Genomic DNA, 57,671 nt, shown 5'->3' on the forward strand with positions numbered 1-57,671 from the left:
TAGCGCAACTGGTTTGGGACCAGTGGGTCGGAGGTTCGAATCCTCTCTCGCCGACCAATTTCAAAAAAAAGCCTGCTCAGTGAGTAGGCTTTTTTGTTATTCGCTTCAGTATAAAGGATGAGAACCGACGGAGGTTCGAGCCGAGCGTAGCGAGATAACGTTGCTTTAGCAACGACCCGAAGGGCGAGCATGAAATGCGAGTCATCCTCTCTCGCCGACCAATTTCAAAAAAAAGCCTACTTTTCTAAGCAGGCTTTTTTTGTTTCTGAATTTTGAGAATAAAATTTATCTCATTATTTTCTCTCTTTTATCTAACATATAATACGATCAACTATAAACTCACTCGCGCTTGAATCACTGGCTCTAATTGGGATAATATAGGTTCACTCAAATCCGTTTTGTTATTTAATTTATGTAATATTAAAGTCGCCGTATATTCTCCAATCTGTTTGGAAGGTAATGCGACAGTCGTTAATGGTGGAAAGCTTACTTCACTAAATTCATTATTACCAAATCCACTTACTGCTAATTGATAAGGGACACGAATGTGCCGACGTTGACATTCATAAAGCACACCACACGCTAATTCATCAGTCGTACATATTAAAGCGTCAAGTTCAGGCCAGTTGAGTAATATATCGGAGAGCAAATCGGAACCCGTACTAAAGTTAGCAGGTTTAGCTGCATTAATTACTCTATGATTGGGTAAATGATAAGTTAACATTGCTTTATGCCAACCATGTAAACGCTGTTGAAAAAAATGATTCTGTTGATTAGCACATAGTAAACCAATATGGTGATAACCCTTTTTAATCGCATACTCGGTAAGCGTATACATAGCTAAACAATCATTTATTTCAACATTTAAATCTATTAAGTTTTCATATTGCTTGCCAATATTCATAATCGGTATTGTTTTGTAATTGGTGATTTGTTGAATTAACCCTTCATCTTCAACATGAAATAACAAAATTGCTTCAAGCTGATAACTGCTTAACGTATTAACTAATTGCGATTCGCATTTGTAATAATGGCACAATTCGATAATTAATGTCGTATAACCTTCTTTTGCTAAGTGAGTTTGCAAAGTATTAAGTAAAATTTTTGCTGTATGATCATATATTTTAGAAGTAATTACCGCGATAACTTTAATCGCCGATGCTGAAGCCAGTAAGCTTGCTGCGACATTGGGTTTATAACCCAATGTCGTAATCGCCAATTGAATTTTTTGACGGAGCTTATCCGAAACTTGCTCAGGTGTCCGTAAAGCTCTTGATACCGTCATAGCCCCGACACCAGCATGTTTCGCGACATCAAACAAAGTGATCTGCCCAGTACTCTTACGCTTTTTTATATCCTGCATGTTTTATCTCAATTAACGTTAACCCTTTTATTTATCTGGCTGTTTGCCCAAAGAATAATGAACTAAATTTTTTCATGGCTAGCAATCAAGTGCAGATTGTTCAAGCTGTTTTTTAATCATGATTATCGATATAATATTAACACTCTAAAAAATATGAGTTATCCATTCATTAAAAATGTTATCTGTATCACAAAACAGAGAAATTTTATTTTAACTTTGATAGCGCTATCACATTTCTACTATTTTTTAATTTCTATTATTGTGCAGTATGTTAATTTTTTAAAAGATATTAACTTTATATCGGTTTTAATGGAGGAAAAATGTTAGGTAAATGGTTAACCAACCAAACAGTCAATATTATTGATTCGGTTAAAGACTGGAAAGAAGCGATACAACTTTGTGCAACACCATTATTAAAAAATAATGCTATTTCACAAAATTACGTGGATGCTATTTTTCAGTTACACGAATCAATAGGACCTTACTACGTTTTGACACCCGGTATTGCTATGCCACATGCCAGACCTGAACAGGGTGTAAATCAATTAGGATTGTCAATGTTATTGGTCAAGCAAGGCGTTAAATTCAATTCAGAAGATAATGACCCTGTTTATTTAGTGACTTTATTAGCGGCCAATGATAGCACCAGTCACATTGAAATGTTAACGCAATTAGCAACACTCTTCGGTGAATCAAACGATATGCAGACCATTTTTAAAGCACAACATCGTGATGAAATCTTGGCTGTGATTGATCAATATTAAATTAAATAGAAATGAGTAAAAGGATAAACAATATGAAAATTATGGCAGTTTGTGGTTCAGGTCTTGGTAGTAGTTTTATGGTTGAAATGAATATCAAAAAAGTCCTAAAAAAATTAAATATTGATGCAGAAGTTACACATGCTGATTTAGCTTCAGCAACACCCGATCAAGCTGATCTGTTTGTCATGACAAAAGATTTAGCCACCAGTTCTGGGATTCCTGCCGATAAATTAGTGGTGTTAAACAATATTATTGATATCAACGATTTAGAACAAAAACTCGTTGAGCATTTTGCCAAGAACTGAGCAAATCGTTAAGGAGTTACTATGATTCAGGAAATAGTAAAATTTATTGTTGATATCCTAAAAGTACCTGCGGTGCTTGTTGGCTTAATCGCAATGGTAGGATTATTAGCTCAACGTAAATCATTTGCCGATACGGTAAAAGGAACCATTAAGACTATTTTAGGCTTTTTGGTATTAGGTGGTGGTGCAACCGTACTTATTAGCGCAATTACACCATTAGGTATCATGTTTGAACAGGCGTTTAAACTTCAAGGAATCGTTCCTAATAATGAAGCTATTGTATCCATGGCATTAAATGAGTATGGCACAGCAACGGCATTAATTATGGCGTTTGGTATGATTGCCAATATTGTTGTTGCTCGATTTACGCGATTAAAATTCATCTTTTTAACCGGTCATCATACTTTTTATATGGCTTGTATGATTAGTATTATTTTAACTGTTTCAGGGTTTCAAGGTTGGCAATTAGTCTTCACCGGCGCACTGGTTTTAGGGTTAATTATGGCGTTTTTCCCTGCTTTAGCTCAACCACAAATGCGAAAAATTACCGGTAACGATGACGTCGCATTCGGTCACTTTGGTACGCTAGGTTATGTCTTAGCTGGTTGGCTTGGAAAGGCAGTTGGCAAAGGGTCTCGTTCTACCGAAGAGATGAACTTACCAAAAAACTTAAGCTTTTTACGTGACAGCTCAATTTCAATCTCGTTAACCATGATGATTATCTATCTAATTTTAGCCGTATTTGCCGGTTCAGATTATGTTGAAAACAATCTTAGTCATGGCGATAATTATTTAGTTTATGCCATTATTGAGGCGATCACTTTTGCAGCAGGTGTCTTTATCATATTGCAAGGTGTACGTCTAATTCTTGCCGAAATTGTCCCCGCATTTACAGGATTTTCAGAAAAATTAGTCCCTAACGCCAAACCTGCTTTAGATTGCCCTGTCGTATTTCCTTATGCACCCAATGCGGTATTGATTGGCTTTTTATTTAGCTTTTTGGGTGGATTAGTTGGATTATTTGTTTTAGGTCAACTTAACGCGGTACTCATTTTACCGGGTGTGGTTCCACATTTCTTCTGTGGTGCAACTGCTGGGGTATTTGGTAATGCAATGGGCGGACGCCGTGGGGCAATGCTTGGCGCATTTGCTAATGGTTTGTTAGTGACATTTTTACCTGTGGTATTATTGCCTGTATTAGGATCACTAGGTTTTGCCAATACCACGTTTTCTGATGTCGATTTTTGCGGTGTAGGTATTTTACTTGGTAATATGGCAAAATGGTTAAATAAAGATGTTATTATGATGATTATTGTTGCTATTTTTGCTTTATTAGTTGTGTATAACTATGTGGCTAAACCAAAAAGCGAGAGTCAGAGCAAATAATAAACATTTATTGTTTTGTATCCATTAAAATCCATCAAAATTGCCAGACTACACAGTCTGGCAATTTCATAAAAAAGGTCATTAAACTGTTATGTTTTTAAGAGAATAAAGAATGAATGATAACCAACAAGATGAAATTCATGTCACTGAACATATCTATCTTAGTCCTGCAACAACTGATTATGCCAAAGCGTTATACTACATTATTGATTCAAATCGTGTCTTCTTTAGTCAATTTATGGCATGGCCAAAATTTGTCAAATGCGAGTCAGATACAGCTAATTTTTTAGCAGATTGTTTTGTCAAACATCAGCGTGATCAAACTAAAACCTATGTAATTTTACATAATAACCTATCAGTCGGGTTACTTTCCTTTAATTATATCGATAAAAATAATAAAACTGCCTATCTCGGTTATTGGTTAGATAGCAAAGCACAAGGTAAGGGTATCATTACACAAGCTATCCAAGCACTCACTCATCATTATGCTGTAAAAAAAATCATTAAACGCTTTGTCATTAAATGTGCTGTCACTAATTTGAAAAGTAATCAAGTCGCTAAGCGTTGTGGTTTTGATTATGAAGGAACACTCAAACAAGCCGAATATCTTAATGATGCGTTTTATGATCAAAATATCTATAGTTTAATTTCAAATTATATTTAAGCTACTTGTCATAAAAATAAACTGGCAATAGCCAGTTTATTTTATGAATTGATTAAATAACATCAAAACTTTAAAAGCAAGTCCTGAACTCACGATATAACCATATGCAATTAATCCGGCAATGATAATTAATGAAGCATATGCAATAGAGTATTGTGTTTTGTTATGATATTTTTTCATTTCACCAAGCGAAAGCTCTTTGTTTTGATTCTTTTTATGATAATAGTAGTATACTGGTAAGCCAATCAAGGTTAAAAAGATTGAAGCAATCCCATTTACAGTTTGATAAATCAACATACCATAAATAACATAAGCAGCCCCGCTTATAGCCACAATAGGAATAATAGGGTATCCAATAACTTTGTAAGGTCTAGGCACTTCAGCATATTTTTTTCTGGCAATAATCACACCAATAAAAGTCAGTAGATAAAATACCCAAATCGCAAACATTGAAATTTCTGACAACCGATCAGCATCCAGCAATATCGAATACAAGAATGAAAAAATAACTAAGACAATAATAGCATTAACTGGGGAACGACTATCCTCATCAATCGTACTTAAAAAACGTGCCCCAATAATCGTACCTCGCTCAGCCATACTAAAAATAGTTCGTGATAAGGTCATGATATAACCATTAATGCCACCCAGAATTGAGACCATAATACCAACGGCAACCAAGTTTCCACCGAATTCCCCAAACATGCGTTGTGAAGCAATAGCTGAGGCATCATGTTTTAGTGATACCATTTCCTGTACCGGAAATATTTTAAATAGTGCAATGTTTATACAGGCATAGACAATAATTAAGAATAGGATTCCCAGAATGATTGCTTTAGGTAAAACTTTTGAAGGATTTCGGATTTCACCAGCTACCGAGGCGACTTGCGCCCAACCGTCATAAGCAAACAGTGTCGCAAGAATGGCAACAGCGAAAGGTGCATAGGTTTCAATGCCTTGTCCACTTGCACCAAGTAAGGCGACTTGTCCATTACCTTTCCAAAGACCAAAGATAGCTAATAAAAGGATCGGAATTAATTTACAAATCGTTGCAAAGGTTTGTAAATAGCCTGCCTCTTTAACCCCTATTGCATTAATCAAGGCAATAAAACCTAACACACCTGCACTAACCGCCATTCGATAAGCTTCATCAATATTAAATAATAAGCAAAAAACTGAGCTAAAATAGCCAACAAGTGCCCCAACTAATGATGGCGCAAAAAGAACAGTGATCATCCAACCATAAAGGTGAGATACTTTCGCGCCATAAATTTTTTCTAAATAAACTAACATGCCACCAGTTTTAGGAAACATTACCCCTAATTCACACAATGTTAGTCCACCACAAATAGAAAAAATACCGCCTATTATCCACGCTAGTAATGCATAATTATAATCACCAGCGACTTCTAACACTGCGGGTGGTTTCATAAAAGCCCCTGCTCCTAAAACCATTCCGACAACCAGTGATAATGCAGAAACTAGACCAAGATCTTTCCGCAATTTATTTTCTAAATTGTGATCTGACATAAACGTCCTCTTTGAGTAATAATCTATATTAAGGAAAATTTATTTATAATAGAAGTTTATGAATAAAATTCAAGAAAGAATACTGTTAACTATCTGAAAAGAATTAAATTCATACAAAGAATGGGATTTTCATCCTTTAAATATAAAAAAGTCAGCATTAAGCTGACTTAAGCATATAAGTCGAAACCTTTTAGTTACTTTTTTTAGTTACTTCTTTTCATTTTCATATCAATGACCATACGCCCTTGAATTTTTCCTGCTTTCATTTCATCGATCATATCGTTGATATCTTCTAATGGTCTTTTTTCTACGATCGGGACAACTTTTCCTTCTGCACTAAATTGAAATGCTTCTGCAAGATCTTCTCGAGTCCCCACAAGCGAACCTAAAACTTGAATACCATCTAATACTGTTTTAGGAATACTTAAATCCATTGTTTCAGACGGTAAACCCAGTGCCACAACACGTCCTAAAGGGCGAACAGATTCAACAGCCTGATTAAAACCTGTCTTAGTTACTGATGTCACCACAGCACCATGCGCACCACCGCCCGTATGTTGTTTGATGTATGCCCCTACATCAACTACTTTTTTAGGATTAACGACTAAATCTGCCCCCAATTTTTTACACAACTCTAATTGACTATCACTATTACTAATTGCCACCACTTTGTTATTAAAGACTTTTTTACCATACTCAACCGCCAAAGTTCCTAAGCCACCAATACCAAATACAGCAAGCCATTGCCCTGGTTTGGTATCCGCAACTTTAATGCCTTTATAAGTGGTAACACCGGCACATGTTACACTGGTTGCTTGAGCAGGATCTAATCCTTCCGGAACTTTAACGGCATAATCAGCCTTAACAATACAAAATTCTGCCATACCTCCGTCAACGGTATAACCCGAATTCAACGCACTACGACAGAATGTTTCATTACCCGATATACAATATTCACAAGTCCCACAACCTGCATGAAACCATGCAATACTCACCCTATCGCCAACTTTTAAACTTTTTACATCGGGCGCAACTTTAGTCACTATGCCGACACCTTCGTGACCAATTACTCTACCCGGCTTTTTACCAAAATCGCCCGAAGCAACATGAAGATCCGTATGGCAAAGACCGCAATATTCAACTTCAACTAAAGCTTCACCAGCTTCTAATGGACGGATAGGAATATCTTTAATGTCGACTTGGCCATCGCAAGCATTTCTTATAACAGCAGCTTTCATTTCTTTCTCCTGAATAATTAAAATTTAACTCATAATTGTATTTATTTTAGTCTTATTTTTATTAAAAAATATGCTTATCTTCAAAGTTTTAAAAAAATTTATATCCTATTTTATTTATTGATATTGTATAAAAACCTATAAAGCTAATTAATCTCACTATTTAGAATTTGCATTTTTATTTCAATTTATACAGTGCCGATAGATGAAGTATGAGTAGTTTTGTCTTAGAACTACTGTTTAGTACAGTCTATAGAATACAAAAAATGAATGCGTATTAATGTTAAGTTAGCCAACAGGCATCAACCACATTGACAAATTTTAACGATTTTTCTAGAAAATAATATCAAACTATCACAATGTATCACTTTCCAGAAAGGCAACTAATGAACTGAAATTTAATCATTTTTAGCTTTAATCAAAACTAGCACTAAATGACTAATAAATCATCGAGTAATAAATCTACAATGAAAAATCTTTTTAAATGGAGAGTTGTAAAATGGCTACAAAACGTATTTCTCGTGGTAAATTTACCCGTATGCAACAATTATCAAACCAAGAAGGTATTATTGCTGCGTTAGCAATCGATCAGCGTGGTTCAATGGTTAAAATGATGGAAGCCGCCGTTGGTAAGGATCGTTATCATGTTGATATGGTGTATGAATTCAAAGAGCTTGTTTCTCAAGAATTAACAAAATATGTCAGTGCAATTTTGTTAGACGAAGAGTATGGCTTTAAAGGTATGGCGAAAAAAAATCAAAATGCGGGTTTAATCATTTCTTATGAAAAAACGGGTTATGATGCTAACACACCCGGTCGTTTACCTGACGTATTACCGGAAGATTCTTTACAACGGTTATTAAAAAAAGGGGCAGATGCAGCCAAGGTTTTAGTCTATTACAACCCTGATGATCCACAAGATATTTTAGATAAAAAGCATGCATTTTTAGAACGTATTGGCGATGAAGCAAGAGCGGCTGATATTCCCCTCTTTGTTGAACCTATCGTGTATGATAACACGGTGACAGATGATAAAAGTCCTGAATTTGCCAAAATCAAACCACAAAAAGTGATCAATACCATTAAAGAGTTCACGAAAAACCACTATTACATCGATGTTTTAAAAGTCGAAGTTCCTGTACTTTTTAAACATGTTGAAGGCTTCAATGATAATAATGTTGTAGTGTATTCACAAAAACAAGCTGCGGATTATTTTAAACAAGCCAGCGATGCCGCCACGCGTCCTTTTATATATTTAAGTGCCGGTGTTCCGACCAAAACATTCCATCAAGAGTTAATTTTTGCGGGTGAAAACGGTGCTAAATATAGTGGTATTTTAGGTGGTCGTGCCACTTGGTTTGAAGGTGTTGCCGTTTATGCCAAAGAAGGGAAAGAAGGACTAAAACGCTGGTTAGATACCACCGGACGGGAAAACGTTGAAGAACTCAATAAGATTTTAAAACAATATGCTACGCCATGGTATGACATTTACGGCGGTAAAGACCAAATTGAAATCATTGATCTTAAATTAGGTAATTAATCGCTCAGTTTCAACATGCTAACTACGATTTATCATATTGTTAGCATGGGTTAATACTTATCATATTCCTATTTTCTAATTGTTAACTCATTAACCTAGGTTAATGAGTTTTTTTGCTTCAAAATATTGGTAATTATACGGCTTTATCAAAAAACAGATTAACCTTACTCTGTTTTGACATCGATTCCAGATAAGCTTTAATTTTAGGCGGAAAGGTCAAACTCTTTACACAAGTTAAATTACGTAATACAGGAAATAATAAGATATCATCCAATGATAAATTACCATTACAAGCATGTGCTGAAACAATCAGGGGTGCTAGTTTATCTAGAATGTTTGATACGGACATGACTAATTCATCAGTTTGTTCAAGACATGCATCAAACGAACCTATTTTTTTGGTTTTATTGGCAACAAAATCATCAATAGCATGTTGAGTTGCAAATTCCGCTAAACCGAGTTTAATATAGCGAGGACACTCTAATTTATAATCATAGTGTTGTAATTGCTTAATTAACGCTGATATTTCGGATGATTGTGATCCAACTAAAATTGGTTTGCCCCCATAATTATTGTCGATGTAATCCACAATATCTAAACTTTCTGGCATATAACTCCCGTCATCTTTTTGCAAAATCGGAACCATTTTTTCGCCGATCATGCTTTGCGGTGTTTCCGAATCATCACTAAGTAAAACGTGCTCTTCAACCGGTATATTTTTCAAACCAAAAATCATTCTTGCTCGTGCACAGAAAGGACAATGTTCATAAATATATAGTTTCATTTTTATCTCCTTAAACGGTCAATACACCATAATAAGAAAGTTAATCCCAAAAATAATAATAGCACTTTACTGACATTATATAATGCTTTTATATAACCTATTTTTTCAATGTTGATAAATGGATACGGATATTGATGTGTAAAATAACCTCGTACGAAGATATAAATAGCATACGCTATCATTGACAATATCGAACCAATAACAACTTTGGCGTTGATACGTCTGAATGGTCCCCAAATAAGCCAACTCAAAATACCTAATAGGGGAATAACAACATGTAAACTTTCATTTGTAAAACGCAATAAACTATTTGGCGGTTGATGAATACCGCGTAAAATTGAGTTATAAATTATTGCAGTAATAATTACACCAATTAAGCCATTTAATCGAATAACATTAAAGCTATAACGGTTACAGTTAGGTTTAAAGGTTAAAAATAGGCAACTTATTGCTAGCATGAGATTGGAAAGAACAGTAAAAAAACTATAATAAAATATTATTCGACCTATCGGCGTACCAGGTTGCCATGGACGAAGCCGAGCATGCCAATAAACATGAGTTTCAATACCAATTACGAATAACGCATAAACCGCGATAAAAAGGTAAATATTTCGCTTTAACATATAATTACATTGAGGAAATTTTAGAAATGATAAGTATATATCAAACAATGCAAGCCACATATTTTTTTCACTAACATCAATAACATTATATCAGTAAAAAGTTAAAATAATGTCTTTTATCATACAATATGATATTCATGATTCAACATGAGTTACACTGCAATTAATTGCTAATTTAGTATATAATATTTTCTATATTTAAAATGTAGAGATAATCTTGGTGTCAAAAGACCACATTCGTCCTCACAATGACAAACTCGTTGAAGAATTCCTCAACGCCATATGGTTAGAACGAAATTTAGCGGAAAATACTATAGAATCTTATAAACTTGATCTATTGGCACTCAATCAATCGCTACAGTTGAAAAATGTGAATTTTATTACTGCTCAGACCACTCATTTGCAAGATTTTTTAATGCAACGGGTTGCCGATGGTTATCAAGCAAGTAGCACCGCACGACTGATGAGTGCAACAAAACGTTTTTTTCAATTCTTATATCAAGAGAATTATCGCACCGATGATCCTTCAGCTGTCCTGTCTTCGCCTAAATTACCAAAAAAATTGCCCAAAGATTTAACTGAATCACAAGTTGAGGCTTTGCTTGAATCCCCTAATACTCAAGACTCATTAGAGCTTCGAGACAAAGCCATGTTAGAAGTGCTTTATGCAACCGGTTTACGGGTAACAGAATTAGTGAGTTTAGAAATAAGTGATATTAGTTTACGACAAGGTGTGATTCGGGTAATAGGTAAGGGGAATAAAGAACGTTTAGTCCCACTGGGCGAAGAGGCCATTTATTGGTTAGAATACTATTTTAAATATGGACGCGATGATTTACTTAAATCGGGGCCAGTCGATGTGCTTTTCCCAAGTAGACTTGGAAAAAAAATGACACGACAGACATTCTGGCATCGAATAAAATATTATGCCATACTAGCTGATATAAATATTGAAGCACTTTCTCCTCATGTGCTTCGGCATGCATTTGCTACCCACTTACTTAATCATGGGGCAGACTTGCGGGTTGTTCAAATGTTATTGGGACATAGCAGCCTTTCAACTACGCAAATCTATACCCATGTAGCAACAGAAAGGTTAAAGCAATTACACAGCAAACATCATCCTCGAGCATAGGGTTTAAAAAATAAGGATAAGTAAATGAAAAAATTAGTTTTAGGTTTGGCGTTAATTTCAACCTCAGTTTTGGCAGGTAATAGTGACATTACCGATACCATGAGTAAGCTAGGTTATGAGAATAAAGATTTAAAAATTACCAACACGCCCGTAAAAGGTTTGAAAAGTGTAGTCACACCCGATGGAACCTTTTATGTCACGGACGATGGTAAATATTTAACTCAAGGCCCTATCTATAATGTTGAAGGTGACGAGCCGAAAAACATCGCTAATAGCACTAATTTGGCATTAATGAAAACTATCGAAAAAGATGCTATCATTTACAAAGCCAAAGATGAAAAATATGTGATTTCAGTATTCACTGACTATACTTGTCATTATTGTAAATTGTTGCACGAGAATATAGATCAATATTTAAATAATGGCATTTCAGTCCATTATTTCGCCTACCCTCGTGCAGGTGCTGATAGTGAAGTTGGTAAAAACATGCAATCTATCTGGAGCGTTGCTGATCGCAAAGCTGCTTTTGATAAAGCTTACAAAGGCGATCCTATTACACCAGCTACCAGCGACGTTCCTTATGTTACTCAGCAATTTAACGTTGGTCGACAACTAGGTATAAGCGGTACCCCGTCAATCGTTTTATCCGATGGGCAACTTATTCCAGGTTACGTACCAGCCGATAAATTAATTGAAATCTTAAAAAACACAGCTAAATAATTTTTAATTAAATACTAGCTAAAATTCAAATTTATAATTAATAAGTATGTTAGCGCAAATGCGCTAACATTGAAAATATGAATAAAACTAAATTAGTACGTCGTAAATTACCCGAGTTACATCCTGAATTTTCGAATGACATTCCAACATTATTGCAACGAATCTATGCTCTACGTGGCGTGACATCAAGCAAAGAGATTGATTATGCTGCTCGAAATCTAAGTAATTATGATCAGTTAAATGGTATAGATAAAGCCGTTGAAATTATCTATTCAGCCATGAAAAACAATCAACGAATCATGATTGTCGGCGATTTTGATACCGATGGGGCGACCAGTACCGCATTGGCTGTCCGAGCATTAAAACAGATGGGATGTCAGTTTGTCGACTATATTATTCCTGACCGATTTGAAGATGGTTATGGTTTAAGTGTTGAAGTGGTTAAAAAAGCGATATCATCGAAAGCTGACCTGATTATTACTGTCGATAATGGCATTTCAGCTATTGAAGCGGTCGAATTTGCTAAACAAGCTAATTTGCCAGTCATTATTACCGATCATCATTTATGCCCTAACCCGTTACCTTCGGCGGATGCCATTATTAACCCTAATTTACCTAATTGTACCTTTCCCTCCAAAAATTTAGCTGGAGTGGGCGTGACATTTTATTTAATGTTAGCGTTAAGAGCAAAATTACGGCAAGAAAACTGGTTTAATGATAATCAGTTAGCTGAATTTAACATTGCTAATTTATTAGATTTAGTTGCACTGGGAACTATTGCCGATGTCGTGAAACTGGATCATAACAACCGTATCTTAGTTCATCAAGGCGTTAGCCGAATCCGCTTTGGTTACTGTTGTGAAGGTATTAAGGCATTATTGCAAGTTGCCAAAAAAGATTGCTGTTCATGTAATGCGACTGATCTTGCTTTTTACATTGCACCAAGATTAAATGCCGCTGGGAGAATGGACAATATGTCGCTTGGTGTCGAATTATTACTCTGTGACCACCCTGACACCGCCCTTAACTTAGCAACTGATCTTAATAATTTAAATAATGATCGCAAATTAATTGAACAGACGATGCATCAAGAAGCACTGTCTTTCATTGAAAAAATGGAGAATGAAAAAACCTCGATTCCTCACTTTCTAGTGGTTTATCACCCCGAGTGGCATCAAGGTATCATTGGGATTTTATCTTCCCGTTTGAAAGAAAAATATCATCGTCCGGTTATTTCGTTTGCTTCTACTCAAGATGGTTTTTTAAAGGGATCTGGACGGTCAATTAAAGGAATTCATTTACGCGATTTACTTGATGAATTGCAGCACTTACACCCTGAGCTTATGGTAAGTTTTGGGGGACATGCGATGGCGGTTGGTTTAACAATACATGAAAATGATTTATCACGTTTTACCGCATGTGTTGAAGCATTATTACTTAAACGATTAGATGACAAATTATTAGAAACGGTTATTGAAACAGACGGGGAAATCGATGGACAAGATTTCAATTATTCAATTGCCAAACAATTAAAAGATTCCGGGCCTTGGGGAGAAGGATTCCCTGAACCTATTTTTGATGGTGAATTCATCATTCATCAACAGCGATTATTGGCAGACAAGCATCTTAAATTGGTTTTAGAACCTAAAAATGGCGGACCAATCATTGATGGTATTGCATTTAATGTTGATCGTCTAGAATGGCCTGATTTATCAATAAAACAAGCTAAAGTTGTTTATCATTTAGACGTAGATGAGTTTCGTGGTAATCAAGCCGCCAAATTATTGATTAGACATTTGTGGCCTATCGCATAGTTGATCAAAATCGATTATAATTCGCAGAATATTTAAAAGTTACATTACATTAACCTTTGATATAATTCAGATAAAGACTAGTTTATTAACATAATTTGTAGAGATTGAGGACTAAAAATGCATATTCATATTCTTGGGATCTGTGGCACATTTATGGCAGGAATTGCATTAATAGCCCGTTCTCTTGGTCATAAAGTTACTGGCTCAGATAAAAACGTTTATCCACCTATGAGCACGCTTTTACAAAAAGAGCATATTGACATTATTGAAGGTTATGATCCATCACAACTGACTCCTAGCCCGGATTTAGTCATTATTGGTAATGCCTTATCCAGAGGTAATCCTTGTGTCGAGCATATACTAAATAGTAATATTCCTTATATCTCTGCGCCACAGTGGTTACATGACAATGTATTAAAAGATCGTTGGGTTATCGCTGTTGCAGGAACGCATGGTAAAACAACCACAGCAGGCATGGTCAATTGGATATTGGAAAAACAGGGATATAAACAAGGTTTTGTGATTGGTGGTGTACCGGGTAATTTTGATGTTTCCGCTCGATTAGGCGAAGGTAAATTTTTTGTTATTGAAGCCGATGAATATGATTGTTCGTTTTTTGATAAACGCTCCAAGTTTATGCATTACTGCCCTAAAACGCTTATTATGAACAATCTTGAGTTTGATCATGCTGATATCTTTGATGATCTTAATTCAATTCAAAAACAATTTCATCATTTGGTACGTTTAGTCCCTAGCAAAGGGCTGATTATTTCGCCTCAAGATGATGTGAATTTACGACAAGTCTTAGCCAAAGGTTGCTGGAGTGAACAAACTTTTACTGAGTCAGAATCTGGTTGGCTAGCTCAAAGAATTAACCATGATGCAAGTCACTTTGCTGTTTATTACAATAGTCAAAAAGTCGGCGAAGTAGAGTATTCTTTGGTTGGTGAACACAATATGCATAATGCACTCATGTCAATTGCTGCTGCCCATAATGTCGGTATTCAACCGGCTGATGCTTGTTTAGCGCTCAGCTCATTTGTTAATGCTAAACGACGTTTAGAACTTTATGGTAAAGTCAATAATATTGAAATATATGACGATTTCGCACATCATCCAACGGCTATTTTGGCAACCTTAGAAGCGCTACGTAGTAAAATTGGTGCTAATCGTCGTATTCTGGCAGTGTTAGAGCCTCGCTCAAATACCATGAAATTAGGCATATCGAAAGATGAATTAGCGCCGTCATTAGGTCGTGCCGATGAAATCTTCATTTTTCAACCAGAACAGTTACCATGGTTAGTCGTTGATGTTGTTGATGCTTGTATTCAACCGGCTTATTGGTCTGGTGATATTGATTTGTTAGTTGAAATGATTGTTAAATCAGCAAAACCAACCGATGCAATATTAATTATGAGCAATGGAGGATTTAATGGTATTCATAAAAAGCTTTTGGATAAGTTAACAAAACAGCAAAGCAAAGAGCAGGAAGACCAAGATTTAATCTAATTGATTTTTATGCTTGTCGGTATGGCTAGATACCTAGCCTACCATACAAGTATAAATAGCACACCTTTCACAATCTTTTCAAGATATTACAATTTGTTTATCAACAATCAAAATCGGATCGCCCCAATCAGCATTGACTGGCAAAATTGATTTTAAGAAATAGATTTCAAATCGATTACTAATTATAAATGCACTACTAACTACAATGCACCGTTATGGCTAATCCACCCCGTGATGTTTCACGATATTTGGCATTCATATCTTTACCTGTCTCGTACATCGTTTCTATTACTTTATCAAGAGATACAATGGCAGCAGTTGTTCGTCTTAGCGCCATACGTGTCGCATTAATCGCTTTTACTGCAGCAATGGCATTACGTTCAATACAAGGGACTTGTACTTGACCATCTACGGGATCACAGGTTAAACCAAGATTATGCTCCATACCAATTTCAGCCGCCATACACACCTGTTCAGGACTGCCACCCAGTAATTCCGCAAGTCCAGCTGCAGCCATTGAACAAGCTACTCCCACCTCACCTTGACAACCTACTTCAGCCCCCGAAATAGAAGCATTATTTTGGTATAAAAGCCCTATGGCGCCACAAGTTAAAAAATACCGAACATAGGTATCAGGAGTTACTGGATCAATAAACTTATCATAATAAGCAAGCACTGCTGGAATAATACCGCAAGCCCCATTGGTTGGCGCTGTCACCACCCGCCCCCCTGCTGCGTTTTCTTCACTGACCGCTAAGGCAAACATATTTATCCAATCGATAATAATCATCGGATCATTATCATTTTTACTGGTTGATAATTGTCGGTAAAGTGCATTCGCTCGACGAGGTACTTTTAATGCACCCGGTAATAAACCTTCAGTGTGGATACCTCGCTTAATACAATCTAACATGGTTTGTCCAACCAACGTAAAATAGTTGATAATTTCCTGTTGCGAATGGAGTTGTAACTCATTTTTAAGCAGAATGCTTGATATCGATAATGAGTTTTCATCACAGTGCTGCAAAAGTTGTGCTGCCGATGAAAAAGGATAAGGAAAGTCAACCGTATTTTGATCTTGTTGACCAAACTGTGTATCTTCTACAATTTTACCACCACCGACCGAATAATAAGTGGTTTGAGCAAGTATTTGCTCACCTTGATAAGCCGTTAAAGTCATACCATTTTCATGCTTAGGCAAAAAAGTAGAGTGAAATAGAATATTTTCACTTGAAAACGCTATTTCATAACGACCATTATAGATAGATAACCGTTTATTTTGATTCATATTTTGAATAAAAATAGGAATATCATCGATATTAACGGTATCGGGTTTTTCACCCGCTAGCCCTAAAATAATAGCGATATCAGTATGATGCCCTTTACCTGTCAAAGATAATGAACCATAGACATCGGCAATAATCTTAGTCACAACAGGCATTTGACCATTATCAATTAACTGATCGATAAATGCTTTGCCTGCTCGCATTGGACCAACAGTATGCGAGCTTGAAGGGCCAATACCAATTTTAAATATCTCAAAAACTGAAGCCATTTGTTTCCTTTATACGGTTAACGTCGATTAAAGTAAGAATAACTATTTGATCAAAGATGATGGCTATATTATGGCGTTAACCATGGCATAATCAAGTATAGAATCAAGCTTTCAATTTAAATCGTAAAAAATTTTGCCAAGCGAAGATATGCGCCTTAGTCATGTTGTTAATTTTCATTTTATCTCTCTTTATTTGCTTAAATTTATAAATAATTTTTGTCGATTACAACAATTACGCATAAAATTACTTTAGTGTTACGCGACGGACTGCTAAACTAGCTCACATTTTAGTATATTCATTAGTACATTATTTTTTTCAGGATAAATTTATGCGAACCAGTAAATATCTTCTTTCTACATTAAAAGAGACTCCAGCAGACGCTGAAGTGATAAGCCATCAATTAATGTTACGTGCCGGCATGATCCGTAAAGTTGCCGCAGGATTATATACTTGGCTGCCCACTGGTTATCGTGTACTTAAAAAAGTTGAAAATATTGTTCGGGAAGAGATGAACAAAGCAGGGGCAATTGAAGTGTTAATGCCAGTTGTGCAACCTGCTGATATTTGGCAAGAAAGCGGCCGTTGGGAACAATATGGTCCGGAATTATTACGTATTAAAGACCGGGGAGATCGTGATTTTGTATTAGGTCCAACCCATGAAGAAGTGATCACTGACTTACTACGCAACGAAGTGAGTTCATATAAACAGTTACCGCTTAATGTTTATCAAATTCAAACCAAATTTCGTGACGAAGTCCGCCCACGATTTGGCGTAATGCGTTCTCGTGAATTTATTATGAAAGATGCTTATTCATTTCATACTTCACAAGAATCCTTGCAAGAAACCTATGATGATATGTATAAAGCCTACAGTGCCATATTTACACGTGCAGGTTTAAATTTTAGAGCGGTACGAGCTGATACGGGTTCTATTGGTGGCAACTGGTCGCATGAGTTCCAAGTATTAGCCGACAGTGGTGAAGATGATATTGTCTTTTCTACCGAATCTGATTACGCGGCAAATATTGAGATGGCACAAGCATTAGCGCCAACACAAAGTCGCCTTGCACCAACCAAGGCGATGGAACTGGTTGATACACCTAATGCCAAAACGATTGATGAATTAGTTGCACAATTTAATTTACCTATTGAAAAAACAGTTAAAACACTTATGGTTAAGGCGACTAAAGAGAGTGGACACCAACTGGTGGCTTTATTAATCCGTGGTGATCATACGTTGAACGAAATCAAAGCGGAAAAAATTGATATTGTGGCATCGCCTTTAGAATTTGCAACTGAAGATGAAATTCGTGCGATAGTGAATGCAGGACCAGGTTCATTAGGACCGGTAAACCTTGATATGCCAATCATCATTGACCGTGATGTGGCAGTCATGAGCGACTTTAGCGCAGGCGCCAATATCGATCATAAACATTATTTCAATATCAACTGGGACAGAGATATCACTTTACCGCGTATCGAAGATATTCGTAATGTGGTTGAAGGCGATATTAGCCCTGACGGTAAAGGAACATTACAAATTAAACGTGGTATTGAAGTAGGACATATTTTCCAATTAGGCACCAAATATTCTCAAGCGATGAAAGCCACTGTTCAAGGGGAAGATGGTCAAAATCATGTCATGATTATGGGGTGTTATGGTATTGGTGTAAGTCGTATTGTCGCAGCAGCGATTGAACAGTGCCACGACGACCGCGGTATTATTTGGCCTGACGCAATTGCGCCTTTTAGCGTTGCCATAATACCAATGAATATGCATAAATCAGAAAAAGTACAAGCCACTGCTGAAAAGCTTTATGCAGATCTACAATCAGCAGGTATTGAAGTACTCTTTGATGATCGTAAAGAGCGACCGGGCGTGATGTTTGCTGATGCCGAACTCATTGGTATTCCACATACTTTTGTCATCGGTGAACGCAATCTTGAAAATGGCGAAGTTGAATATAAACACCGTGCTGGTGGTGAAAAATCGCTAGTAAAAATCGATGAATTGATGACATTTATTAAAAAACGTCTTCAAACAGTTTAAATAAACATGTCCGAATAATTAGTTATGCAAAATACAACACAACAGTTAAAAATGAGTCATAACCGTATTACAACGATTGTGATATGTCTACTACTGCTGTGTTGTATGAGTTTAAATCTCATTGGCTGTCAATCTAAGCTTAATTCTGATTATCAATTACCGGATAATTTTCATCAAGTGTCTAACGATATCTATCGCTCAGAACAACCTTCAATAACTGAATTTAAATATCTTGATAAACTTGGCTTTAAAACCATTATAAATTTACGGCTATTTCACAGTGATCGTGAGTTAGTCGAAAATACACAGATGTCAGAAGTTTGGATTCGAATGCGGGCAGGTGATATTACTGATGAGAAAATGATCCAAGTAATGAAAGCAATTCATACCTCCCCTAAACCGATATTAATCCATTGTTGGCAAGGTAGTGATCGTACCGGCGTCGCTATTGCTATGTACCGTTTGGTTTTTGAAAATTGGACTAAATCTCAAGCTATTAATGAGTTAATGCAAGCTGAATTTGGTCATCACTACAATGTTTATCCCAATATCAAAAAATATCTTGAAACAGTTGATATTGAAAAAATTCGCTCTGCCGTTTTTCAATAAAAAGATAGAAATTTTGATAACCCTAAACAACGTCATTGATTAAAGATGCTATCTGTTAGGCTTATTAACTTTATGTAAAGTTTAATCACAAATTCAAAGTGATATTGTGTTTTTTTTCAGCTAAAATAACTATTAATAATTATATTATCCCTATGGAATAAAATAATGCTAAAAAAAACAATTGCATTTTTAATCTCGGCTTCATTGCTATTGCAAAATACCTCATTGGTATATGCAGATAACATTAACTTGCCCGATATTGGTACAGCGGCTGCATCAACATTAAGTATCGGTCAAGAAATGGAAATGGGGGATTATTACATGCGAATGTTACGCGCTCAAGCCCCTATTCTAAATGATCCTGTTTTAAATCAATATATTAATGACTTGGGTCAAAAATTAGTTTCAAAATCAGAATCAGTACAAACCCCTTTTCACTTTTATATCATGCGTAGCGATGTCCTTAATGCTTTCGCTTTTTTTGGTGGTAATGTCGTTGTCCATTCTAAGTTAATACTTGATACGGATAACGAAAGTCAACTAGCATCAGTCATGGCTCACGAAATAGGTCACGTCACCCAAAGACATTTAGCCCGTGCAATCGAAGCCCAAAATCGTAACAGTCCTTATTTTTGGGGAGCTACGTTAGGTTCTATATTACTTACATTAGCAAATCCTGAAGCTGGAATGGCTGCGATGACAAGTACTATGGCGGGGTCTGCACAAAGTATGATTAGTTTTACTCAGAGCAATGAGCAAGAAGCGGATCGTGTTGGTCTTAGAACTTTAGTCAAAGCCGGATTTGATCCTTATGCATCATCTGAATTTTTGCAAAAACTTGCTGACCAAACGCGCTTTAGTAGTAAACCGCCTGAAATATTACTTACTCACCCATTGCCTAATAATCGTTTAACTGACGTTCGCAACCGAACTTTGCAATACAGTAAAAAAAATATTACTTCTTCTCTTGATTACTATTTAGCTAAAGCTCGATTAGCGATTATTACGGCTAAAAATAAAAATGCCGCTTTGTTATTAATTCAAGATTATAAAAAATTAAATAATCAACCAAGCAAAATTGCCATCATATACTGTGCCGCATTGGCGGATTATCAGGCAGGTAAATATCAACAAGCCAAACAGCAACTTCAACCATTATTAGATAGTCAGCCTGATAATCTATGGTTTATTGATTTAATGACTGATATAGATTTAGAACTTAATAATAATAGTGTTGCCATTACACGATTACAGCAAGCTTTAAAAAAATTTCCTAACAGCACAGCGATACAATTAAATTTAGCGGCGGCTTATAATAATAATAAAAATTACCAACAGGCCGTTAGCCTTCTTCATCGCTATACCCATGATCATAATGACGATATGAATGGCTGGGATGAATTGATTAAAGCTTATGGTGGGCTGCACTCAACAGCACAACAAATGACTGCAAGAGCTGAGCTTATTGCTTTACAAGGTAGATTTGATGAATCTATTCAATTGCTGCAAAACGCTAAAAATAGAGCTAAAGGCGATCAAATCACACTATCTAAAATAGACGCCAGAATAAATCAATTAAAGCAACTGCAAAAACGCTTTGCAAAATACAAAAGGTAAAATTTATAATTTTCTGGCTAATGGCATCCACATTAGCCAGAAAAATATTCATTCAGCAAATTTATTTATTGGCTAAATGATCAACGTTATTATAAAACTTAACCGAAAATTGCCCTTTAGGCTGATTTTCATCTTGTTTATAGTTAACCACACTGATACTTGTATTTAACATACGTGGAAAATACGCTTCATCACGGTGTAAACGCCAGTCTCCTCCATTTAAAACACAAAGTAGTATCCGTAATACTGTGCCATGAGAAACAACTAAAATATTACCGGTATCTTGCTTAGTATTTTCGATAATGGTCTTTAATGCTCGCTCCATACGTGCCAAAACTTGTTGATAATTTTCACCTTGATTGACTGTAGCATCAAAGTTAGCAGGATCAGTAAGATAAGTGTTAAATTCTGGAAATGCTTTTTTTAATGTCGGCACATGTTTACCTTCCCAAATACCAAAATCCATTTCGCATAAATCTGAAAGTTCAGCGGTTGGAATAACATTTACATTTTCATTGATGATATAGTCTCGAGTTTCCATTGCACGCTGTTGAGTACTTGAATAAGCCTGTATGAACGGAATATCTTTAAGGTACTTTCCTGTCACCTTTGCACCTAAAATTCCTTCTTCTGTCAAAGGGGAATTCTGTGAGCCTTGCATTTGATCTTTAATATTCCATTCCGTCTGACCGTGTCTAATTAAATATAAATTGATATCTTTCATTGGTGCTAACTACCTTATTTATTTTTTAAATTATGCTTGTTTAAATTTATCTTTTCTAAGCTGAGTTAAACAAGCTTGCAATGTGGCATCCATTGGGGCTTGTAATAGCATTTCTTGCTGGGTTTTAGGATGAATAAATTTGACACTCGCCGCATGTAAAAAAAGACGGTTGAGTGTAGTATGTGATAATAATGCATCAAATTGGCGATCCCCATAACGATCATCAAAAGCAATCGGATGATTAGCATATTGCGTATGAATTCGAATTTGATGAGTACGGCCTGTTACAGGACTGGCTTTTATCAACGTGGCAAACTCAAATCGTTCTTCTACTTTAAAACGTGTTTCTGAAGGTTTTCCTTCTTTATCAACTTTCACCACTCGTTCACCACTTTTGAGCACATTTTTTAGCAATGGTGCTTGAATCACTTTACATTCAGAAGACCAATTGCCTTTCACTAACACTAAATAATTTTTTTGCATCTGCTTTAAACGAAGCTGTTCATGCAACGCTTTTAATGCAGAGCGTTTTTTAGCAATCAACAGTACCCCTGATGTTTCACGATCGATACGATGCACCAACTCTAAAAATTTTGCTTCAGGCCTTAACGCGCGTAATCCTTCAATCACACCAAAACTTAAACCACTGCCACCATGCACCGCAATGCCCGAAGGTTTGTTGATAGCTAAAATCATCTCATCTTCATAAATAATTGCCTTTTCTAATTCGGCCACTTTATTTAATTTTGTTGAGATTTCGGGCGTGGCTTTTTCAGCAACTCGAATAGGAGGAATACGAACTTCATCGCCAATATTCAATTTGTATTCTGGCTTAATACGTTTTTTATTCACTCGCACTTCACCTTTGCGTAATATACGATAGATCATACTCTTTGGTACACCTTTCAAATAGGTGAGTAAAAAGTTATCAATACGTTGAGTCGCATTTTCTTCAGATATAGTCACAAAAGTAACATTTAATTTTTTTTGTGGAGCGTTTGTGTGCATAAGAGATGATTAGTCCGCTATCAATGAGTAAAAGTCGTTTACATTATTCTTAAATAATCTACACTAATCTTAATTATAATTAGGTAGTTTTTTTCAGTATAATAAAAGCAAAACAATTATAACGGAATCTGGGAGAATAAAATAGTATGTTATCGCTGCTTAATCAGTACTCACGTAGAAGGTTTGCTTGGTTTTTACTTTTTCTTTCAACCGTTGTTTTTGAATTAATTGCTCTACATTTTCAATACAATTTAGGTCTTGCACCCTGTACATTGTGCATTTATCAACGTTGTGCAATATTTGGTATCATGATAGCAAGCTTTATTGGATTTCTGGCTCCTCGCAAAACATCTTTTCGTTTAGCCGGTATTTTTATTTGGCTTATTAGTGCATTTCAAGGTTTTCGATTAGCAAAATTCCATGCACAACTACAGTTCGAGCCAAGCTTTGGTGATACGTGTTCAATTAAAACTGAATTTCCATCCTGGTTACCTTTAGATACTTGGTTACCTGAAGTATTTAGTGCTTATGGTTCTTGCTCTGAAAAAATCTGGTCATTTTTAACGATTGAAATGTCACAATGGATGATCATCATTTTTGCTTGCTATTTTATTGTGGGTCTGATCATATTGTTTATGCAGCTCTTTTCACCGAAAGAATCAACATGGCATAAGTAAACAATTTATAGAACTGGCACTTTTTGTTGATTTTGCTAGAATATATGGCAATTTTTAGTTATTAATTGTCATATTTAAATGCTTTTGGAATATCATCCCCCTACTGATCCTTGGCTGTCAATTTTATATCAAGACGATCATATCGTTGTTGTTAACAAACAACCGGGAATCTTATCGGTTTCTGGTAATAAACCACAATTTATTGACAGTATCATTCATCGTTTGCAACAAAAATATAGTTATGTGGAATCGGTACACCGTTTAGATATGGCAACCAGTGGCATTATGGTTGTCGCATTATCTAAACTTGCCGATCGAGAAATTAAAAAACAATTTCGAGAACGTATTCCTAAAAAAACCTATATCGCGGTTGTGCATGGACATGTTGAGCAAGACACCGGATCTGTTGAATTACCACTGATTTGTGATTGGCCAAATCGTCCTAGACAAATGGTAGATAAGGAAAATGGCAAATATGCATTAACAGAGTATCAAGTTATTGCAAGAAATCCCGATAATACAACTCGCATTAAATTATTTCCATTTACAGGACGCTCTCATCAACTGCGTGTGCATATGCAAGCTATTGGTCATCCAATTTTAGGCGATAAATTTTATGCCCATCCAGAAGCTTTCTCGATGTCAAAAAGATTACTATTGCATGCACAATTATTAACAATTAATCATCCTAAATCAGGTGAAAACATGACTTTTACTTGTGATCCTGAATTTTAAATAAGTAAATATAAAAAACACTCATTATGTTTAAGCAATCAGCTCAAATATTAAGCCAATAGGTTAAGGAACCTTTATGCAAAAAATTGTTTTAGCAACCAATAATCAGGGTAAAGTCAATGAATTACAAAATTTACTGGCTGATGCGGGTTTTGATATCGTCGCACAAAGTCAGTTTAATCTCCCTGATGCCGATGAAACAGGTTTAACATTTGTCGAAAATGCCATTATAAAAGCGAGATATGCTGCAAAATTAACTGGGTTACCCGCCATAGCCGATGATTCAGGGTTAGTTGTGGAAGCACTTAATGGTGAACCGGGTATCTATTCTGCACGTTATGCAGGCGAGCACGGTAATGATGAAAGTAATAATCAAAAATTATTACAAGCATTACAACCTATTCCTCAAGAAAAGCGTTCCGCATATTTTTATTGTGCTCTAGTTTTTATGCGTCATGAAAACGATCCTACTCCCATCATCTGTTTAGGCAAATGGAATGGCTTAATCTTAAATGAATTAAAAGGTAAAGGCGGTTTTGGTTATGATCCTTTATTTTATGTGCCAGAACTAAATTGTACTGCCGCTGAGCTGACTAAAGAACACAAAAGCCAAATTTCCCATAGAGGGCAAGCTCTTAAACAATTGATTAAAGAAATAAAAACTAAATATTAAAAATATTTAGTTTGTTGTAATATTGTTTATATTCCAAATTGCAAGTTTACGAATAAACGTTATATACTTACATGCATCAATTATATCGGAGTTGAAATTGTGATCCTACTGATAGTAAGTGGCCGTTCAGGTTCAGGAAAATCGATTGCATTACGTGCGTTAGAAGACATGGGTTTTTATTGTGTTGATAATATTCCTGTTGCTTTATTACCACAATTAGCTGATTCACTCAAAAATAATAAAACCCCTGTTGCTGTGAGTATTGATATCCGTAATTTACCAATCAATTTTGATTTTGATAAAGATATATTTCAACGTTTACCTCAATCTGTTTCGCCTGAGATAATTTTTTTTGATTGTAGCCGTAATACGCTTATCCGTCGTTATAGTGAAACAAGACGAATTCACCCATTGGCTAATCAGCAATTTTCCCTTGAAGAAGCCATCGATCAAGAAGAAAAGTATTTAGAACCCTTAAAATCTCATGCTAGTTTAATGATTAATACTGATAATCTTTCCGTGCATGAATTATCAGATATTTTACGATCTCGTATTTTAGGCAAAAAAGAGCGTGAACTCACCATGATTTTTGAATCATTTGGTTTTAAGCATGGTTTACCGGTGGATGCAGATTTTGTCTTTGATGTTCGTTTTTTACCGAATCCACACTGGGATGTATCGTTAAGACCACTAACAGGATTAGATGATCCGGTCAAAAACTATCTATTAAAACATAATGAAGTGACCAATTTTATTTATCAAACTGCAGATTATTTAAAAAATTGGTTACCAATGTTAGAGAAAAACAATCGAAGTTATTTAACTATTGCAATTGGTTGCACAGGTGGTCAACACCGTTCCGTGTTCATTGCTGACCAGTTAGCTGATATTTTTCGAACTCAAAATAAACAAGTCCAAGTCCGTCACCGTACTTTAGAGAAGAAGTAATTATTGCTGAATTATTGATAAATAATAGATTTCATAACCTATTTTTTCAAATATTTTGTATATATCTTTGAAGGTTAATGTTGGTTTTTCGGGTAAGGACTCTGGATGAATTAATTGACTAAGTTTAACAAGTTGTATATCTGAAGGTAATTCGGACAGCTTTTTTGTTAAGACGTTCACCGTTTGTGGATAAGGATGACCAATAACAATTGCTTGCCCCTTTTTTCGGGCTAATTCAATAGCAATATCAAATTGGTAAGCAATGGCATTTTCATTCTGTTTATCATCAAGAAAAACATCTCGTACAAGAACAGGTATATTATAGTTTTGAGCCGCATTCATTACCTGCGTTTTACCTATTGTTTTGCTGTCTAAATAGAAGAATGAATAATGGCTAAGTGCTTTCATAACATGCTCCATACCTTTAAGGTCAGATGTCATTAAACTTCCCATATGATTATTCACGCCAATTGCATAAGGTACGCGCTCAACAGCATTGGCAATAATTTGATTAACTTCTTCTTCCCCCATATAAGGAAATAGTGTCTCTTTTTCTAATGGTTGTTTAGATAATGGTGCCATGGGTAAGTGAATAATCACCTCATTACCTTGTTTGTTTGCTAAGGTAGACATCTGTTTGGCATGGGGTGAATAAGGCAAGACTGCAATCGTAATATTAGGTGATAGTGAAATAATTTTTTGTTCATTTTGCTGACGATAACCGAAGTCATCAATAACAATAGCCAGTTGTGAAGCAAGTCCATTATTAATAGGGAATAATAACAGACTCATAAAAACTAAACTTACACAGCGTACAATCATTTTAACCATCCACTCGGATCTAGCGCTTTACCATCACGCCGAATTTCAAAATAAAGTCCGGGATTATTTTGACCACCACTCGAGCCAACAATTGCAATTGATTGACCGGTTTTAATTTTATCCCCAACTCCCACTAAAACACGCTGATTATATCCATATAAGCTCATGTCGCCTTTTCCGTGCTCCAAAACCACCATAAATCCATAGCCTTGTAGCCAACTGGCTAATAACACTCTTCCATCAGCAATTGCTTTGACTGTCACACCATTTTTCGCATTAATGACCATACCTTTCCAGTATAATTCGCCCTGTAATGCCTCACCAAATCGATGTGCCACACTCCCACTTACCGGCCAATTAAATTGATGAGCCGGTTTGCCAATACCACTCACTCTTGCCATGAGTGATTGTTCATCTGAGCTCAGTGTATAGTTATTATTTTTTTGTTTTTCTTCAATACTTTTAGCTTGCCTTGCCTCTTCTTCTGCAATACGTTGGCTTTCTTTTTCTGCTTGAGCGATTTTTGCTTGCAACTTCGCTTCGTTTTCACGTAGTTGCGCTAATTTTTGTTGATTCTGTTGCATAGATGATTCAAGCGATACTATCGTTTTTTTACGATTTTGACGATTTTTTTCAAGTCTCAATTGTTCTTGCTTTTGTCTATTTTGTAATACTTTATGAGAGGACTCTTTTTTTTGCAAAGCAGCTTTTTTTTCACTTAATTGTAATTGGGTCTGTTTAAGCTCATTAATTAATTGCTCTCGAGCTTGGTTAATGTATCCGTAATACTGAATAATTCGTTCGTTACGTTCACCCTTTTCCCCCGAAAATACCAGTTCTAATCCGCTATTTTTACCAATTTTAAATGCACCAATTAATTGTTTAGCTAACACTGCTCGTTGCTGTGTTTGCTTATTAACCAGCTCATCTATCTGGTCAATCATTATATGAATTTCTTGATTAAGTTTTTTTAACGATAAATCATTTTTTTCAATTGAGGTCAACAAAATTGCTATTTCGGTTTCTTGCTGTTTAAGGTCTTTGACTAATTGAGTGCGTTGTTTATTTTGTTCTGCTATTCGATTTTCTTGTTCTTCAATTGAACGACGCAAAGACTCTAGCCTCTGATTATCATCAGCGTGCAAAAAACTAACATTGATTAATGTTATAAAAATAACGACAACAATTTTTTGATAAATAGACATGGTGTTTTATTTTAGATTTATTACCAAGCAATAATGATAATGTCACTATACCGACAAATAGGTAAAGATGCAAAATGTAAACCACATTAAGATAGTTAAGTAATATATTATGATATGAAGCGATTAGACATTTCACAAGCACTCATAAAAAGTATAAAATACAGCACTGTTTTAAATATCGAAAAAATCAATTCAACCATAAAGACAACATCATGCAAAAGTTTAATGTCAAAACCTTTCAAGGTTTAATACTTACGTTACAAGATTACTGGGCTAATCAAGGTTGTACAGTGATTCAACCCTTAGATATGGAAGTGGGTGCAGGTACATCACATCCAATGACCTGTTTACGTGCGCTTGGACCTGAGCCAATTAATGCTGCTTATGTTCAGCCTTCTCGTCGCCCTACTGATGGTCGTTATGGTGAAAATCCAAATAGGCTACAACATTATTATCAATTCCAAGTTATTTTAAAACCTTCACCCGATAATATCCAAGAACTTTATTTAGGTTCGTTAAAGGAGCTTGGTCTAGATCCAACAATCAATGATATTCGCTTTGTTGAAGACAATTGGGAAAACCCAACTTTAGGTGCCTGGGGGCTTGGCTGGGAAGTGTGGTTAAATGGTATGGAAGTAACCCAATTTACTTATTTTCAACAAGTCGGTGGACTTGAATGTAAGCCAGTAACAGGTGAAATAACGTATGGTTTGGAACGACTAGCCATGTATATTCAAGGCGTCGATAGTGTTTACGATTTGATTTGGAGTGATGGAGCATTCGGTAAAACGACTTATGGCGATGTTTTCCATCAAAACGAAGTTGAACAATCAACTTATAATTTTGAATATGCGAATACTGACTTCTTATTTTACTGTTTTGAACAACACGAAAAAGAAGCAAAATTTTTGCTTGAGTTAGAAAAGCCACTTCCTTTACCAGCTTATGAACGTATTTTAAAGGCCGCTCACTGTTTTAATTTACTTGATGCCCGTAAAGCCATTTCGGTTACAGAGCGACAACGCTATATATTACGTATTCGAACATTAACTAAAATGGTTGCTGAAGCCTATTATGCATCACGTGAAGCGCTCGGTTTCCCTATGTGCCAAAATTCACCTTCAAGCGAAAGTGCATCATCTAAGTAGGAATATATATTATGCAAAAAACATTTTTAGTGGAAATTGGTACAGAAGAGTTACCACCAAAATCGCTCCGAACTTTGGCTGAAAGTTTTGCGGCTAATTTTATCGAACAACTGGATAATGCAAATTTAGAACATGGTGAAGTCCTTTGGTATGCATCACCAAGACGTTTAGCATTGAAAGTATTAAATCTGAATGATACTCAACCTGATAGCCAAATCGTTAAACGAGGCCCCGCAGTAAGTGCAGCATTCGATCAAGCAGGAAATCCAACAAAAGCCGCAGAAGGTTGGGCTCGTGGTTGTGGTATTACGGTTGATCAAGCAGAACGAATACAAACAGATAAAGGGGAATGGCTTTCTTATACACAAAATCAAAAAGGACAGCCTGTTGTCAATTTGTTATGTGATATGGTTAAAAATGCTTTAAGCAAATTACCAATACCAAAACCAATGCGCTGGGCAGCCCGTCAAGTTGAATTTATTCGCCCAAGCCATACTGTGACGATGTTATATGGTGATGAACTGGTACCCGGTACTATTTTAGACATTGATTCCGCACGGGTGATCCGTGGACACCGTTTTATGGGTGAACAGGAGTTTACTATCGATAATGCCGATCAATATCCTGAAATTTTAGAACAACGCGGTAAAGTTATTGCTGATTATGATAAACGTAAATTAATTATCCAACAACAAGCAGAAGCCGCAGCGGCAAAACTTAATGGTAAAGCGGATTTAACAGACAGTTTATTAGAAGAAGTCTCTTCATTGGTTGAGTGGCCTGTTGTTTTAACAGCAAAATTTGAAGAACGTTTTTTAGACGTCCCTGCCGAATCACTTGTTTATACTATGAAAGGCGATCAAAAATACTTCCCTGTTTATGATAAACAAGGAAAATTGCTACCGAATTTTATTTTTGTTGCTAATATTGAGTCAAAAGATCCGCAAGTGGTCATTGCTGGTAATGAAAAAGTGGTTCGTCCACGTTTAGCCGATGCTGAGTTTTTCTATAAAACAGATTTAAAACAGCGTTTAGAAGATCGCTTACCTCGCCTTGAAACGGTATTATTTCAACAACAGTTGGGTACTGTAAAAGATAAAGCATTACGTATTGAATCATTGTCAGGTTTCATTGCTGAGCAAATTGGTGCAGATGTAGCGCAAGCAAAACGTGCAGGCAAATTGACTAAATGCGATTTAGTCACGAACACTGTTTTCGAGTTTCCTGAAACGCAAGGGATTATGGGACGTTATTTAGCCCTTAAAGATGGTGAAAGTGTTGAAGTCGCCACCGCCATAGAAGAACAGTATAAACCTCGTTTTTCCGGTGATGAGTTACCAAGTACAGCTGTTTCTTGTGCTGTTTCAATCGCTGAAAAAATGGATACTTTAGCCGGTATTTTTGGTATTGGGCAACACCCTAAAGGCGATAAAGATCCCTTTGCTCTGCGACGTGCGACTATTGGTGTGCTAAGAATCATTGTGGAAAAAAACTTACCGTTAGATCTTATTGCGTTATCTGAATTTGCCGTTTCATTATATGGTGATAAATTAAATAACCAAAATGTTGTAACTGATATTGTTAGTTTTATGCAGGGTCGTTTTCGTGCTTGGTATCAAGAACTTGGTTTCACCATTGATACTATTCAAGCCGTATTGGCTCTTAATCCTACCAAACCAGCCGATTTTGATGCGCGTGTAAAAGCCGTAACACATTTTAGAACACTGCCAGAAGCATCATCATTAGCTGAAGCAAATAAACGAGTATCGAATATATTGTCTAAAGCAGAACTAGCAATTCCTGATAGTGTTAATGCTTCATTGCTTGAAGCCGGTGCAGAAGGAGAGTTAGCAAAACATGTTGCGGTGTTAATGGATAAATTAGCCCCATATTTTAATCAAGGACGGTATCAAGATGCCCTCGTTGAGTTATCTACGCTTAAAGCACCCGTTGATGAATTTTTTGCTTCAGTTATGGTCATGGTTAATGATGAAAAAATAAAACTTAATCGTTTATCATTATTGAAAAAACTACAAAGTTTATTTTTAAAAGTTGCAGATATCTCATTATTACAATCATAATAAATATATATCAACACTTGTGGTAGCCTTTTTTGGTTACCACTTAATGACTTAGAGCTAAAAAATGCAAACCGAATTATCCTTTTCTCGATTGTTAAATGAAACAATTAATTTTATTAGAAATCGTTTTCAGCCAATCATTATCATCTGTTTTTTAATCAGTGCCACTACCACACCAATTTTAAATAATTTATTTGATAAACAACTTTTTCAGCAATTATCTAACCAATCTCTCTATGCCGTGTTATTGCAATTATTAAAACCAGCAATGATTTATATGGTGATAAATTTTATGACACAGGCGATTATACTTGCTGTGATATATAATTATTCAATCAGCAATAAATTTAATTTCAATTTAATATTGTCCCGTTTGTTACCAAACATATTAAATTTAATCGGTTTAAATTTAGTTTGTGCATGTTTAATCGTTACTGGGTTAATATTTATGTTATTAATATGCTCAGTTTTGAATCTGATTTTACCCATCCAAATCATGAATCTTTTAATTTTAACGGTCACGATTGTTGTTATGATTGTTATATCGATAGTTTATTTCCAATTCAATAGTTTAATTATTGAACCTTCAACAAAAGATTTTTTCCAAAAATTTATAGACTGTTTTACACACACGCTAATGTATTGGCGATTAACCTTACCAATGTTTTTAATCTACTTTTTAGCTATATTTTTATTGTCACATTGGGCAATTTCAATTACATCGCTGATGATAAATATTATCTATTCAACAATAATAATATTTGCAAATATCTTTATGATATGTTTCCTTTATCGTCTCAATATGCTATTAAAAAACCAGCATAAAACCCAGTAAAAAACAAAGCAAAATATCAATTAATTATTTAAAATTATCCACTATTCTTTTTAATCACTCTATTAAAAAATTTATAGAGTGATTAAAATTAAATGATACCCTATCATTTTGAATTACAGGGGATATTGATATGACACCAGCGATTAACCAACTAAAAAAATTAAAAATTCAATTTAAAATTCATCAATATGAACACGACCCTAATACAACTAATTACGGTCAAGAAGCTGTCAATAAACTTGATCCAACATTAAATGTGATTGCCGATCAAATTTTTAAAACGCTTGTTGTAAGTTTAAACAACAATGACAAAACGTTAGCTGTTTGCGTATTACCTGTTAATAAACATTTAGATCTTAAAAAAGTAGCAAAAGCATTTAACTGTAAAAAGATTGATTTAACTCATCCTAATATAGCTGAAAAAACGACAGGCTATTTGGTTGGAGGAATCAGTCCATTAGGTCAGAAAAAACGTCTACCCACATTAATTGATATTAGCGCAAATTATTTAAACACTATGCTGGTATCAGGCGGAAAAAGAGGATTAGAAATTGAAATGGCACCTAGTGATTTACTTACAGTATTAAATGCTAAATTTATAGAAATTACATCTTAGCTTAATTAAATAATATTAACTAACAAACACAGATTAAATGTAAGATAATTTAAACGCATTGTAATGCATTGATACGTTTTAATCATTTTTTTAAATAGAAAGGTCATGAAACGATGTTCCATGACCTAGCGTTATTAATTGTCAAAAAAACATTTTCGACAATTTAAAAAAACTATTTGATTGCTTCTTTAAGACTTTTACCTGATACGAAAGCAGGTACTTTGCTTGCAGCAATTTTGATTTCTTTACCGGTTTTAGGATTACGACCCGTGCGTGCTTTACGAGCATTAACTTTAAATGTACCGAAACCAACTAATTGTACTGGTTCGCCAGCTTTTAATGATTCAGTAATAGCTGCTAATGTAGCTTCTAACGCAGTTTTAGCTGCAACTTTAGTAATATCAGCTTTACTAGCAATTGCATCGACAAGTTCTGTTTTATTCATGGAAATATCCTTACATATTTATTTTATTGTTAAAGTTAACATAATAAAGAAAGTTAATTACATAACTTTCCAACTGTAAACAACATTTAGGTTACATTACTATTAAATGTAGTCTATATTGCTCTAATATAAAAGAAAAATTTATTAAAAAATAAAAAAATCATGGCTGGAACGCTTTAATTGCTTAAAAAAACACCAATATTGCTCATTTGTGACGTTCGAATTTCTGCTTTTAGACCTTTTATTAAATCTTCCATTTCATTTTTTTCATCGCGTAATAATCGGAAAATTTCCCATTGCAAATCAAATTCATCAATTACACTAGGTAATTGCTGTTGTTCATCCTCTGAAAGTAAAATATTTTCTTTTGTCATCTCAAATTCAGCAATAGTTGTCGCTGAGATACTACTTACTTTAGCGGTGTGTTCAGCAATATCACCACTTAAATACGAGTGTAACAACTCGCTAAGTGCCTGACATGCATCAATAGCAGGATAGACCATATAAGGGCTTTCATTAGTAAAAACAGGAATGATAGCTTCTAATTTTTCTAGCTGTAAATCAAAGTTTATTTTTACATCATAGACTAATAAGGATTCCCATATTAAATCAAGTATTTTTTTGTAATTTTTACTATCTTCTTGATTATCAACTTGTTTGCAGTAGTAAACAAAGTTAGGGTACATTCGTTCACACAAACAAATCATAAATAAACGTTGTTGCCATTCAGGCAATTTTTCCATTCTTAATTGAATTGGGTTTTTAATCATGATGAAACCTTTTTGATTGACGATGAACCGCGTCAATTAAATATTGTACATGTTCTAGCGGAATATCTTGATGAATACCATGTCCTAAATTAAAAACATGCCCATTATGATAGCCAAATTCCGATAACACAGCATCTACATTCGCTTCGATTATTTGCTTATCAGCATATAATACTGAAGGATCAAGATTACCTTGTACCGCTATTTGTCCTTTTTGTGGCACGTTACTTAGATCAACTGTCCAATCAACACCTATCGCATCACATCCCGAGTTTATAATATTTTCTAGCCATAATCCGCCACCTTTAGTAAATAAGGTTACAGGTACATAAGAAGTGATATTTTGACTCTTTTTACCTTGTTTTAATTGCGATAAGATTAATTTCATATAATCTAATGAAAACGTTTGATAGCTTTGATGACTTAGCACCCCGCCCCAAGTATCAAATATCATTATCGACTGCGCTCCGGCTTCAATTTGGGCATTTAAATATATAGCGACACTGTTAGCCAGTTTTTCAAGTAATAGGTGCAGTGCTTTAGGATCACTATACAGCATTTTTTTTATTTTAGTAAAAGCTTTACTGCTACCACCTTCAATCATATAAGTAGCAAGTGTCCACGGACTACCCGAAAATCCAATTAATGGTACTGTTCCGTCGAGTTCTTTTTTGGTTAGCCGAATGGCATCCATCACATATCTTAATGATTGCTCTGGGTCAGGAATGGGAAGTCGCTGAATATCAGATAGACACTGAATTGATTGCTTAAATTTAGGACCTTCTCCCGTCTCAAAATACAAACCAAGCCCCATTGCATCAGGAATAGTTAATATATCAGAAAAAATAATGGCGGCATCAAGATCAAATCTTTTCAGTGGCTGTAAAGTCACTTCACAAGCTAAATCGGGAGTTTGACACATCGTCATAAAATCCCCTGCTTTAGCTCTTAAATCACGATATTCAGGTAAATAACGCCCAGCTTGGCGCATCATCCACACAGGCGTGTAATCAACAGGTAAACACTGTAAAGCTCGTAAATAACGATCATTTTTTAGTTGATACATAGCATCGACTCTTTTAGTTGTTATGACAATTGATCCAAACGTTTAAAGTTAACATGTTATTTTAGCATCTTATATGCTTATATAATCGATTATTTATGAGGTTGAGAGAGCACATTTTGTGCATAACGAATCAATGTTTCAGAAATATTTTGCATCACACTACTTTCAGGGGCAAATCGATGCCAATAAAGCATTCGTCTTTGATAAAGACCTTCTGTCAAATTGACAAGTTCTCCCGTTTTCAACTCTTGTTCAACTTGAAGTTTTGGTAACATACAACAAGCCGAACCTTGTTTGGCTAGCTGAACAAATGCTTCAGAAGAACTGGTTATATGACATACGACACTTCCTGGCGTAAGATTAAAATTCTCTTGTAAAAAAGCTTGATGCATATCATCTAAATGGTCAAAAGCTACCGCTGGTGCTTTTAACAAGGAAGAACGGGTAACCCCATTAGGAAAATATTTTTTAGCAAAATCTGGCGACGCAACAAAAATATAGTCTAAGGCGCCTAACATATCTGACAAGCAACCCGGTAATGGATTGGCTTGAATACTGATTGCGGCCACAACCGTACCAAGTCGCAATAATTCTAATGTATGCTCTTCATCTTTAACTTGGATATCAAAACGTAAAATGTTTTTATCTAACACGGGTTTTAACGCAGGTAAAAGCCAGGTTGCGAGTGAATCCGCGTTGATTGCAATCGATAACGACAATGGTGTCGGATTTTGATCGTTATCGCCTAACCATTGTTGTTCGAGTAATTCTACTTGATGCAATAAACCTAAAAGATGTTCCCCTTGCTTGGTCGCTTTGGGCGGAATGGTTCTGACTAAAAGCTGCTGACCAAAAAAACTTTCAAGTTGCTTGATGCGTTGTGAAACCGCCGGTTGTGTAATACACAATTTATCGGCTGCTCTTTCAAAACCTCGCTCTTTTATTACTGCATCTAATGCTTGTAATGCTCTATAATCTGGACGCTTCATAATCTCTTTACGAATAATGGGATCTTTGCTTGAATACTCAAACCTTTTAGAACCGGCTAATTTTTTAAATAGATCTAAAACTTAATATATTTTATTAAAATACTAATGATTTTTGCTTTCCAAACGGTTACTATGCCATATCTTCAGTAATTTTGCTTTCAAAATTTTATTTTTTTGAATAAAAATTATTTAAAACTACGGTGATATTATGACGCAAGATGAATTAAAAAAAGCGGTCGGCTGGTCTGCTTTAAAGTTTGTAAAACCCAACTCATTAGTTGGAGTTGGAACAGGGTCAACAGCCGCACATTTTATTGATGCTTTAGCAACGATTAAAGGTCAAATTAAAGGAACGGTTTCAAGTTCAGAAGCTTCCACCCAAAAACTACTCAGCTATGGTATCCCCGTACTTGATTGTAATGAAGTCGATAGTTTGGATGTTTATGTTGATGGCGCAGATGAAATTAATTATCAGATGCAGATGATAAAAGGTGGAGGAGCTGCACTCACGCGCGAAAAAATTGTTTCAGCATTGGCTAAACAGTTTATTTGTATTGTTGATGAATCAAAAGTTGTCAATGTATTAGGTAAATTTCCTTTACCCATTGAAGTCATTCCAATGGCTAGATCATACGTTGCACGTGAGTTATTTAAACTGGGTGGAAAACCCGTTTATCGTCAGGGCGTGGTGACTGATAATGGCAATGTTATTTTAGACATTCATGATTTAGTCATCACAAACCCAATTGAATTAGAAAATTGTATTAATAATATTCCAGGTGTCGTCACAGTTGGTTTGTTTGCTAACCGAGGTGCAAACATTGCATTAGTGGGTTCAAGTTCAGGTGTCAAAGAGTTAACATTAAACCATTGTTCAAATTAAATTGAGTGTTATTATTAAAGTTTTACGCATTGATGTGGTATATGGAAAGAGAGGAAAAGATGGTTGTTCAGGCTTTAACTAAAGATGAAAATAAGTTTTTATTACTTGAAGGTGTTCACCCTAGTGCCGTTGAGGTACTCAAATCTGCAGGTTTTACAAATATAGAATATCTTAAAAGCGCCTTATCACCTACCGAACTTAAAACAGCCTTAAAAGATGTCCGCTTCATAGGAATTCGCTCAAGAACTCATTTAACCGAAGATATTATTAATTCAGCACCTAAATTAGCTGGTATTGGTTGTTTTTGTATAGGCACGAATCAAGTTGATCTCGATGCTGCAACTGTTAAAGGTATTCCTGTTTTTAACGCTCCATTTTCGAATACGCGATCTGTTGCTGAACTTGTTTTAGCCGAAGCCATATTATTACTTCGACGAGTACCAGAAGCCAATGCTCAAGCTCATCAAGGTAAATGGAATAAAATAGCGACGGGATCTCATGAAGCTAGAGGTAAAAATCTAGGTATTATTGGCTATGGTCACATAGGTAGCCAATTAAGTATATTGGCTGAATCATTGGGAATGAATGTCTATTTTTATGATATTGAAACAAAATTACCTTTAGGCAATGCAAAACAGGTAGCAAGCATGAATGAATTACTCGCAATGAGTGATATTGTCAGTATGCATGTCCCTGAAAACCCAACCACAATCAGAATGATCAGCAAAAATGAGATCCATCAAATGAAATCAGGTGCGATATTAATTAATGCATCACGCGGTAAAGTTATCGATCTTGATGCATTAACTGATGCTTTAAAAGCCAATAAAATTAGTGGTGCCGCCATTGATGTATTTCCGACCGAACCAGCAAGTAATAATGATCCATTTGAATCGCCATTATGTGAATTCGATAATGTCATTATCACTCCGCATATTGGTGGTTCTACCAGCGAAGCTCAAGAAAACATTGGTATCGAAGTGGCGACTAAATTGGCTAAATATTCCGACACAGGTGCGACCCTGTCAGCTGTTAATTTTCCTGAAGCTTCTTTACCTATTCCGGCTAAAGGATCGAGTCGATTTATCAATATTCACCATAATCAACCCGGTGTATTAACCGCAATCAATACTTTGTTTGCAGAACAAGGTTTAAATATTTCGGCTCAATACCTACAAACGGATCCTAAAATTGGCTATGTAGTTATTGATATCGATAGGGTTGAACAAAGTAAAGCTGAAGAGTTATTAATTAAACTCAAAAATGTCGCAGGGACTATCAGAGCAAGATTACTATTTTAACTAAAGAAAATTATCAATTAAAGGGTTATTGATCATGGGTTTTGGTTTCTAACGTATCTCAATATATATATTGAGATTACGTAAGAAGCCAAATACTCCAGAAATTTAATTCCACATTCAATCAAACTTTAGTATTAATCTATTTATCAACTACTTTAACTTTAATAACATTGATACCCCGTTGTATCAAAGCATCATAATATTTATCATCTAAATGATCATCAGTGATGATAGTATCCACTGCATCTAAATCACAAACAACATTTGGGCTTCGTCGTCCAAACTTTGAAGAATCCGCTAATAAAATCAGTTTGGCAGCAGCTTTACTCATTGCCACACTACCGTGATAACTTTCATTAAAAGTGGTTACCCCACCAACCAAATCCACGCCATCAGCACCCATAAACAGTTTATCAAATGAATAGGATTCAAATGCTGCAATAGCTGAAGCATTATTACTATGAAACGAAGCGGATTTACGACGAAATGTGCCACCTGTTAATATAATATTTTGGTCATTATCATTAGCAACGAGCTCATTCACCATATGTAAGCTGTTGGTCATGATAGTTAAATTATTGAATTGAGCTAGCATAGGAATCATTTGTGCAACGGTACTTCCTGCATCAAAAATAACAGAATCCCCGTCATGAATAAGTGTTGCCGCTTCCTGTGCTATTGCTTTTTTTTGTGCCGTATTAATATAAGTTTTGTGATCAATCGCACGGTCACCAATTTCGCGATTTAACATTGCACCACCATAAGTCCGTAGTACAAGCCCACTTTCATAGAGTTGAGTAAGATCTTTTCGAATAGTGGTACCCGTCGTTTGAAAATGGGTAGCTAGCTCATCAACACTCACTTGCCCATTTTTTTGCAGATATTCTAAGATTGCAGTTTGTCGTTGCCTTACTTTCATGATTGGAGTCCATTATTACTGTTCAATAACAGAATTAATTTATTGTATAAAATATTATACTTCATCATGAAAGAAAATACTTTTCAAAATAAAAGATAGAGATTATTTATTTGCTTTTAATGCAAGAATCAAGGCGCTTTGTGATGCAAAATCATTGGGGAAAATGGTTTCAGGCATAATATCGGTAATATTTAGTCCCAATAATTGTGGTATTGGTATTGGTTTTGGCAATGCAAAAACGGTCACTCCTTTCATCCATACTGAATCAATCACTTTTTTATCGTGATCTAATGATAGCGCGATTAAAACTTTCGGTTTAAAACGTTGAGTTTGGCTACGACCAACACCTAAGTAAGTGCCTTTCTTCATCGATAAAAATGCTCGATTAAAACGACGAATTTGAAACCAGCCAAATATTATCTGTATACTCCAAGCAATTAGAGCCAATAAGGCTAACGTTGATGTCGTATCCATTATTCTCTCCTTTTAACCAGACCAGAAAAGAGATGTGCGAAAGGCATCGCTATACCTTCGCACCAAATTGAGTTAAAACATAACTTGTCCACCCGTAATATTAATTGATTGCCCTGTACAATATGATGCTTTATCGCTTGCATAAAATAACAATACGTTAAGCACATCTTGATAATCACAACCTCGTTTGAGTGGCACTTTATCAATATAAACTTGTTCAACTTGGTTTTCTGGTATACCAAGTTTTTTAGCATATTGTGGAATCAAGGATTGAAACATTGGCGATTTTAATAAGTTACCCAGCATCAATGAATTAACCGTAATTCCGTAGTCAGCAAGATCGAGTGCTAAAGATTGCGTTAATCCAACGCCACCAAATTTTGCGGCGCTGTACCCTGAATTGTGTTTGCTACCGACTTTGCCCGATTTAGAGTTAATTTGTATAATTCGACCGGCAGTTTTATATTTAATCATTAAATTAGCAAATTCACGTGCACATAAAAAATAACCAGTAAGATTAACATTGACGGATAATTGAAAGTCTTTCAATACAAAATGAGTAATGGGCGCAGCTTTAGCAACACCGGCACTGTAAACCATTAAATCAATTCGTTTAAATGTGTTATCAACCTCTTGAGCTAGCTGTCGCACGCTCTCCTCATTTGTTGCATCGACCCCAAAACCTTTTGCTGTTCCTACCCCATATTTTTTATTTATTACTTCAGCAACTTTATTTGCATTATCAATATTTAAATCTGCAACGGCAATTTTATACCCAGCATCAGCAATACCTTCAGATAAAAAAGCCCCTAAGGTTTGTCCACCACCTATAATGACTGCTACTTGTTTCATTTTCTGTTCCTTAAATAGTTAAAATTATAATTTCATCATCAATATTAAGTTGATTAGGTATTTCACCAGTAACATGCACTGACCCCGGTAATTCAGCTTCACGATTCCCATCAAATCTTAATGTGAGATGACCTAACTCTTTAAAATTGGTTGTGGCGACTTCCCCAACCGAAGTTATACGATAAGTGTGATTGCCTAATTGAATGCATTGCCCTATTTCAAGATTCTGCCTTAACTCGTCATGACTATGTATAAAGCAATAATCGGCTAAATCAGACGGTGCACCTTCTTTAAACAGGATTAGCATGCCATCTGCCAACGCTTCTTTGGCAAAGTCACCAATTTGTTTAACTTTTGAATGGTAGATAACTTTTGACATCTTTGACCTTCTCTATTCGTTTGCTTATTGATAAATAAATAACGACACTGCCCACGCAATTAAAACCGTTGGCGCGCCAGTTAAGAAACGACTGACTAAAACAGCGGGAACCCCAACACGCACGGTATCTTGTTTCGCTTCGGCAAGAGACAAACCGACAGGAATGAAATCACAAGCAGCTTGAGCATTAATGGCAAACAAAGCAGGTAAAGCTAAGTGTGGCGGAATATTACCAAGACCAATTTGAACACCAACTAACGTCCCGATGACTTGTGCAATAACCGCACCGGGTCCTAAAAATGGCGAAAGTAATGGAAAAGAACAAATAAGCGCTAGAATAACCAGACCAAGTGGATTATCAGCTAATGGAACTAAGCCATGAGCTATTAAATCACCTAATCCTGAGGCAATAATAATACCAATTAAGGCCGATACAAATGCCATAAACGGTAAAATAGTTTTAAGTACAGTTTCAATCGTATCTCGACCAGCTTGAAAGAATACGGCAACACCTGATCCCATACCGATACCGATTTTTGCTAATAAACCATCGCTTTGTTCGGTAATTTTTTTACTACTGTCATACTCTTTAAAATTATTTGTGTGCACTTTTTGATGTGAATTGTTTGTAACAGATGCTTTCTGGATGTCACTATCTATCTCTTTTTCAATCACACTAATATTATTGGATTTTACGGCTGAGACATAAATATCTTCCAAAATATATTGGGCAAGCGGTCCTGATTTACCTGTCGCATGAATATTAATCGTAGGCACTCTATTTTTAGGATAGATACCACATCTTAATGTGCCACCACAATCAATGACAGCAACCCCAATTTCATCCTTAGGCGGTTCCCCTTCTTTAAAACCATCAATAGCTTGCCAACCCGTTAATTTTTCTAAAGTATCAACAATTGCTGGTCGGGTACCTGCTGCAATGTAGACAATTTTTTTACCCGCTATAATTGGCAGCTCTAAAGGTCCACCCCAACCGGCTTCACCTTTTTCAATTCGAATAAATTTCATCATGTTCATTTCCTTGTTTATTCCTTTTAGTTATAGATGTACCTTTCGATCTAATTTAATGCCCATTTTTTTTTCAAAAATAGCAGTACAAAAATCAGTAATCCAACCTCTAAAAAAGTTGGTGAATAAGCCAACTAAAAAATAACTTACAGCCAATGGTCCTAAAGGAAGGTTTAAGGTTGTTAACCCGGCCGCGATACCTAAATAAACAAAAAGTTCACCGGGATTAACATGAGGAAATAGCCCATTCATTGAATGGCAGCTGTAAGATGATGCCGCATAATAACTAGGTTTATAAAACTCGGGCATAAAACGCCCTAGGCTAAGCGTCATCGGATTACAAAAAACAAATGTGCCTATTAAAGGTAACAATAAATATCGTGAAATAGGATTGCCTGCACAAGCTTGCGCTAAGCGCTCAATACGGTCTTGCCCAATGAATTTGATTACGGCATTCATAACCACTAACAGTGAAATTAACAGTGGTAATATTCCCGTAACCATACCGACAAACACTTTTCCACCTTCTTGAAATAAGCCGATAAACCATTCGGCTCCATATGAAATTGTATCAATCATAATTTCTCCTCATTAATTAAACTTCAAACAAAGAGTATCAATTTCAAAAACACAAAACTTTTAACCATGTCACAATTTGAAATAAATTCTTTTATTGTGAAAGAATTTATTTCAAATAATGCTTTATTTAGAATAAAAATAAGAATCATAGACTGCTGAAATAGCAGTAATAGTTAAAAATAGCTCATTTTGATTGGACTTTAGTTAAGACTTGGCGTAATTTGGTATAGGAAAGTTAAGCAATTTTTACAATTCACCTATAGGAGAATATTAGATGGCTAAAAGTACTACTTCCAAAAAAACGACTACAAAAAAACCGTTATCTGCCAAAAGTACAGCTACTGCAAAAAGACTACAACAATCTGCAATTTTATTTCCAACTGATTTAGGTCAAAAAGCGTCTAAAGATATCTCTGGAGCAATGAATTCTGTATTAGCAGATGTCTTTGCTTTGTATTTAAAAACTAAAAACTTCCATTGGCATGTCAGTGGTCCACATTTTCGTGATTACCATTTAATGTTAGACGATCATGGAGATCAACTATTTGCAATGACTGATCCGATTGCTGAACGTGTACGTAAATTGGGCGGAACAACGTTACGTTCAATTAGTCACATCTCTAAATTACAAAGTATTTCTGACAATAATGCAGATTTTGTTGAGCCGTCTGATATGCTTGCTGAACTTTGTCAAGATAATATTAGATTAACAGAACGAATGCGTGTTGCTCATGATATTTGTGATAAATATAATGATTCAGCAACAGCAAGCTTAATTGAAGAATGGATTGACCAATCAGAAAGACGAGCTTGGTTCCTATTTGAGACAGGACGTAAATTGGATTCATCAGGACATTAAAACACCGTAATGATCTGTAATTATTTTAAATAAGAGACACTCATGGTGTCTCTTTATTTTCAATTTAAGGGGACCCAAAATGAGTAAAAAAATTGCAGTACTCGTTGGTAGTTTACGTAAAGGTTCATATAATTTAAAAGTAGCTAAAATCCTTAAAGAAATTGCCCCTTCTTCACTTTCCTTATATTTAATCGAAATTGGCGATCTTCCCTTTTATAATGAAGATATTGATACCGATACCCCACCAGCATCTTACACTTTATTTCGCAACGAAATAGCGGATTGCCGAGGCGTGATTTTTGTCACACCTGAATATAACCGAGGTTTACCTGCTGTGATCAAAAATGCAATTGATGTCGGCTCACGTCCTTATGGTAAAAATGTCTGGGCAAAAAAACCAGCCGCAGTGATTTCGGTCTCACAAGGTGCAATTGGCGGTTTTGGCGCTAATCATCAACTACGTCAGTCACTAGTTTTTCTAGATATGCCAACCTTACAACAGCCTGAAGCTTATATTGGTGGTATCAGTGCCGCTTTCGATGTGAATGGCAATATTTCTGAAAAAACCCGAGAATTTCTTTCATCAATTATTCAAGCTTACGCAATATGGGTTGAAAAATTAAGCTAATCCTTTATTATTTTAGCTATATATATATTTATTTGATAGTATCGTTTCGAGATGGCAATATTTTTTCCAAGCAGTGAACAAGAGTTATTAGATCGAGCAAAACTTGTTGCTGGATATACATTTGGTGAAATTGCTCAATATTTAGGCATGCCAATTCCTGACAATTTGACTAAACAAAAAGGATGGGTTGGCAATCTTATTGAAACGTTTTTGGGAGCCAATGCCGGTAGTAAAGCTGAACGAGATTTTAGTAATTTGGGCATCGAACTAAAAACAATTCCAATTGATATGCATGGTAAACCATTAGAAACGACCTTTGTCAGTGTAGCACCATTAATGGCAAATCATGGTGTGATTTGGGAAACAAGCCATGTGAAATATAAATTATCTAAAGTACTTTGGATCCCAATCGAAGGGGAAAGATCTATCCCACTTGCCAATCGTAAAGTTGGCAGTCCTATTTTATGGATACCCTCAAAAGAACAAGAACAGCAACTCAAACAAGATTGGCAAGAACTGATGGATATGATTGCATTAGGTCATGTTGAAAGAATTACAGCACATTATGGCACATATTTACAAATAAGACCTAAAGCGGCAAACGGTAAAGCTTTAACCGAAGCGGTAGGAGAAAATGGTCAAACTATTTTAACACGTCCACGTGGTTTCTATCTTAAAAAGTCTTTCACCAAGCAAATTTTACACAATGCTACTTACTAACACTATCATCCTGATTCTAAGAAAAGAATTTAAATAATATCAAGCATTAAAATTTTGGAGTTGCGTTGATAATTATAAAGTTGCTTTTTTTTAATCGGTAAATCATCAACTTCAGCTGGGTTAAATCCCTTTTCTCTAAACCAATGAATACTACGCGTTGTTAGCACAAAGATTTTATTGAGTCCTAAATTTTGTGCTCTACTTGCAACCGTATTAATTAACAAATCACCTCTGGATGAATTGCGATAATCCGGATGAATGGCTACACATGCCATTTCACCCATTTTTTCTTCCTGATAAGGATAAAGCGCTGCACAACCAATAGTCATATTGTCACGTTCAATAATTGTGAATTTATCAATTTCCATTTCCAATTGCTCTCGTGAACGCTTAACTAAAATACCTTGTTCTTCTAATGGACGAATCAATTCTAAAATACCACCAATATCGTTTATGGTCGCTAAGCGAATTTGCTCCGAATGCTCTTTAGCAACTTGCGTTCCTATGCCATCCCGTGAAAATAGTTCTTGTAAAATAGCGCCATCAATTAAATAGCTAACTAAATGACTACGCCTAACACCATTTCGACAGGCTTTTGAAGCGGCTTTCAAAAAGCGAGCTTCACTGGATAGATATTTACCTAATTGCTGTTTACGATTGACATAGTTGTCAGCATCGATTGGGAAAAGGTCAGTAATAACTTTACCTTGTTCATCAAGTACACCCTGCTCAGCACAAAAGCTGATTAACTTTTCAGCTTTGACTCGAATCGCCACTTCGGCAGCGACATCTTCTGAAGCTAAATTAAAGCTTTCTCCAGTCACCGATACACCAACCGGCCCTAATAGCACAATTGAACCACGATTGAGTTGCTCATCAATTGCCTCATTGTTAATACGACGAATTTTACCCGTATGGCAATAATCAATTCCTTCGTCTATTCCTAAGGGTTGAGCAATAACAAAATTACCGCTGACAACATTAATATGAGCACCTTGTAATGGGGTATTATTTAAACTCATTGATAAACTGGCAGTAATATTCAGTTGTAACATGCCTGTTACTTGCTTAATAATATCCAAAGTAACGGCATCTGTAATTCGGGTGTTTTTGTGGTATTTCGGCTCAATATTGTGATTTTTAAGTGATTCATCAATTTGATTGCGTGCTCCATTGACAATAACCAATTTGATTCCAAGACTATACAGTAATCCAATATCACTAATAATACTTGAATAGTTATTACTTTTTAGCACAGCACCTGTTAATAGGATAACAAAAGTTTTTCCATGATGAGCATTGATATAAGGTACAGAATGCCTTAATCCTTCAACTAACTCGGTTGTTCGCTCTTTCATTTTCGCAATCACCCAAATTGAATATTTATTCATATTTTTTGTATTTTTATTTATTTGCGAACAATAAGCAAGCAATATTTGATAAAATTTTGACAAGATAAAATCACAAGTTAAGTACCAAAAGAAAAACCTGTATTCAACAGTGTGTTGTTTATCAAAATTTTATTAAAAGTGGTAACAACAAACAAAATCAACGTATAAAAAAAGCATACCATTATTGTATGCTTTTTAAACTAAGAATAATTTTAAGTAATGCACTAAAAAACGAGTATTATTTATTCATCGTTTTTTGTCATAATTAATATCAACATCCCTTAAATTTTTATTAAATCGTTTATTTATTAATATTAAAGATCATGCGATAGCGCATTAATACGACAACCGCTAGTAATGTACCTAAACCTGCAATGATTGCATCACTTAACATGATATATCTTAAACCAAAATTTGTAGATATCCAGCCAATTAAAAAGGGAATGACTGTCGTTGCAACGCTCGATGAAGTGAAGAAAATGCCCAATACTTTACCCTTTCCTGATGGAAAAAATTCAGCCATGGTCGTTAATGCAAGTTGTAATACACCGCCTGCAGCTGTGAAACCAAGCACAAATCCTCCGACAATACACATTGTTGGTGTTGGATTGAGATACAATCCGATAAGCATTAACATAGATAACAGCGGATAGACAACCACAATATATACAGGTTTAATTAAACTTTTGACTAATATTGAAGTTAAAAAGACACTAGCAAGGGTACCTAGACCATACGAAGAGAATGCCTTAACCGCTCCTGCTGCATCCATGCCAGCGACAGTTTGAGAGAAATCCTTTAAACATGAAGAAACCAAATAAAATGTTGCGGTAGAGGTAAAACCAATCACAATAAAACAGATACCTTCAATCCAAAAATTTGATTTATGTTTTAAAGTTGGCGCTTCTTCAGTAATCGTTTGTAAATCTTTTTCTTCTTGTTCTGGTGTGATTTTATGATTTGGGAATGGCATTTTCAGTACAACTAATGCATTTAATGCGAGAATAATACAACATAAGATAAATGACCAACCGTAATATCCTTCACTCGCCATAATAATACCCATAATGATAGGTAGTACCGATTGACCTGCGGCAATCGCTGCTTTAGTTAATATCGATGCAGAGCCAGGCGATTTTGGAAAAGCTTCCATTAATGCTGGATAAGTACCGGCATCAAGTGTTGAATTAGCTATACCGCCTAACACTGCAAACATAAAGGCAATTTCAAAACTTGGGCTAACCAAAATACCAACTAAAAAACCAATATAAAATAATCCGCCTAACGCAATGAAAGGTTTTCGCCCATACTTATCGGATAACGTTCCCATAACAAATAGGACTAACAAGCGCCCCACGCCTAACCCCATCATGACATCATAAACACTCTTTTTTGCCTTGCCTATTAAGTCAGTTTGTTCAGGAGTAAGTGCATCTTGCGCAATATTAAATAAGTAAGCAATGTCAGGATTAAACTGAGCAGCTAAATAATCAATATTCAAACCAAGTATTATTGCCCCCATTCCATGCACAAAGTAGTTTATATATAAACAGATCGAAGTGCCTAAATATCTATTTTTCATTTATTATTTCCTGTAAAAATTAATTTTCAAAACACTAAAATAAATTTTACTCATCATGTAAATAACATTGAGTTTTAAATTTTTTTCATATCTATCACTTTGGTAAAACGGAAATAGACAATCAGCGCTAATACCACACTAGTCAGCGCAATAACAAAATCGGTCAAAATGGCATAACGTACATCAATTTTCGCTAATTTAGGTACTATCAATGGAATAACAGTAAAAGAGAATCCGCTAAAAGTATACATACAACCAACGGCAATACCTTTGTGGGTTGGAAATAATTGTTGCATGACGACTAACGTTAGTTGAAGTACGCCACCTGCAGCAGTAAACCCCATTCCAATAGCAACAAAAAAACACATCTCCGAAGATATATTGAAATAGAAAAGAATGAGCACAAGAGCGGATAGAGCAGGAAGAATAATGATGCAATCTATTGGCTTTAAAAAATATTTGACTATAAATGCAGTAACAAACACAGAAATAATTGATGCTCCGCTATAATAGCTAATCAACTGGTTAGCTTCAAATTCATCCATATTCACACCTTGAACCGCTATGGTTGGCAACCATTGTGAAATGACCAAAAATGTTGCTGTGGTGGTAAACCCCATGATAATTAATAGCACACCTTCAATAGCAAATTTTGGGGTATCTTTAAAATAATTATCAGTTCCTTCACACCCCGTAATAGCAATTTTTTTAGAAGGAAATTGGGTTGGTGCAAGCAATATTCCATTGATTATTAAAAATGCAGCAAAAGAAAGAAATGCCCAACCATACCAGATATGATATTCACCAAAAAAAGTAACGATAAAAGGTAATATTAATGTTCCAATTGAAATGAACGCTTTAATCAATACACTAGCAGAACCTGCTGATCGAGGAAAACACTCAGTTAATGTAGGCATAGAGCCAGTATCTAAACATGAGTTTCCAGCCCCAATAGCAATAGCGAGACAAAAGGCGATATGAATGTCAGTGCAAAACGTCATACCTACAAAAAAGATTACATAACATGCCATTCCTAAATAGATAAAAAGTTTACGACCAAATATATCTGACAAGATTCCACCAGCTAGCATCAAAGATATTTTTCCTATCCCAATACCAGAAGCAACATAGCCAAGTTCAACAATATCGGTATTGAGTTGTTTTGAAAGATCATTTGAAAATTGCATGATTACGATTAAAGCAATACTTTGTATAATGTAATTTGCGTAAATAGAGCTGACAATCCCATAAGAATTGACCTTTCGATTATCCATTGGTAGTACTCCATAGCTAAAAATTAAAAATATAAAACTATAATTGCTTTCAATATACAATCATCAATCTGAATCTAAAAGAGATAAGTATAATTTTATTGCTAAACTTTAATGTTGGTCACATTTATTTATAGATTCTAATAAATTCATAAATAGAAAAATATAGTATTGATTAATATACGAACCAAAAAATAAATTTATTCTATAGTATTTTAAGAATTTATTCTTTTTTTTTATAAAAAATGCCACATTGAATGTGGCACTTTGGAAGAAAGGAAGAAAATAGTATATTAATTCTGCAAAATTTGAAGAATTTCACTAAGAATTTGACTTTCATCTTGATCAACATTGATTACATGATGTGCTGCATCATGATATAAAGGTAATCTATCTGCTAATACTTTTTCCATTTCATCAACGATGGATAAGCCTGTTAAGGATGGTCTTTGGGCAACATTAGGATCTTTCATTAAGCGTGCGGCTAATGTTGCCGCAGGAGCAGATAAAAAGATCACTGTTCCATTTTGTTTCATGAAGTCACGATTATGTTCAGCTAATACCATCCCACCTCCAGTTGCGATAACACGTGACGATTTGGTCGTATCAATCAGGACTTGACTCTCTCTTGCTCTGAATCCTTCCCAACCTTCTTTTTCGACGATTTCTGCAACGGTTTTTTGGGTAGTTTCCAGTAAATGGCAATCTGTATCAACGAAAGAAAATGACAGCTTATTTGCAAGCATTTTTCCTATAGTTGTTTTACCTGCTGCTCTTGCACCAACTAAAAAAATTGTCTTATTCATATTGGATCCTTTCATATTTACAGATTGAAAAATATATCACTATGCTAGTGATTCACTTCAGCTTTTGCAACAATTTTTTTACATATTGTTTATCAAAACAAACGGCATTGATTTTTATAAATTTAATTTAATTTTTTATCAATTTTTTGTAAATAAAAATTTACACCCTTTATTCTGTTCACTTTATAAATTTATATTATCATCTATAATCTACTAACAAAGTTTTTCTAAACCACGAAAATAGAGTTCCGTTGCAATTGATTGATGTAAGCGCCATTGTATGACATCAAGATCTGGGTTTACCTTTTTAAATTCTTCAAATGTCATGAAATAACGAATAGTATTACTTCCTACTCTATCATTAATACTATTGATGATAATATTTACTTTATCAGTACGAAGTTTTTTTAGCGCTTTCATTGCATTAGCCACAAATTCCGGTACAGGCTCTATGCCTTTTTCCCAATCGTGCCAAGTTTTCGCATCAGTTTTACCAATATATTCGCTTGCTTCTGGCACTTTTAGCATAAGAAAACGGCGATAAGCTTGCAATTCTAGGTTAGTCATAATTACTCCTTCTAATAACAGACTAAATTTATACAATAGAATAAAAACCAATTAAAATCGAAAATTAGAATTTTCAGCAAATTATATAAATCGTTTATCAAACACATTTAATGATGCAAAATGGTTCAATGTATTGAATTTTTTACTAAATACTTATTTTTCAGCTAAAGCATCTATAACAGCTTGTTTTGCCCGGTCAGATAAATCTTTTCCTGTCCAAATTTTGAATTGGGCATTCGCTTGACCGATAAACATTTCTCGTCCCGAAATTGATTCCCATCCCGCTTTTTCAGCTTCTTGTCTAAAACGAGTATGATATGGAGTATACACAATGTCATATGCAATACCTTTTCCTTTGAACCAAGAATATTCATAAGGTGTCTGATCTTCAAATTTACCTTTCATACCTAATGGCGTAGAATTGATAATAATTTGTGCTTCAACTTTATCACGGTCTTCCCAAGCAACCGTTTTTAAATTAAATTCTTTGGCAAGCTCTGACGGCAAATCTGTTACAATATCCGTTACAGTAATATCGGTATAACCTAGATCATGTAAGCCAACTACCGCAGCTCGAGCTGCACCGCCTGCGCCAAGTAATAGCACTTTTTTGTAGTGTGGCGGTAGCTGCTTTTCTTGAAGAGGTTGCATAAAACCAACAATATCTGTGTTATCACCACAAAGCTTATCACCATCCCAATAAACCAAATTTGCAGCACCTGCTTTTTTGACATGTTCAGTCACTTCATCTAAATAAGGAATAATAGCTTGCTTATGTGGAATTGTGACACACAATCCGCGAATATTTAATAATCTTACAGATTTAAAAAGAGTAGGAATATCTTCTGGTGGTGTTGAAAATGGAACCAAAACCGCTGGAATGCCATAATCTTGAAATGATGTGGTATGAATTAGTGGACTCAAACTATGTCCTAAAGGATAACCGATAATACCGTAAATACTATAAGGCGTGAACTGGCTCATGTAATCTCCTTGAAAGTTAGAAAATTAAACCGAATAAATAAATTCTGTCATTCATTGTATTAAAGCATATTTATTATAAAATTAAATCATTTTTTCTAAAATTATAGATACCCTTAATGATTTGTTTTATAACAATTTGTTTAATATATAGAATTTAAATTTGATGAGTAAAAGCAATGTTAAATTGTTTAGAAAATTCATCGATAATAAACTTTTTTATATTTTTTGATGAAAATTGATCATTGATAAGGTTTATCACATCACAAACCTTATCATTATTCTGATATGCCAAATCCCCTATGATAAATTCATGCTAGTTGATAAAATTTATCGACCAAAAATCGCATCATCACTGTGTTCAATTAAGAAATGATAAAACTTCTGCGCTGCCGGTAATAACGGTCTATTTTCCATTGTCGCAATAAATATATCTCTTTTTTGATAATTTTTGCTCATTGGTACTAATGTTACATTGAACTCTTCAGGTATATGTACTCTCGGCATAATACCGATACCATAATTAATCGATACTAATCCCATCATGGCGCTTTCTGTTTCAACATGACAAGCTATGTTCGGCTTGATGCCCGTTTTATTTAACATGTCATCGATCACACTTTTCATCCCACTTCGTTCTGTAAATAAAATAAGGGGTTCGTGAATTAAGTCTTTTAAATCAAGTTTTTTACGCTTAGATAAAGGATGATCATTAGAGATAATAAAAACTAATTCTTGTTTAGTTAACTTTTGAAAATGAACATCTGGTTCATCTTGTAAACGTGAACAGATAGCTATCTCGTATTTTTTGTCTCTTAATCCTTCAATGATATTTTGTGACATTCCTTCATAAAAAGAGAAAGTAATATCTTTATTCTCAGGTTGAGCTAAAAACGCCTTGATAATTTTTGGAATATAATTGGAACTAATAGAATAGATAAAAGCAAGTCCAATATGACCATGTGAAACACTGGTTAATTCTTTAACAAACTGTTCGCCTTCTGATAATGCCGTTAATGCTTGTTCTACATAAGTAAGATATTGTTTTCCTTCTTTTGTTAGTTCAACATTTCGGCCTCTTTTTTGAAATAATTTAATCCCAACCTCTTTTTCCAGTTCTGATATAGAATGACTAAGGCTTGGCTGACTGATTGAAAAATATTCTGATGTTAATGTGTAATGTTGAGTTTTAGCAAGCACTTGGAAATATTTTAGTTGTTTAAGATTCATGTGATCAAACTCTCTTTACTTAGTTATACAAAAGACAGTATAGGAGAATTTTCCATTAACACAATATTTGTATTTTATTTAACTCAGTTAAATTTAAACTTATTTTTTTCTTAAACAAGATAATACTTGAGAATTTGCCGATAAAAGCGTATACTTCGCTACCTCATTATTGTGGGTGTAGTGTGAGAGGTGAAACTGCTTCTCAAATAGAGCTGCAGCAAACTAAAAGCCTGACGAGGTTAATTCCATTAACATATTACGCCCAAGGCTTAAGCATAGAAATTTTGGAGAATTATTGACATGTCACGAGTATGCCAAGTAACAGGAAAAAAACCTTTAGTAGGGAATAATCGTTCTCATGCGATGAATGCTACTAAACGTCGTTTTCTACCAAATCTTCAAACTCACCGTTTTTGGGTTGAGAGTGAAAAACGTTTTGTAAAATTACGTGTATCAGCTAAAGGTATGCGTACTATCGATAAAAAGGGTATTGATGCAGTTTTAGCTGAACTTCGTGCCCGTGGTGAAAAGTACTAATAAGGAAACCCTATCATGGCAAAAGGTGTACGCGAAAAAATTAGATTAGTTTCTTCTGCTGGTACAGGTCATTTTTATACCACTAGCAAAAACAAAAGAACCATGCCTGAAAAAATGGAGATCAAAAAATACGATCCTGTTGTTCGTCAGCATGTTATCTATAAAGAAGCTAAAATCAAATAGTTTTAGATAAATACCAAAAACCCAGCAAAAGCTGGGTTTTTTTATGTTTATCGATTACCTATCATTATCAAATTAAACTTCTATTAATAGTCCATATGTATTCTTCTATTATTTACATGGATAATTAAAAAATATTGATTGTTACAAACTATCACATAAACAGAATATTAATGAAGATAAGCATTTACCACTTAAATTCAATTATAAAAAAAGCTCCAGTTTTTATCCTGAAGCTTTTTGGAAAGTTATAAAACTATTTTTTATTTTAAATATTGCTGTTCATATGCTTGGGCTTTTTTATCATCAAATACATGTTCCCAGCGAGCAATAACAATAGCCGCTAAGGCATTACCAACCACATTAACCACGGTGCGCCCCATATCTAATATACGCTCAACCCCCATAATATAACCAATGCCGTCAAGCGGTATTCCAACACTACCTAATGTCGCAGAAAGCACCAAAATTGAAGCTCCCGGTACACCAGCAATCCCTTTCGATGCAACCATTAGTGTAATAACAACAATAATTTGATCGAGAATCGACAATTCCATACCGAAAAGCTGAGCTAAAAAGATAACAGTGATACTTTGATATAATGTTGAACCATCAAGATTAAATGAATAACCTGTTGGAATAACAAAGCTGGTTATGGATTTTGGCGCACCATAGGCTTCCATCTTTTCAATAATTTTAGGTAATGCAGTCTCTGAACTCGCTGTTGAAAAGGCAATAACTAACTCTTCTTTTAATATTCGTAAAAGTTTAAAAATACTGAATCGGCACAATTTACAAACAAGTCCTAAAACGACAATTGTAAATATAATCATTGCCGAATAAACCGTAACAATAAGTTTGAATAATGGTAATAAAGATTCAAAACCATATTTTGCCACCGTGACAGTAATAAGTGCAAAGACACCTATCGGCGCATAACGCATAATCATATTGGTCACTTTGAACATGGTATCAGAAACAACTTTTAAGAAAAATACGAAAGGTTCTCGTTGCTTATCAGGTAAAGACATAAGTCCTAAACCAAAAAATACGCAGAAGAAGATCACAGGTAAAACAGCACCATCACTCATTGCTTTAAAGATATTAACAGGAATCATCTCTAAAATCATGACGATTAAGCCATGTGGTTTTTCGCTTTGTTCTTGAGCTGCTTTAGCAAAATTACTGACATCAGTAGTTGCTAAAGTTGAAGAATCAATACCAGCCCCAGGTGTAAATAGATTCCCCCAAAGAAGCCCCAACAAAATAGCAATAGTTGTGATAATTTCAAAATAGAGAATTGTTTTAAAGCCTAAAATACCTAATCGCTTTGAACCGCCAATGCCTGCAATACCTAAGGTTAATGTGCTTAGTATAATCGGCAATACGATCATTTTAATTAAGCGAATGAAAATTTCCCCAGCTGGTTGAAAGACATTAACGATTAAAAATTGGTAATCCGAATGCAAAGGATGGTTTGAATCAGAAAGTTCGAACAGATAAGCACCTACAGCCACGCCTAGAATTAATGCTATTAAGATTTGCCATGCAAGATTTGATAATATTTTTTTCATTAAAAATGACATCTAATACTATTCCTTTTTGAGGTTTTCTAAAATAAAAAAGGACTAGCTATATAACTAATCCTTCTTAATAATTAAAAATTATTCTTCGGACTCCTGAGCTGAATTATCCAGCTCGTCTCTCTGCTGCGATGATACTGATTCCACATCATCATCTTCGGTTTCAGCGATTCGTTGCAGACCCACAACTTTTTCGTTATCGGCTGTGCGAATCAATCTTACACCTTGTGTATTTCGACCGACAATACTTACTTCTGAAACGCGTGTGCGTACTAACGTTCCGGCATCAGTAATTAGCATGATTTGATCAGTTTCATCCACTTGTACAGCACCAACCACAGCGCCATTTCGTTCACTGACTTTGATCGAAATCACCCCTTTTGTTGCCCGAGATTTTGTTGGATAAAGCTCTTGTTGAGTACGCTTACCATAACCATTTTGCGTTGCGGTTAAAATCGCACCATTGCCTCGAGGGACGATAAGTGACACTACTTTATCATCACTTTCAAGTTTAATGCCACGCACACCTGCAGCGGTACGCCCCATTGCTCGAACTTTATTAGCAGGGAAGCGAACAACTTTACCATTAGCAGAGAACAGCATGATGTCTTCCGTATCTGAAACTTGAGTGATTTCGTCATCATCTGACTCAATGTCTTCATTCACTACATCATCATTTAGTTCTTCATCATCAATGGCTGATGATTCATTACTCGTTAAATCGACACCGATTAACTCATCATCATCACGTAAGTTGATTGCAATAATACCACCACTACGTGGGCGACTAAATTCAATAAGAGAAGTTTTCTTCACCGTTCCTTGAGCAGTCGCCATAAATACGCAATGTTCATCGTCAAATTCCCGAACGGGTAAAATTGCGGTGATACGTTCATTTTCTTCAAGTGGTAATAAATTAATAATTGGACGACCACGTGATCCTCGACTTGCCTCAGGTAATTGATAAACTTTCATCCAATATAAGCGACCACGGCTTGAGAAGCACAAAATAGTATCATGGGTATTAGCAACTAATAATTTTTCAACAAAATCTTCTTCTTTGATTTTGGTTGCTGATTTACCTTTACCACCACGACGTTGAGCTTCATAATCTGAAAGCGGTTGATATTTCACATACCCTTGATGAGAAAGGGTAACAACAACATCTTCTTGTGCAATCAGATCTTCAATATTGATATCCGCACTACTTGCCGTAATTTCCGTTCGTCTTGCATCTTGGAACTGATCGCGTATCGCTTCAAGCTCTTCACGTATCACCTCCATTAATCTTTCAGGACTTGCCAGAATATATAATAGTTCACCGATTTGAACTAATAACTCTTTATATTCATCAAGAATTTTTTCATGTTCAAGTCCGGTTAAACGATGCAAACGAAGATCTAAAATTGCTTGAGCTTGCGCCTCAGAAAGATAATAGTGACCGTCACGGATACCGAATTCTGGAGCCAAATCTTCTGGACGAGCAGCATCATCGCCTGCTTTTTCAAGCATTGCCGCAACATTTCCAAGTTGCCAAGCTTGAGATAAAAGTTTACTTTTTGCTTCAGCTGGTGTTGCAGCTGCTCGAATTAACTCAATCACAGGGTCAATATTGGCAAGTGCAATCGCTAAACCTTCTAATACATGTGCACGTTCACGGGCTTTACGCAATTCGTAAATAGTACGGCGTGTTACAACCTCACGACGATGAAGCACAAAAGCTTCGATCATTTCACGTAAATTTAACAGTTTTGGTTGACCTTTATGTAAAGCCACCATATTGATACCAAACGAGACTTGTAATTGGGTTAATGAGAAAAGATTATTCAGTACAACTTCACCCACCGCATCTCGTTTAATTTCGATGACTATACGCATGCCATCTTTATCCGATTCATCACGCAAAGCAGAAATGCCTTCAACTTTCTTATCTTTAACTAATTCAGCAATTTTTTCGATGAGTTTTTTCTTGTTAACTTGATAGGGTATTTCATTAACAATAATCGTTTCACGACCACTGTGATCATCAACTTCAATGGTTGCTTTAGAACGAATATAGATAATTCCACGGCCAGTACGATAAGCATTTTCTATGCCTTTTCGACCGTTTATTAATGCTGCGGTTGGAAAATCAGGCCCCTGAATATGTTCCATTAGCCCTTCAATTGAAATATTTTCATCTTCAATATAAGCAAGGCACCCATTAATAACTTCTGTAAGGTTATGCGGTGGGATATTGGTCGCCATACCTACTGCAATTCCTGATGATCCATTAATTAATAAGTTAGGAATACGTGTTGGTAACACATCAGGAATCATTTCTGATCCGTCATAGTTTGGTGAAAAATCGACGGTTTCTTTATCAAGATCTGTCAGTAATGCACCTGCAAACTTTTGCATACGAATTTCGGTATAACGCATTGCTGCTGCCGAATCACCATCAACCGATCCGAAGTTACCTTGACCATCAACCAGCATATAACGCAGTGAAAATGGCTGTGCCATACGTACAATTGTGTCATAAACAGCTGAGTCACCATGCGGATGGTATTTACCGATTACATCCCCAACTACACGAGCTGATTTTCGATAAGGTTTATTCCAATCATACCCCGCTTCATGCATGGCAAATAAAACACGTCGGTGAACAGGCTTTAAGCCGTCACGAACATCAGGCAGTGCACGCCCGACGATTACAGACATAGCATAATCAAGGTAAGAGGATTTTAGTTCATCTTCAATGTTAACGGGAGTTATTTCTTTGGCTAGTTCGGTCATAACACCAAGTTCTCTTATTAATATAAATCATTAAAACAGCTTATAATTATAGCATATTATTCGCTATTATTGCAGAACTAAACTGTTTTTATTTTCATTATTAAGTATGATTAAACAAAGTATTTTCAATTAATTGGCATAAACAGTTTAAAATCATAGCATGCATCTCATAAGCCATCACTTTTTTATAGGTCGG

At 35.3% G+C, this 57,671-nt stretch carries 56 protein-coding genes and 1 other RNA gene (1 of these 57 running past the window's edge); 27 read left to right on the forward strand and 30 right to left on the reverse strand.

Annotation, left to right across the window (positions count from 1 at the left end; all coding sequences use genetic code 11):
- Nucleotides 1-96: 96 nt before the first annotated feature.
- A non-coding RNA gene (locus tag J3U35_RS09015) (RtT sRNA) lies at nt 97-221 on the forward strand.
- Between the two features lie 110 nt (nt 222-331).
- On the opposite strand, the gene J3U35_RS09020 is transcribed toward J3U35_RS09015, so the two are convergent.
- Nucleotides 332-1,363 carry a LacI family DNA-binding transcriptional regulator gene (locus J3U35_RS09020; RefSeq protein WP_267360871.1) on the reverse strand — a complete coding sequence of 344 codons (1,032 nt, stop codon included), beginning with the start codon at nt 1,361-1,363 and terminating at the stop codon, nt 332-334.
- Nucleotides 1,364-1,683: 320 nt separating this feature from the next.
- On the opposite strand from J3U35_RS09020, the gene J3U35_RS09025 reads away from it, so the two are divergent.
- From J3U35_RS09025 to rimL, 4 genes are all read left to right on the forward strand, one after another.
- Entirely contained in the window at nt 1,684-2,127 is a 444-nt protein-coding gene (locus J3U35_RS09025; RefSeq protein WP_267360873.1) for a PTS sugar transporter subunit IIA, read from the forward strand.
- 32 nt (nt 2,128-2,159) lie between these two features.
- Entirely contained in the window at nt 2,160-2,432 is a 273-nt protein-coding gene (locus J3U35_RS09030; protein ID WP_065558381.1) for a PTS sugar transporter subunit IIB, read from the forward strand.
- A gap of 21 nt (nt 2,433-2,453) precedes the next feature.
- Nucleotides 2,454-3,818 (forward strand): PTS ascorbate transporter subunit IIC, encoded by a 1,365-nt coding sequence (locus tag J3U35_RS09035; RefSeq protein ID WP_267360875.1) that lies wholly within the window; start codon nt 2,454-2,456, stop codon nt 3,816-3,818.
- A gap of 112 nt (nt 3,819-3,930) precedes the next feature.
- Nucleotides 3,931-4,482 carry a 50S ribosomal protein L7/L12-serine acetyltransferase gene (gene rimL / locus J3U35_RS09040; protein WP_267360877.1) on the forward strand — a complete coding sequence of 184 codons (552 nt, stop codon included), beginning with the start codon at nt 3,931-3,933 and terminating at the stop codon, nt 4,480-4,482.
- A gap of 36 nt (nt 4,483-4,518) precedes the next feature.
- Here the strand turns inward: rimL and J3U35_RS09045 are convergent, their stop codons facing one another.
- A complete protein-coding gene (locus J3U35_RS09045) occupies nt 4,519-6,012 on the reverse strand; it encodes an APC family permease (RefSeq protein ID WP_267350082.1) in 1,494 nt (497 codons plus the stop codon).
- Nucleotides 6,013-6,215: 203 nt separating this feature from the next.
- Nucleotides 6,216-7,250, reverse strand: a complete 1,035-nt coding sequence (adhP, locus tag J3U35_RS09050) for an alcohol dehydrogenase AdhP (RefSeq protein WP_267350083.1) — start codon at nt 7,248-7,250, stop codon at nt 6,216-6,218.
- A gap of 496 nt (nt 7,251-7,746) precedes the next feature.
- Here adhP and J3U35_RS09055 point away from each other — a divergent pair, with 496 nt between their 5' ends.
- Nucleotides 7,747-8,787, forward strand: a complete 1,041-nt coding sequence (locus J3U35_RS09055) for a tagatose 1,6-diphosphate aldolase (protein ID WP_267360879.1) — start codon at nt 7,747-7,749, stop codon at nt 8,785-8,787.
- A gap of 133 nt (nt 8,788-8,920) precedes the next feature.
- On the opposite strand, the gene grxB is transcribed toward J3U35_RS09055, so the two are convergent.
- Both grxB and J3U35_RS09065 read right to left on the reverse strand, forming a co-directional pair.
- Entirely contained in the window at nt 8,921-9,571 is a 651-nt protein-coding gene (gene grxB / locus J3U35_RS09060; RefSeq protein ID WP_267360881.1) for a glutaredoxin 2, read from the reverse strand.
- A 2-nt stretch (nt 9,572-9,573) separates the two neighbouring features.
- Nucleotides 9,574-10,194 (reverse strand): Pr6Pr family membrane protein, encoded by a 621-nt coding sequence (locus J3U35_RS09065; RefSeq protein WP_267360883.1) that lies wholly within the window; start codon nt 10,192-10,194, stop codon nt 9,574-9,576.
- Between the two features lie 235 nt (nt 10,195-10,429).
- Here J3U35_RS09065 and xerD point away from each other — a divergent pair, with 235 nt between their 5' ends.
- The 4 genes from xerD to mpl all read left to right on the forward strand — a co-directional run bounded on the left by xerD (nt 10,430) and on the right by mpl (nt 15,372).
- The gene (xerD, locus tag J3U35_RS09070; RefSeq protein WP_324101240.1) at nt 10,430-11,329 is read left to right on the forward strand and encodes a site-specific tyrosine recombinase XerD; all 900 of its coding nucleotides are present in this window, start codon (nt 10,430-10,432) and stop codon (nt 11,327-11,329) included.
- Nucleotides 11,330-11,353: 24 nt separating this feature from the next.
- Entirely contained in the window at nt 11,354-12,049 is a 696-nt protein-coding gene (gene dsbC, locus J3U35_RS09075; protein WP_267350088.1) for a bifunctional protein-disulfide isomerase/oxidoreductase DsbC, read from the forward strand.
- 77 nt (nt 12,050-12,126) lie between these two features.
- Nucleotides 12,127-13,863: a single-stranded-DNA-specific exonuclease RecJ gene (recJ, locus tag J3U35_RS09080; RefSeq protein WP_267360885.1), complete on the forward strand. Its 1,737-nt coding sequence runs from the start codon at nt 12,127-12,129 to the stop codon at nt 13,861-13,863.
- Nucleotides 13,864-13,980: 117 nt separating this feature from the next.
- A complete protein-coding gene (gene mpl / locus J3U35_RS09085) occupies nt 13,981-15,372 on the forward strand; it encodes a UDP-N-acetylmuramate:L-alanyl-gamma-D-glutamyl-meso-diaminopimelate ligase (protein ID WP_267350090.1) in 1,392 nt (463 codons plus the stop codon).
- 196 nt (nt 15,373-15,568) lie between these two features.
- Here mpl and J3U35_RS09090 read toward each other — a convergent pair whose 3' ends face one another.
- Nucleotides 15,569-16,927, reverse strand: coding sequence for an L-serine ammonia-lyase (locus J3U35_RS09090; RefSeq protein ID WP_267350091.1), 1,359 nt, complete (start codon nt 16,925-16,927; stop codon nt 15,569-15,571).
- 329 nt (nt 16,928-17,256) lie between these two features.
- Between J3U35_RS09090 and proS the strand changes: the two genes are divergently transcribed.
- The 3 genes from proS to J3U35_RS09105 all read left to right on the forward strand — a co-directional run bounded on the left by proS (nt 17,257) and on the right by J3U35_RS09105 (nt 21,204).
- On the forward strand, nt 17,257-18,978 hold the full coding sequence (proS, locus tag J3U35_RS09095) for a proline--tRNA ligase (protein WP_267360887.1): 1,722 nt from the start codon (nt 17,257-17,259) through the stop codon (nt 18,976-18,978).
- Nucleotides 18,979-19,083: 105 nt separating this feature from the next.
- Nucleotides 19,084-19,587, forward strand: coding sequence for a tyrosine-protein phosphatase (locus J3U35_RS09100; RefSeq protein WP_267360889.1), 504 nt, complete (start codon nt 19,084-19,086; stop codon nt 19,585-19,587).
- Nucleotides 19,588-19,752: 165 nt separating this feature from the next.
- A complete protein-coding gene (locus tag J3U35_RS09105) occupies nt 19,753-21,204 on the forward strand; it encodes a M48 family metalloprotease (protein ID WP_267360891.1) in 1,452 nt (483 codons plus the stop codon).
- A gap of 61 nt (nt 21,205-21,265) precedes the next feature.
- On the opposite strand, the gene J3U35_RS09110 is transcribed toward J3U35_RS09105, so the two are convergent.
- Together J3U35_RS09110 and rluC are read right to left on the reverse strand one after the other, a co-directional pair.
- Nucleotides 21,266-21,928: a histidine phosphatase family protein gene (locus J3U35_RS09110; protein ID WP_267350095.1), complete on the reverse strand. Its 663-nt coding sequence runs from the start codon at nt 21,926-21,928 to the stop codon at nt 21,266-21,268.
- A gap of 30 nt (nt 21,929-21,958) precedes the next feature.
- Nucleotides 21,959-22,936, reverse strand: coding sequence for a 23S rRNA pseudouridine(955/2504/2580) synthase RluC (rluC, locus tag J3U35_RS09115; protein ID WP_267360893.1), 978 nt, complete (start codon nt 22,934-22,936; stop codon nt 21,959-21,961).
- Between the two features lie 146 nt (nt 22,937-23,082).
- Here rluC and dsbB point away from each other — a divergent pair, with 146 nt between their 5' ends.
- The 4 genes from dsbB to rapZ all read left to right on the forward strand — a co-directional run bounded on the left by dsbB (nt 23,083) and on the right by rapZ (nt 25,969).
- Nucleotides 23,083-23,613, forward strand: a complete 531-nt coding sequence (gene dsbB, locus J3U35_RS09120; RefSeq protein ID WP_065558397.1) for a disulfide bond formation protein DsbB — start codon at nt 23,083-23,085, stop codon at nt 23,611-23,613.
- 78 nt (nt 23,614-23,691) lie between these two features.
- Nucleotides 23,692-24,348, forward strand: a complete 657-nt coding sequence (gene rluA, locus J3U35_RS09125) for a bifunctional tRNA pseudouridine(32) synthase/23S rRNA pseudouridine(746) synthase RluA (protein WP_267360896.1) — start codon at nt 23,692-23,694, stop codon at nt 24,346-24,348.
- A gap of 76 nt (nt 24,349-24,424) precedes the next feature.
- Nucleotides 24,425-25,021: an XTP/dITP diphosphatase gene (locus J3U35_RS09130; protein ID WP_065558399.1), complete on the forward strand. Its 597-nt coding sequence runs from the start codon at nt 24,425-24,427 to the stop codon at nt 25,019-25,021.
- Nucleotides 25,022-25,120: 99 nt separating this feature from the next.
- Nucleotides 25,121-25,969 carry an RNase adapter RapZ gene (gene rapZ / locus J3U35_RS09135; RefSeq protein WP_267360898.1) on the forward strand — a complete coding sequence of 283 codons (849 nt, stop codon included), beginning with the start codon at nt 25,121-25,123 and terminating at the stop codon, nt 25,967-25,969.
- Here the strand turns inward: rapZ and J3U35_RS09140 are convergent, their stop codons facing one another.
- Nucleotides 25,970-26,791, reverse strand: coding sequence for a divergent polysaccharide deacetylase family protein (locus J3U35_RS09140; RefSeq protein ID WP_267360900.1), 822 nt, complete (start codon nt 26,789-26,791; stop codon nt 25,970-25,972). It abuts the gene before it with no gap.
- Entirely contained in the window at nt 26,788-27,996 is a 1,209-nt protein-coding gene (gene envC, locus J3U35_RS09145) for a murein hydrolase activator EnvC (protein ID WP_267360902.1), read from the reverse strand. Before envC ends, J3U35_RS09140 begins: the two co-directional genes overlap by 4 nt.
- Nucleotides 27,997-28,208: 212 nt before the next feature.
- Here envC and glyQ point away from each other — a divergent pair, with 212 nt between their 5' ends.
- From glyQ to ybaK, 3 genes are all read left to right on the forward strand, one after another.
- Complete coding sequence (glyQ, locus tag J3U35_RS09150; RefSeq protein ID WP_065558403.1) at nt 28,209-29,144, forward strand: glycine--tRNA ligase subunit alpha; 936 nt, start codon at nt 28,209-28,211, stop codon at nt 29,142-29,144.
- An 8-nt stretch (nt 29,145-29,152) separates the two neighbouring features.
- Nucleotides 29,153-31,225: a glycine--tRNA ligase subunit beta gene (gene glyS, locus J3U35_RS09155; protein ID WP_416380694.1), complete on the forward strand. Its 2,073-nt coding sequence runs from the start codon at nt 29,153-29,155 to the stop codon at nt 31,223-31,225.
- Nucleotides 31,226-32,190: 965 nt separating this feature from the next.
- Nucleotides 32,191-32,676 (forward strand): Cys-tRNA(Pro) deacylase, encoded by a 486-nt coding sequence (gene ybaK, locus J3U35_RS09160; protein ID WP_267350111.1) that lies wholly within the window; start codon nt 32,191-32,193, stop codon nt 32,674-32,676.
- Nucleotides 32,677-32,848: 172 nt separating this feature from the next.
- Here the strand turns inward: ybaK and J3U35_RS09165 are convergent, their stop codons facing one another.
- The 4 genes from J3U35_RS09165 to J3U35_RS09180 form a co-directional block, all read right to left on the reverse strand.
- Entirely contained in the window at nt 32,849-33,121 is a 273-nt protein-coding gene (locus J3U35_RS09165; protein WP_065558407.1) for an HU family DNA-binding protein, read from the reverse strand.
- Between the two features lie 176 nt (nt 33,122-33,297).
- Nucleotides 33,298-33,891, reverse strand: coding sequence for a YjaG family protein (locus tag J3U35_RS09170; protein WP_267360906.1), 594 nt, complete (start codon nt 33,889-33,891; stop codon nt 33,298-33,300).
- Nucleotides 33,884-34,957, reverse strand: coding sequence for a uroporphyrinogen decarboxylase (hemE, locus tag J3U35_RS09175; protein WP_267360908.1), 1,074 nt, complete (start codon nt 34,955-34,957; stop codon nt 33,884-33,886). Before hemE ends, J3U35_RS09170 begins: the two co-directional genes overlap by 8 nt.
- An 89-nt stretch (nt 34,958-35,046) precedes the next feature.
- Nucleotides 35,047-35,946, reverse strand: a complete 900-nt coding sequence (locus J3U35_RS09180; RefSeq protein ID WP_065558410.1) for a LysR family transcriptional regulator ArgP — start codon at nt 35,944-35,946, stop codon at nt 35,047-35,049.
- Between the two features lie 208 nt (nt 35,947-36,154).
- Here J3U35_RS09180 and rpiA point away from each other — a divergent pair, with 208 nt between their 5' ends.
- Together rpiA and serA are read left to right on the forward strand one after the other, a co-directional pair.
- The gene (rpiA, locus tag J3U35_RS09185) at nt 36,155-36,829 is read left to right on the forward strand and encodes a ribose-5-phosphate isomerase RpiA (RefSeq protein ID WP_267360910.1); all 675 of its coding nucleotides are present in this window, start codon (nt 36,155-36,157) and stop codon (nt 36,827-36,829) included.
- A 59-nt stretch (nt 36,830-36,888) separates the two neighbouring features.
- Complete coding sequence (serA, locus tag J3U35_RS09190) at nt 36,889-38,130, forward strand: phosphoglycerate dehydrogenase (protein ID WP_267360912.1); 1,242 nt, start codon at nt 36,889-36,891, stop codon at nt 38,128-38,130.
- A gap of 139 nt (nt 38,131-38,269) precedes the next feature.
- On the opposite strand, the gene srlR is transcribed toward serA, so the two are convergent.
- The 6 genes from srlR to srlA form a co-directional block, all read right to left on the reverse strand.
- Nucleotides 38,270-39,049 carry a glucitol operon DNA-binding transcriptional repressor SrlR gene (gene srlR / locus J3U35_RS09195; RefSeq protein WP_267350121.1) on the reverse strand — a complete coding sequence of 260 codons (780 nt, stop codon included), beginning with the start codon at nt 39,047-39,049 and terminating at the stop codon, nt 38,270-38,272.
- A 102-nt stretch (nt 39,050-39,151) separates the two neighbouring features.
- The gene (locus J3U35_RS09200; RefSeq protein WP_267360914.1) at nt 39,152-39,523 is read right to left on the reverse strand and encodes a transcriptional regulator GutM; all 372 of its coding nucleotides are present in this window, start codon (nt 39,521-39,523) and stop codon (nt 39,152-39,154) included.
- A gap of 72 nt (nt 39,524-39,595) precedes the next feature.
- Nucleotides 39,596-40,375 (reverse strand): sorbitol-6-phosphate dehydrogenase, encoded by a 780-nt coding sequence (srlD, locus tag J3U35_RS09205; RefSeq protein WP_267360916.1) that lies wholly within the window; start codon nt 40,373-40,375, stop codon nt 39,596-39,598.
- A gap of 10 nt (nt 40,376-40,385) precedes the next feature.
- Nucleotides 40,386-40,754 carry a PTS glucitol/sorbitol transporter subunit IIA gene (locus tag J3U35_RS09210; RefSeq protein WP_267360918.1) on the reverse strand — a complete coding sequence of 123 codons (369 nt, stop codon included), beginning with the start codon at nt 40,752-40,754 and terminating at the stop codon, nt 40,386-40,388.
- Between the two features lie 24 nt (nt 40,755-40,778).
- Nucleotides 40,779-41,786, reverse strand: a complete 1,008-nt coding sequence (locus tag J3U35_RS09215) for a PTS glucitol/sorbitol transporter subunit IIB (protein WP_324123839.1) — start codon at nt 41,784-41,786, stop codon at nt 40,779-40,781.
- A gap of 27 nt (nt 41,787-41,813) precedes the next feature.
- Nucleotides 41,814-42,362 (reverse strand): glucitol/sorbitol-specific PTS transporter subunit IIC, encoded by a 549-nt coding sequence (gene srlA, locus J3U35_RS09220; protein WP_267350127.1) that lies wholly within the window; start codon nt 42,360-42,362, stop codon nt 41,814-41,816.
- A 274-nt stretch (nt 42,363-42,636) separates the two neighbouring features.
- Between srlA and J3U35_RS09225 the strand changes: the two genes are divergently transcribed.
- The 3 genes from J3U35_RS09225 to mutH all read left to right on the forward strand — a co-directional run bounded on the left by J3U35_RS09225 (nt 42,637) and on the right by mutH (nt 44,569).
- Nucleotides 42,637-43,221 (forward strand): Dps family protein, encoded by a 585-nt coding sequence (locus J3U35_RS09225; protein ID WP_065558418.1) that lies wholly within the window; start codon nt 42,637-42,639, stop codon nt 43,219-43,221.
- Between the two features lie 79 nt (nt 43,222-43,300).
- Complete coding sequence (locus J3U35_RS09230) at nt 43,301-43,849, forward strand: NADPH-dependent FMN reductase (RefSeq protein WP_267360920.1); 549 nt, start codon at nt 43,301-43,303, stop codon at nt 43,847-43,849.
- Between the two features lie 51 nt (nt 43,850-43,900).
- Complete coding sequence (mutH, locus tag J3U35_RS09235; protein WP_267360922.1) at nt 43,901-44,569, forward strand: DNA mismatch repair endonuclease MutH; 669 nt, start codon at nt 43,901-43,903, stop codon at nt 44,567-44,569.
- 29 nt (nt 44,570-44,598) lie between these two features.
- On the opposite strand, the gene argA is transcribed toward mutH, so the two are convergent.
- The 7 genes from argA to J3U35_RS09270 all read right to left on the reverse strand — a co-directional run bounded on the left by argA (nt 44,599) and on the right by J3U35_RS09270 (nt 52,397).
- Nucleotides 44,599-45,927 (reverse strand): amino-acid N-acetyltransferase, encoded by a 1,329-nt coding sequence (gene argA, locus J3U35_RS09240; RefSeq protein ID WP_411590666.1) that lies wholly within the window; start codon nt 45,925-45,927, stop codon nt 44,599-44,601.
- 334 nt (nt 45,928-46,261) lie between these two features.
- Nucleotides 46,262-47,542: an MFS transporter gene (locus J3U35_RS09245; protein WP_220215948.1), complete on the reverse strand. Its 1,281-nt coding sequence runs from the start codon at nt 47,540-47,542 to the stop codon at nt 46,262-46,264.
- 74 nt (nt 47,543-47,616) lie between these two features.
- Complete coding sequence (locus J3U35_RS09250; RefSeq protein ID WP_267360926.1) at nt 47,617-48,816, reverse strand: MFS transporter; 1,200 nt, start codon at nt 48,814-48,816, stop codon at nt 47,617-47,619.
- 290 nt (nt 48,817-49,106) lie between these two features.
- A complete protein-coding gene (gene aroL, locus J3U35_RS09255; protein ID WP_267350141.1) occupies nt 49,107-49,619 on the reverse strand; it encodes a shikimate kinase AroL in 513 nt (170 codons plus the stop codon).
- A 213-nt stretch (nt 49,620-49,832) separates the two neighbouring features.
- Nucleotides 49,833-50,186: a DUF1870 family protein gene (locus J3U35_RS09260; protein WP_267350143.1), complete on the reverse strand. Its 354-nt coding sequence runs from the start codon at nt 50,184-50,186 to the stop codon at nt 49,833-49,835.
- A 153-nt stretch (nt 50,187-50,339) separates the two neighbouring features.
- Nucleotides 50,340-51,170 carry a shikimate dehydrogenase gene (gene aroE / locus J3U35_RS09265; RefSeq protein WP_267360928.1) on the reverse strand — a complete coding sequence of 277 codons (831 nt, stop codon included), beginning with the start codon at nt 51,168-51,170 and terminating at the stop codon, nt 50,340-50,342.
- A 327-nt stretch (nt 51,171-51,497) separates the two neighbouring features.
- Nucleotides 51,498-52,397 (reverse strand): LysR family transcriptional regulator, encoded by a 900-nt coding sequence (locus J3U35_RS09270; protein WP_220215953.1) that lies wholly within the window; start codon nt 52,395-52,397, stop codon nt 51,498-51,500.
- Between the two features lie 300 nt (nt 52,398-52,697).
- Here J3U35_RS09270 and rpmB point away from each other — a divergent pair, with 300 nt between their 5' ends.
- Both rpmB and rpmG read left to right on the forward strand, forming a co-directional pair.
- Nucleotides 52,698-52,934 carry a 50S ribosomal protein L28 gene (gene rpmB, locus J3U35_RS09275; protein WP_220215954.1) on the forward strand — a complete coding sequence of 79 codons (237 nt, stop codon included), beginning with the start codon at nt 52,698-52,700 and terminating at the stop codon, nt 52,932-52,934.
- A gap of 15 nt (nt 52,935-52,949) precedes the next feature.
- Nucleotides 52,950-53,117 carry a 50S ribosomal protein L33 gene (gene rpmG / locus J3U35_RS09280; RefSeq protein ID WP_025314526.1) on the forward strand — a complete coding sequence of 56 codons (168 nt, stop codon included), beginning with the start codon at nt 52,950-52,952 and terminating at the stop codon, nt 53,115-53,117.
- 260 nt (nt 53,118-53,377) lie between these two features.
- Here rpmG and gltP read toward each other — a convergent pair whose 3' ends face one another.
- The 3 genes from gltP to J3U35_RS09295 form a co-directional block, all read right to left on the reverse strand.
- Nucleotides 53,378-54,688 carry a glutamate/aspartate:proton symporter GltP gene (gltP, locus tag J3U35_RS09285; RefSeq protein ID WP_267360946.1) on the reverse strand — a complete coding sequence of 437 codons (1,311 nt, stop codon included), beginning with the start codon at nt 54,686-54,688 and terminating at the stop codon, nt 53,378-53,380.
- 90 nt (nt 54,689-54,778) lie between these two features.
- On the reverse strand, nt 54,779-57,475 hold the full coding sequence (gene gyrA, locus J3U35_RS09290; RefSeq protein ID WP_267360930.1) for a DNA topoisomerase (ATP-hydrolyzing) subunit A: 2,697 nt from the start codon (nt 57,473-57,475) through the stop codon (nt 54,779-54,781).
- Between the two features lie 100 nt (nt 57,476-57,575).
- A protein-coding gene (locus J3U35_RS09295) for an SIS domain-containing protein (protein ID WP_220215956.1) crosses the window boundary here: on the reverse strand, nt 57,576-57,671 show its end. Its footprint extends 480 nt past the window's final position; the window shows 96 of its 576 coding nt (coding positions 481-576); the start codon falls outside the window, past its right edge; its stop codon occupies nt 57,576-57,578.

The sequence above is a fragment of the Gilliamella sp. B2717 genome (assembly GCF_026536675.1).
In the GTDB taxonomy this organism is placed as follows: Bacteria; Pseudomonadota; Gammaproteobacteria; order Enterobacterales; family Orbaceae; genus Gilliamella; species Gilliamella apicola_I.

What these genes read in the sequence shown, in the direction of transcription:
- J3U35_RS09020 (WP_267360871.1), bottom strand. Translation starts at nt 1,363, where the DNA reads ATGCAGGATATAAAAAAGCGTAAGAGTACTGGGCAGATCACTTTGTTT.
- J3U35_RS09025 (WP_267360873.1), top strand. Translation starts at nt 1,684, where the DNA reads ATGTTAGGTAAATGGTTAACCAACCAAACAGTCAATATTATTGATTCG.
- J3U35_RS09030 (WP_065558381.1), top strand. Translation starts at nt 2,160, where the DNA reads ATGAAAATTATGGCAGTTTGTGGTTCAGGTCTTGGTAGTAGTTTTATG.
- J3U35_RS09035 (WP_267360875.1), top strand. Translation starts at nt 2,454, where the DNA reads ATGATTCAGGAAATAGTAAAATTTATTGTTGATATCCTAAAAGTACCT.
- rimL (WP_267360877.1), top strand. Translation starts at nt 3,931, where the DNA reads ATGAATGATAACCAACAAGATGAAATTCATGTCACTGAACATATCTAT.
- J3U35_RS09045 (WP_267350082.1), bottom strand. Translation starts at nt 6,012, where the DNA reads ATGTCAGATCACAATTTAGAAAATAAATTGCGGAAAGATCTTGGTCTA.
- adhP (WP_267350083.1), bottom strand. Translation starts at nt 7,250, where the DNA reads ATGAAAGCTGCTGTTATAAGAAATGCTTGCGATGGCCAAGTCGACATT.
- J3U35_RS09055 (WP_267360879.1), top strand. Translation starts at nt 7,747, where the DNA reads ATGGCTACAAAACGTATTTCTCGTGGTAAATTTACCCGTATGCAACAA.
- grxB (WP_267360881.1), bottom strand. Translation starts at nt 9,571, where the DNA reads ATGAAACTATATATTTATGAACATTGTCCTTTCTGTGCACGAGCAAGA.
- J3U35_RS09065 (WP_267360883.1), bottom strand. Translation starts at nt 10,194, where the DNA reads ATGTTAAAGCGAAATATTTACCTTTTTATCGCGGTTTATGCGTTATTC.
- dsbC (WP_267350088.1), top strand. Translation starts at nt 11,354, where the DNA reads ATGAAAAAATTAGTTTTAGGTTTGGCGTTAATTTCAACCTCAGTTTTG.
- recJ (WP_267360885.1), top strand. Translation starts at nt 12,127, where the DNA reads ATGAATAAAACTAAATTAGTACGTCGTAAATTACCCGAGTTACATCCT.
- mpl (WP_267350090.1), top strand. Translation starts at nt 13,981, where the DNA reads ATGCATATTCATATTCTTGGGATCTGTGGCACATTTATGGCAGGAATT.
- J3U35_RS09090 (WP_267350091.1), bottom strand. Translation starts at nt 16,927, where the DNA reads ATGGCTTCAGTTTTTGAGATATTTAAAATTGGTATTGGCCCTTCAAGC.
- proS (WP_267360887.1), top strand. Translation starts at nt 17,257, where the DNA reads ATGCGAACCAGTAAATATCTTCTTTCTACATTAAAAGAGACTCCAGCA.
- J3U35_RS09100 (WP_267360889.1), top strand. Translation starts at nt 19,084, where the DNA reads ATGAGTTTAAATCTCATTGGCTGTCAATCTAAGCTTAATTCTGATTAT.
- J3U35_RS09105 (WP_267360891.1), top strand. Translation starts at nt 19,753, where the DNA reads ATGCTAAAAAAAACAATTGCATTTTTAATCTCGGCTTCATTGCTATTG.
- J3U35_RS09110 (WP_267350095.1), bottom strand. Translation starts at nt 21,928, where the DNA reads ATGAAAGATATCAATTTATATTTAATTAGACACGGTCAGACGGAATGG.
- rluC (WP_267360893.1), bottom strand. Translation starts at nt 22,936, where the DNA reads ATGCACACAAACGCTCCACAAAAAAAATTAAATGTTACTTTTGTGACT.
- dsbB (WP_065558397.1), top strand. Translation starts at nt 23,083, where the DNA reads ATGTTATCGCTGCTTAATCAGTACTCACGTAGAAGGTTTGCTTGGTTT.
- rluA (WP_267360896.1), top strand. Translation starts at nt 23,692, where the DNA reads ATGCTTTTGGAATATCATCCCCCTACTGATCCTTGGCTGTCAATTTTA.
- J3U35_RS09130 (WP_065558399.1), top strand. Translation starts at nt 24,425, where the DNA reads ATGCAAAAAATTGTTTTAGCAACCAATAATCAGGGTAAAGTCAATGAA.
- J3U35_RS09140 (WP_267360900.1), bottom strand. Translation starts at nt 26,791, where the DNA reads ATGATTGTACGCTGTGTAAGTTTAGTTTTTATGAGTCTGTTATTATTC.
- envC (WP_267360902.1), bottom strand. Translation starts at nt 27,996, where the DNA reads ATGTCTATTTATCAAAAAATTGTTGTCGTTATTTTTATAACATTAATC.
- glyQ (WP_065558403.1), top strand. Translation starts at nt 28,209, where the DNA reads ATGCAAAAGTTTAATGTCAAAACCTTTCAAGGTTTAATACTTACGTTA.
- ybaK (WP_267350111.1), top strand. Translation starts at nt 32,191, where the DNA reads ATGACACCAGCGATTAACCAACTAAAAAAATTAAAAATTCAATTTAAA.
- J3U35_RS09165 (WP_065558407.1), bottom strand. Translation starts at nt 33,121, where the DNA reads ATGAATAAAACAGAACTTGTCGATGCAATTGCTAGTAAAGCTGATATT.
- J3U35_RS09170 (WP_267360906.1), bottom strand. Translation starts at nt 33,891, where the DNA reads ATGATTAAAAACCCAATTCAATTAAGAATGGAAAAATTGCCTGAATGG.
- hemE (WP_267360908.1), bottom strand. Translation starts at nt 34,957, where the DNA reads ATGTATCAACTAAAAAATGATCGTTATTTACGAGCTTTACAGTGTTTA.
- J3U35_RS09180 (WP_065558410.1), bottom strand. Translation starts at nt 35,946, where the DNA reads ATGAAGCGTCCAGATTATAGAGCATTACAAGCATTAGATGCAGTAATA.
- rpiA (WP_267360910.1), top strand. Translation starts at nt 36,155, where the DNA reads ATGACGCAAGATGAATTAAAAAAAGCGGTCGGCTGGTCTGCTTTAAAG.
- serA (WP_267360912.1), top strand. Translation starts at nt 36,889, where the DNA reads ATGGTTGTTCAGGCTTTAACTAAAGATGAAAATAAGTTTTTATTACTT.
- srlR (WP_267350121.1), bottom strand. Translation starts at nt 39,049, where the DNA reads ATGAAAGTAAGGCAACGACAAACTGCAATCTTAGAATATCTGCAAAAA.
- J3U35_RS09200 (WP_267360914.1), bottom strand. Translation starts at nt 39,523, where the DNA reads ATGGATACGACATCAACGTTAGCCTTATTGGCTCTAATTGCTTGGAGT.
- srlD (WP_267360916.1), bottom strand. Translation starts at nt 40,375, where the DNA reads ATGAAACAAGTAGCAGTCATTATAGGTGGTGGACAAACCTTAGGGGCT.
- J3U35_RS09210 (WP_267360918.1), bottom strand. Translation starts at nt 40,754, where the DNA reads ATGTCAAAAGTTATCTACCATTCAAAAGTTAAACAAATTGGTGACTTT.
- J3U35_RS09215 (WP_324123839.1), bottom strand. Translation starts at nt 41,786, where the DNA reads ATGATGAAATTTATTCGAATTGAAAAAGGTGAAGCCGGTTGGGGTGGA.
- srlA (WP_267350127.1), bottom strand. Translation starts at nt 42,362, where the DNA reads ATGATTGATACAATTTCATATGGAGCCGAATGGTTTATCGGCTTATTT.
- J3U35_RS09225 (WP_065558418.1), top strand. Translation starts at nt 42,637, where the DNA reads ATGGCTAAAAGTACTACTTCCAAAAAAACGACTACAAAAAAACCGTTA.
- J3U35_RS09230 (WP_267360920.1), top strand. Translation starts at nt 43,301, where the DNA reads ATGAGTAAAAAAATTGCAGTACTCGTTGGTAGTTTACGTAAAGGTTCA.
- mutH (WP_267360922.1), top strand. Translation starts at nt 43,901, where the DNA reads ATGGCAATATTTTTTCCAAGCAGTGAACAAGAGTTATTAGATCGAGCA.
- argA (WP_411590666.1), bottom strand. Translation starts at nt 45,927, where the DNA reads ATGAAAGAGCGAACAACCGAGTTAGTTGAAGGATTAAGGCATTCTGTA.
- J3U35_RS09245 (WP_220215948.1), bottom strand. Translation starts at nt 47,542, where the DNA reads ATGAAAAATAGATATTTAGGCACTTCGATCTGTTTATATATAAACTAC.
- J3U35_RS09250 (WP_267360926.1), bottom strand. Translation starts at nt 48,816, where the DNA reads ATGGATAATCGAAAGGTCAATTCTTATGGGATTGTCAGCTCTATTTAC.
- aroL (WP_267350141.1), bottom strand. Translation starts at nt 49,619, where the DNA reads ATGAATAAGACAATTTTTTTAGTTGGTGCAAGAGCAGCAGGTAAAACA.
- J3U35_RS09260 (WP_267350143.1), bottom strand. Translation starts at nt 50,186, where the DNA reads ATGACTAACCTAGAATTGCAAGCTTATCGCCGTTTTCTTATGCTAAAA.
- aroE (WP_267360928.1), bottom strand. Translation starts at nt 51,170, where the DNA reads ATGAGCCAGTTCACGCCTTATAGTATTTACGGTATTATCGGTTATCCT.
- J3U35_RS09270 (WP_220215953.1), bottom strand. Translation starts at nt 52,397, where the DNA reads ATGAATCTTAAACAACTAAAATATTTCCAAGTGCTTGCTAAAACTCAA.
- rpmB (WP_220215954.1), top strand. Translation starts at nt 52,698, where the DNA reads ATGTCACGAGTATGCCAAGTAACAGGAAAAAAACCTTTAGTAGGGAAT.
- rpmG (WP_025314526.1), top strand. Translation starts at nt 52,950, where the DNA reads ATGGCAAAAGGTGTACGCGAAAAAATTAGATTAGTTTCTTCTGCTGGT.
- gltP (WP_267360946.1), bottom strand. Translation starts at nt 54,688, where the DNA reads ATGAAAAAAATATTATCAAATCTTGCATGGCAAATCTTAATAGCATTA.
- gyrA (WP_267360930.1), bottom strand. Translation starts at nt 57,475, where the DNA reads ATGACCGAACTAGCCAAAGAAATAACTCCCGTTAACATTGAAGATGAA.